The 56,536-nt window shown below is 65.4% G+C and carries 52 protein-coding genes (2 of these 52 running past the window's edge); 13 read left to right on the top strand and 39 right to left on the bottom strand.

The window, feature by feature from the left end; genetic code table 11:
• Window positions 1-159, bottom strand: partial view of a P-type ATPase gene (locus WBR68_RS18005; RefSeq protein WP_230694895.1) — the 5' end (the start) only. It extends 831 nt beyond the left edge of the window; the window shows 159 of its 990 coding nt (coding positions 1-159); it begins with the start codon at window positions 157-159; its stop codon lies off the left edge, out of view.
• 100 nt (window positions 160-259) lie between these two features.
• Complete coding sequence (locus tag WBR68_RS18010) at window positions 260-1,528, bottom strand: adenosylmethionine--8-amino-7-oxononanoate transaminase (RefSeq protein ID WP_230694896.1); 1,269 nt, start codon at window positions 1,526-1,528, stop codon at window positions 260-262.
• Between the two features lie 149 nt (window positions 1,529-1,677).
• Here WBR68_RS18010 and WBR68_RS18015 point away from each other — a divergent pair, with 149 nt between their 5' ends.
• From WBR68_RS18015 to WBR68_RS18030, 4 genes are read left to right on the top strand one after another with little or no spacing between them, the layout of a single operon-like run.
• Window positions 1,678-2,865 (top strand): aminotransferase class I/II-fold pyridoxal phosphate-dependent enzyme, encoded by a 1,188-nt coding sequence (locus tag WBR68_RS18015; protein ID WP_230694897.1) that lies wholly within the window; start codon window positions 1,678-1,680, stop codon window positions 2,863-2,865.
• Window positions 2,862-3,527: an alpha/beta fold hydrolase gene (locus WBR68_RS18020; RefSeq protein WP_230694898.1), complete on the top strand. Its 666-nt coding sequence runs from the start codon at window positions 2,862-2,864 to the stop codon at window positions 3,525-3,527. The genes WBR68_RS18015 and WBR68_RS18020 overlap by 4 nt, the downstream gene beginning before the upstream one ends.
• The gene (bioD, locus tag WBR68_RS18025) at window positions 3,527-4,963 is read left to right on the top strand and encodes a dethiobiotin synthase (protein ID WP_230694899.1); all 1,437 of its coding nucleotides are present in this window, start codon (window positions 3,527-3,529) and stop codon (window positions 4,961-4,963) included. Before WBR68_RS18020 ends, bioD begins: the two co-directional genes overlap by 1 nt.
• A gap of 53 nt (window positions 4,964-5,016) precedes the next feature.
• The gene (locus WBR68_RS18030; protein ID WP_230694900.1) at window positions 5,017-5,256 is read left to right on the top strand and encodes a ribbon-helix-helix domain-containing protein; all 240 of its coding nucleotides are present in this window, start codon (window positions 5,017-5,019) and stop codon (window positions 5,254-5,256) included.
• 258 nt (window positions 5,257-5,514) lie between these two features.
• Here WBR68_RS18030 and aceA read toward each other — a convergent pair whose 3' ends face one another.
• On the bottom strand, window positions 5,515-6,834 hold the full coding sequence (aceA, locus tag WBR68_RS18035) for an isocitrate lyase (protein WP_050448443.1): 1,320 nt from the start codon (window positions 6,832-6,834) through the stop codon (window positions 5,515-5,517).
• A gap of 321 nt (window positions 6,835-7,155) precedes the next feature.
• On the opposite strand from aceA, the gene queF reads away from it, so the two are divergent.
• From queF to WBR68_RS18050, 3 genes are all read left to right on the top strand, one after another.
• On the top strand, window positions 7,156-7,980 hold the full coding sequence (queF, locus tag WBR68_RS18040) for an NADPH-dependent 7-cyano-7-deazaguanine reductase QueF (protein ID WP_050448444.1): 825 nt from the start codon (window positions 7,156-7,158) through the stop codon (window positions 7,978-7,980).
• A 151-nt stretch (window positions 7,981-8,131) separates the two neighbouring features.
• The gene (locus WBR68_RS18045; RefSeq protein WP_230694901.1) at window positions 8,132-9,286 is read left to right on the top strand and encodes a M20 aminoacylase family protein; all 1,155 of its coding nucleotides are present in this window, start codon (window positions 8,132-8,134) and stop codon (window positions 9,284-9,286) included.
• Between the two features lie 95 nt (window positions 9,287-9,381).
• The gene (locus WBR68_RS18050) at window positions 9,382-10,770 is read left to right on the top strand and encodes an MFS transporter (protein WP_230694902.1); all 1,389 of its coding nucleotides are present in this window, start codon (window positions 9,382-9,384) and stop codon (window positions 10,768-10,770) included.
• Here the strand turns inward: WBR68_RS18050 and WBR68_RS18055 are convergent.
• The 12 genes from WBR68_RS18055 to WBR68_RS18110 form a co-directional block, all read right to left on the bottom strand.
• Window positions 10,696-12,006 (bottom strand): MFS transporter, encoded by a 1,311-nt coding sequence (locus WBR68_RS18055; protein ID WP_230694903.1) that lies wholly within the window; start codon window positions 12,004-12,006, stop codon window positions 10,696-10,698. The two genes, WBR68_RS18050 and WBR68_RS18055, sit on opposite strands and share 75 nt — an antisense overlap.
• A gap of 64 nt (window positions 12,007-12,070) precedes the next feature.
• A complete protein-coding gene (gene pgsA, locus WBR68_RS18060) occupies window positions 12,071-12,643 on the bottom strand; it encodes a CDP-diacylglycerol--glycerol-3-phosphate 3-phosphatidyltransferase (protein WP_006225674.1) in 573 nt (190 codons plus the stop codon).
• An 80-nt stretch (window positions 12,644-12,723) separates the two neighbouring features.
• Window positions 12,724-14,553: an excinuclease ABC subunit UvrC gene (gene uvrC, locus WBR68_RS18065; RefSeq protein WP_230694904.1), complete on the bottom strand. Its 1,830-nt coding sequence runs from the start codon at window positions 14,551-14,553 to the stop codon at window positions 12,724-12,726.
• Window positions 14,516-15,574, bottom strand: a complete 1,059-nt coding sequence (gene nagZ, locus WBR68_RS18070; protein WP_050448448.1) for a beta-N-acetylhexosaminidase — start codon at window positions 15,572-15,574, stop codon at window positions 14,516-14,518. The genes uvrC and nagZ overlap by 38 nt, the downstream gene beginning before the upstream one ends.
• Before the next feature lie 14 nt (window positions 15,575-15,588).
• Entirely contained in the window at window positions 15,589-16,071 is a 483-nt protein-coding gene (gene acpS / locus WBR68_RS18075; RefSeq protein WP_255696129.1) for a holo-ACP synthase, read from the bottom strand.
• 70 nt (window positions 16,072-16,141) lie between these two features.
• Window positions 16,142-16,882, bottom strand: a complete 741-nt coding sequence (locus WBR68_RS18080; protein WP_050448450.1) for a pyridoxine 5'-phosphate synthase — start codon at window positions 16,880-16,882, stop codon at window positions 16,142-16,144.
• A complete protein-coding gene (locus WBR68_RS18085) occupies window positions 16,879-18,396 on the bottom strand; it encodes an efflux transporter outer membrane subunit (RefSeq protein ID WP_050448451.1) in 1,518 nt (505 codons plus the stop codon). Before WBR68_RS18085 ends, WBR68_RS18080 begins: the two co-directional genes overlap by 4 nt.
• A complete protein-coding gene (locus WBR68_RS18090; protein ID WP_050448452.1) occupies window positions 18,393-21,623 on the bottom strand; it encodes an efflux RND transporter permease subunit in 3,231 nt (1,076 codons plus the stop codon). Before WBR68_RS18090 ends, WBR68_RS18085 begins: the two co-directional genes overlap by 4 nt.
• A gap of 65 nt (window positions 21,624-21,688) precedes the next feature.
• Window positions 21,689-22,975 (bottom strand): efflux RND transporter periplasmic adaptor subunit, encoded by a 1,287-nt coding sequence (locus WBR68_RS18095; protein ID WP_050448453.1) that lies wholly within the window; start codon window positions 22,973-22,975, stop codon window positions 21,689-21,691.
• A 305-nt stretch (window positions 22,976-23,280) separates the two neighbouring features.
• Window positions 23,281-23,682: a helix-turn-helix domain-containing protein gene (locus WBR68_RS18100; protein WP_050448454.1), complete on the bottom strand. Its 402-nt coding sequence runs from the start codon at window positions 23,680-23,682 to the stop codon at window positions 23,281-23,283.
• Window positions 23,683-23,841: 159 nt separating this feature from the next.
• Window positions 23,842-25,035, bottom strand: a complete 1,194-nt coding sequence (locus WBR68_RS18105) for a patatin-like phospholipase family protein (protein ID WP_050448455.1) — start codon at window positions 25,033-25,035, stop codon at window positions 23,842-23,844.
• 14 nt (window positions 25,036-25,049) lie between these two features.
• Entirely contained in the window at window positions 25,050-25,646 is a 597-nt protein-coding gene (locus tag WBR68_RS18110; protein ID WP_050448502.1) for a DUF4136 domain-containing protein, read from the bottom strand.
• 175 nt (window positions 25,647-25,821) lie between these two features.
• On the opposite strand from WBR68_RS18110, the gene WBR68_RS18115 reads away from it, so the two are divergent.
• The gene (locus tag WBR68_RS18115) at window positions 25,822-26,616 is read left to right on the top strand and encodes a TOBE domain-containing protein (RefSeq protein WP_050448503.1); all 795 of its coding nucleotides are present in this window, start codon (window positions 25,822-25,824) and stop codon (window positions 26,614-26,616) included.
• Window positions 26,617-26,643: 27 nt separating this feature from the next.
• On the opposite strand, the gene WBR68_RS18120 is transcribed toward WBR68_RS18115, so the two are convergent.
• The 8 genes from WBR68_RS18120 to WBR68_RS18155 form a co-directional block, all read right to left on the bottom strand.
• A complete protein-coding gene (locus WBR68_RS18120) occupies window positions 26,644-27,330 on the bottom strand; it encodes an ATP-binding cassette domain-containing protein (RefSeq protein WP_127185113.1) in 687 nt (228 codons plus the stop codon).
• Window positions 27,327-28,013 carry a molybdate ABC transporter permease subunit gene (gene modB, locus WBR68_RS18125; RefSeq protein ID WP_127185114.1) on the bottom strand — a complete coding sequence of 229 codons (687 nt, stop codon included), beginning with the start codon at window positions 28,011-28,013 and terminating at the stop codon, window positions 27,327-27,329. Before modB ends, WBR68_RS18120 begins: the two co-directional genes overlap by 4 nt.
• Before the next feature lie 24 nt (window positions 28,014-28,037).
• Window positions 28,038-28,796, bottom strand: coding sequence for a molybdate ABC transporter substrate-binding protein (gene modA / locus WBR68_RS18130; protein ID WP_230694905.1), 759 nt, complete (start codon window positions 28,794-28,796; stop codon window positions 28,038-28,040).
• Window positions 28,797-28,910: 114 nt separating this feature from the next.
• A complete protein-coding gene (gene speD / locus WBR68_RS18135) occupies window positions 28,911-29,261 on the bottom strand; it encodes an adenosylmethionine decarboxylase (protein WP_230694906.1) in 351 nt (116 codons plus the stop codon).
• Window positions 29,258-29,431 (bottom strand): hypothetical protein, encoded by a 174-nt coding sequence (locus WBR68_RS18140; RefSeq protein ID WP_164741274.1) that lies wholly within the window; start codon window positions 29,429-29,431, stop codon window positions 29,258-29,260. Before WBR68_RS18140 ends, speD begins: the two co-directional genes overlap by 4 nt.
• A gap of 4 nt (window positions 29,432-29,435) precedes the next feature.
• A complete protein-coding gene (locus tag WBR68_RS18145; RefSeq protein ID WP_230694907.1) occupies window positions 29,436-30,905 on the bottom strand; it encodes a DUF4178 domain-containing protein in 1,470 nt (489 codons plus the stop codon).
• A 6-nt stretch (window positions 30,906-30,911) separates the two neighbouring features.
• Entirely contained in the window at window positions 30,912-31,937 is a 1,026-nt protein-coding gene (locus WBR68_RS18150; protein WP_050448461.1) for an SPFH domain-containing protein, read from the bottom strand.
• A 43-nt stretch (window positions 31,938-31,980) separates the two neighbouring features.
• Window positions 31,981-32,367, bottom strand: coding sequence for a DUF350 domain-containing protein (locus tag WBR68_RS18155; protein ID WP_127186405.1), 387 nt, complete (start codon window positions 32,365-32,367; stop codon window positions 31,981-31,983).
• Between the two features lie 89 nt (window positions 32,368-32,456).
• On the opposite strand from WBR68_RS18155, the gene WBR68_RS18160 reads away from it, so the two are divergent.
• From WBR68_RS18160 to WBR68_RS18170, 3 genes are read left to right on the top strand one after another with little or no spacing between them, the layout of a single operon-like run.
• Window positions 32,457-33,968, top strand: a complete 1,512-nt coding sequence (locus WBR68_RS18160) for a polyamine aminopropyltransferase (RefSeq protein ID WP_050448462.1) — start codon at window positions 32,457-32,459, stop codon at window positions 33,966-33,968.
• Window positions 33,968-35,644, top strand: coding sequence for an NAD(P)-binding protein (locus WBR68_RS18165; RefSeq protein ID WP_230694908.1), 1,677 nt, complete (start codon window positions 33,968-33,970; stop codon window positions 35,642-35,644). Before WBR68_RS18160 ends, WBR68_RS18165 begins: the two co-directional genes overlap by 1 nt.
• Entirely contained in the window at window positions 35,637-36,884 is a 1,248-nt protein-coding gene (locus tag WBR68_RS18170; RefSeq protein ID WP_230694909.1) for an NAD(P)/FAD-dependent oxidoreductase, read from the top strand. Before WBR68_RS18165 ends, WBR68_RS18170 begins: the two co-directional genes overlap by 8 nt.
• 148 nt (window positions 36,885-37,032) lie before the next feature.
• Here the strand turns inward: WBR68_RS18170 and WBR68_RS18175 are convergent, their stop codons facing one another.
• The 3 genes from WBR68_RS18175 to WBR68_RS18185 all read right to left on the bottom strand — a co-directional run bounded on the left by WBR68_RS18175 (window position 37,033) and on the right by WBR68_RS18185 (window position 39,986).
• Window positions 37,033-37,827 carry an ABC transporter ATP-binding protein gene (locus WBR68_RS18175; RefSeq protein ID WP_050448465.1) on the bottom strand — a complete coding sequence of 265 codons (795 nt, stop codon included), beginning with the start codon at window positions 37,825-37,827 and terminating at the stop codon, window positions 37,033-37,035.
• Between the two features lies 1 nt (window position 37,828).
• Window positions 37,829-38,719: an ABC transporter permease gene (locus WBR68_RS18180; protein WP_050448466.1), complete on the bottom strand. Its 891-nt coding sequence runs from the start codon at window positions 38,717-38,719 to the stop codon at window positions 37,829-37,831.
• A gap of 295 nt (window positions 38,720-39,014) precedes the next feature.
• Entirely contained in the window at window positions 39,015-39,986 is a 972-nt protein-coding gene (locus WBR68_RS18185) for an ABC transporter substrate-binding protein (RefSeq protein ID WP_050448467.1), read from the bottom strand.
• Window positions 39,987-40,256: 270 nt separating this feature from the next.
• Between WBR68_RS18185 and WBR68_RS18190 the strand changes: the two genes are divergently transcribed.
• On the top strand, window positions 40,257-41,213 hold the full coding sequence (locus WBR68_RS18190) for an aldo/keto reductase (RefSeq protein ID WP_230694910.1): 957 nt from the start codon (window positions 40,257-40,259) through the stop codon (window positions 41,211-41,213).
• 43 nt (window positions 41,214-41,256) lie between these two features.
• Here the strand turns inward: WBR68_RS18190 and WBR68_RS18195 are convergent, their stop codons facing one another.
• The 11 genes from WBR68_RS18195 to WBR68_RS18245 all read right to left on the bottom strand — a co-directional run bounded on the left by WBR68_RS18195 (window position 41,257) and on the right by WBR68_RS18245 (window position 54,142).
• Entirely contained in the window at window positions 41,257-42,228 is a 972-nt protein-coding gene (locus tag WBR68_RS18195; protein WP_127185123.1) for a Bug family tripartite tricarboxylate transporter substrate binding protein, read from the bottom strand.
• Window positions 42,229-42,395: 167 nt separating this feature from the next.
• Window positions 42,396-43,937, bottom strand: a complete 1,542-nt coding sequence (locus WBR68_RS18200) for a malonate--CoA ligase (protein ID WP_050448470.1) — start codon at window positions 43,935-43,937, stop codon at window positions 42,396-42,398.
• A gap of 5 nt (window positions 43,938-43,942) precedes the next feature.
• Window positions 43,943-44,734, bottom strand: coding sequence for an enoyl-CoA hydratase/isomerase family protein (locus WBR68_RS18205; RefSeq protein ID WP_050448471.1), 792 nt, complete (start codon window positions 44,732-44,734; stop codon window positions 43,943-43,945).
• Window positions 44,735-44,788: 54 nt separating this feature from the next.
• Window positions 44,789-46,105: a malonyl-CoA decarboxylase domain-containing protein gene (locus WBR68_RS18210; protein WP_230694911.1), complete on the bottom strand. Its 1,317-nt coding sequence runs from the start codon at window positions 46,103-46,105 to the stop codon at window positions 44,789-44,791.
• Entirely contained in the window at window positions 46,056-46,808 is a 753-nt protein-coding gene (locus WBR68_RS18215) for a GntR family transcriptional regulator (RefSeq protein ID WP_050448473.1), read from the bottom strand. The genes WBR68_RS18210 and WBR68_RS18215 overlap by 50 nt, the downstream gene beginning before the upstream one ends.
• Window positions 46,809-47,009: 201 nt before the next feature.
• On the bottom strand, window positions 47,010-47,780 hold the full coding sequence (locus WBR68_RS18220) for a spermidine synthase (RefSeq protein ID WP_230694912.1): 771 nt from the start codon (window positions 47,778-47,780) through the stop codon (window positions 47,010-47,012).
• Window positions 47,781-47,846: 66 nt separating this feature from the next.
• Window positions 47,847-48,914, bottom strand: a complete 1,068-nt coding sequence (locus WBR68_RS18225; RefSeq protein WP_230694913.1) for an acyl-CoA dehydrogenase family protein — start codon at window positions 48,912-48,914, stop codon at window positions 47,847-47,849.
• 35 nt (window positions 48,915-48,949) lie between these two features.
• Window positions 48,950-50,236 (bottom strand): acyl-CoA dehydrogenase family protein, encoded by a 1,287-nt coding sequence (locus WBR68_RS18230; protein WP_230694914.1) that lies wholly within the window; start codon window positions 50,234-50,236, stop codon window positions 48,950-48,952.
• A 5-nt stretch (window positions 50,237-50,241) separates the two neighbouring features.
• Entirely contained in the window at window positions 50,242-51,210 is a 969-nt protein-coding gene (locus WBR68_RS18235; protein ID WP_230694915.1) for a Bug family tripartite tricarboxylate transporter substrate binding protein, read from the bottom strand.
• A 47-nt stretch (window positions 51,211-51,257) separates the two neighbouring features.
• Window positions 51,258-53,342: an acetate--CoA ligase family protein gene (locus WBR68_RS18240; RefSeq protein WP_230694916.1), complete on the bottom strand. Its 2,085-nt coding sequence runs from the start codon at window positions 53,340-53,342 to the stop codon at window positions 51,258-51,260.
• Window positions 53,339-54,142, bottom strand: a complete 804-nt coding sequence (locus tag WBR68_RS18245) for an enoyl-CoA hydratase (RefSeq protein WP_230694917.1) — start codon at window positions 54,140-54,142, stop codon at window positions 53,339-53,341. The genes WBR68_RS18240 and WBR68_RS18245 overlap by 4 nt, the downstream gene beginning before the upstream one ends.
• A gap of 139 nt (window positions 54,143-54,281) precedes the next feature.
• On the opposite strand from WBR68_RS18245, the gene WBR68_RS18250 reads away from it, so the two are divergent.
• Window positions 54,282-55,055 (top strand): IclR family transcriptional regulator, encoded by a 774-nt coding sequence (locus tag WBR68_RS18250; protein WP_370641246.1) that lies wholly within the window; start codon window positions 54,282-54,284, stop codon window positions 55,053-55,055.
• 45 nt (window positions 55,056-55,100) lie between these two features.
• Here WBR68_RS18250 and bktB read toward each other — a convergent pair whose 3' ends face one another.
• Together bktB and WBR68_RS18260 are read right to left on the bottom strand one after the other, a co-directional pair.
• On the bottom strand, window positions 55,101-56,282 hold the full coding sequence (gene bktB, locus WBR68_RS18255) for a beta-ketothiolase BktB (protein WP_050448480.1): 1,182 nt from the start codon (window positions 56,280-56,282) through the stop codon (window positions 55,101-55,103).
• A gap of 53 nt (window positions 56,283-56,335) precedes the next feature.
• Window positions 56,336-56,536, bottom strand: partial view of a crotonase/enoyl-CoA hydratase family protein gene (locus tag WBR68_RS18260; RefSeq protein ID WP_050448506.1) — the final stretch only. The gene runs 585 nt beyond the window's last position; only the last 201 of its 786 coding nucleotides appear in the window; its start codon lies off the right edge, out of view — the gene reads right to left on this strand; its stop codon occupies window positions 56,336-56,338.

The raw sequence follows: 56,536 nt of genomic DNA on the forward strand, positions 1-56,536 counted from the left end.
GGGCATGCTGTCGTGGCGCAGGTAGCCGGGCCAGGCAAACATCATCACCTGCATCATCGCCAGCCAGGCCAGCGACAGGCGCACCAAGGCATGGCGGCGCTGCTGGCGGTCAGTATCTGACAGGCAGGCCGGAACGGCGAAGATCGATTTTGCTCGCATGCGCCGATGGTAACGAGCACCCCCGGCGGCCGCCTTGATCTGGATCAAGCCGCTTTTTGTTGCGGCTTGCCAGGCGTGTCCAGCATGTCCAGAGATCGCATCAAGGGCGTTGCAGTCGCAGTACGGCCACCACCGCGCGAATCAACTCGGCCAGATCGTCGCCATCAATCGTCAGCGCCGGCGTCAGGTACACGACGTTGCCAAAGGGGCGCACCCATACGCCGGCGTCGACCAGCCGGCGCTTCAAAGCTTCGCGGTCGGCGATGCCGTCCAGCTCCACCACGCCGATGGCGCCTAGCACGCGCACGTCGCGCACCCAGGGCAAGTCGCGGCAGGGTTCCAGGCCGGCCGCCAGGGCCTGGGACAGCGCTTGGGCCTGCGCCAACCGGGGTTCGGACTCGAACAGATCCAGCGAGGCATTGGCCGCCGCGCAGGCCAGTGCATTGCCCATGAACGTGGGGCCATGCATCAGCGCGTGCGCCGGGTCGTCGGACCAGAAGGCGTCGAACACCCGGTTGCTGGCCACCGTGGCGGCCAGCGGCAGCGTGCCACCCGTGAGCGCCTTGGACAAGGTGATGATGTCGGGCTTGATGCCGGCCTGCTCAAAGGCGAACATCGTGCCGGTGCGCCCGAAGCCGGTGAAGATTTCGTCGAAGATCAGCAGCAGGCCGTGGCGGTCCGCCAGGCTGCGCAAGCGGCGCAGCACTTCCGAGTCATGCAGCAACATGCCGCCCGCGCCCTGCACCAGCGGCTCGACAAGAATGCCCGCCAATTGCGGCGCGCGCGCTTGCAGGAATTGATCCAGCGCGGCGTAGGCCGCGTCGTCGCGCGGCAGGTCCACGATGTCGTGCTCGGCCAGCATGCCCCGATACAGGCTGTGCATGCCGTCGTCGGGGTCGCACACGGCCATGGTGCCGAACGTGTCCCCGTGATAGCCGCCCCGAAACGCCACAAAGCGGCTGCGGCCGCGCTCGCCCTGGTTCAGCCAGAACTGCACCGCCATTTTCATGGCGACCTCGACCGCCACCGACCCGGAGTCGGTGTAGAAGACGCGGTCCAGCCCCGGCCCCAGCAAGCCGGCCAGGCGGCGCGCCAGCGTGAGTGCGGGCTCGTGAGTCAGGCCGCCAAACATCACATGCGGCATGGCATCCAATTGCGCGCGCACGGCCTGGGCGATGTGCGGGTGGTTGTAACCGTGACAGGCCGTCCACCAGGACGCCACGCCATCGATCAGGCTGTGCCCGTCCGCCAGTTCCAGCCGGCTGCCTTGGCTGCGCACCACGGGCAGCGGCGGCGTCACCGTTTTCATTTGGGCATAGGGAAGCCAGATATGGGCTTGGCCCTGGGCCACCCAGTCGGGCGTGTGCATGGTTGAGCTCCGAAAAAACAGGCGCGGTCGCAGGGGCATTCCTGGCGTCCCGGACCCCGGAAAACGCCGTGCGCGCCTCCACTACAATGGCCCGCATTCTACGGCTTGGCGCGGGCGTTCCCCTTGCCCAGCCGCTGCCGGAACGATTGATGTCTAAGCTGGATTCGCTGTTTCTCTCCGAGTTGGCCGCCGCCGACACCCGCCGCGTACGCCGCCGCCTGCGCACCGCCACGGCCGCGCCGCCCGGGCGCATTGTGCTCAATGGCGCGCCTGTGCTGAACTTTTCCAGCAACGATTACCTGGGCCTGTCCAAGCACCCGCTGCTGATCGAACGCGCCCGGGAATGGACCGCGCGCCATGGCGCGGGCGCGCAAGCGTCGCGGCTGGTCTGCGGCAACCTGGACTTGCACGAACAGGTCGAGGCCAAGCTGGCTCGTCTGAAAGGCACCGAGGCCGCGCTGCTGCTGGCCTCGGGCTGGCAGGCCAACGCCGCCGTGCTGCCCGCCCTGCTGCGCGCCGCCGCCAGCCTGGGCGACATCGAGTTGTACGCGGACAAGCTGAATCACGCCAGCCTGCACCAGGGTTGCCAGGCCGCTGGGGTCAGGCAGATCCGGTTCCGGCATAACGACCTGGATCATCTGGAAAGCCTGCTCGCCGCTCGCGTGCAGACCGGCGCGGGCAAGCCCGTGGCCCGCTTCATCGTTACGGAAAGCGTGTTCAGCATGGACGGCGACCGAACCGACGTTGTCCGGCTGGCGGACCTGGCCGACCGCTATCAAGCCTTTGTTTACCTGGACGAAGCGCATGCCACCGGCGTGCTGGGTCCGGGCGGCATGGGCTTGGCGGGCTTGGCGCCGGAGCGTATCGACCTGGCGATGGGCACGTTCAGCAAGGCGCTGGGCGGATTCGGCGCCTATGTGGCCGGGTCGCGCGCGCTGTGCGACTACTTGATCAACACCTGCTCTGGCTTCATCTACACAACGGCGCTGCCGCCCGCCGTGCTGGGCGCCATGGACGCCGCGCTGGACCTGGTGCCCACGCTGGACGCCGAGCGCGCCCGGCTGACTGCCGCCGGTGACCGGCTGCGCGCCGCGCTGCAAGGCATGGGCCTGGACACGGGCGATTCCTCCACGCAGATCGTGCCCGCCATCGTGGGCGACGAAGCGCGCGCGCTGGACATGGCGGCCGCCCTGGAACGCCGTGGCCTGCTGGCCGTGGCCATCCGCCCGCCCACCGTGCCGGCCGGCACCAGCCGCCTGCGCCTGACGCTCAGCGCCGCGCACCGCGATGCCGACGTCGCGCAACTGATCGATGGCATCAAGGCGGTGCTGGCATGAGCCCCACGCGCCCCACCCTGCTCTTCGTACACGGCTGGGCGTTCGACGCGTCTGTCTGGACGCCGCTGCGCGCCGAGCTTGAAGACTGGCCACAAGCCGTTACCGATGCCGGTTACTTCGGCGCCGCGCAAGCGCCGGCAGCAGCCATCGCCCCCGTCATCGCCATCGGCCATTCGCTGGGCGTGCTGCGCTTGTTGCGGAATCTGCCGTCCCACTGCGTGGGCTTGGTGTCGATCAACGGGTTTCCGCGCTTTGGCGCCGCGCCGGACTTTGACGCCGGGGTGCCGCGCCGTATGCTGGACCGCATGATGAAACGGCTGTCCGCCGACCCCGTCGCCGTCTTGCAAGACTTCCGCGAACGCTGCGGCGATGCTTCCGCCTTCGGTTCGCCGCGCCTGGAACCGCTGGCCCGCGATCTTGAAGCCTTGCGTGACGAAGACCAGCGCAACGCCCTGGCGGCGCTGCCCGTTCCTTTGCTGATCTTGGCCGGACTGGACGACCCCATCGTCCCCCCCACCATGACGCAAGCCGCGTTCGGCGGCCGCGTGGGCGACGAACGGCACGATCTGGAACACGGCGGCCATTTGTTGCCGGTGTCGGCCGCGCCCTGGTGCGCGCGCCATATTGCCGCGTTCATCGACCGCGTGGCGCCTGCCGACTGATGCAAGCCACGCCCCGCAACACCCGGGTCGGCGCCCGCTTCGGCGCGGCTGCCCACCGCTATGAAGACCACGCGCCCATCCAGCGCATAACCGCCGAACGGCTGGCCAGCGATATCGCCTGCCTGCGCTTGCCCGCGCGTCCTCGCATCCTGGAGATCGGTTGCGGCACCGGCTTGCTGACCCAGGCCCTGGCGCGCCGGCTGGGTAAGGCGGACTGGACCATCACCGACATCTCGCCCGCCATGCTCGCCGCCGCCCAGCGCGGCCCGGCGCTACCCGGCACGGCGCGCTTTCAGTTGCTGGATGGCGAACACCCGCAGGGCTTGGATGGCGAGTACGACCTGATCTGCTCCAGCCTGGCCGTGCAGTGGTTCACCGACCTGAACGCCGGCCTGGGCCGCTTGGCTGCGCTACTGGCGCCCGGCGGCCATCTGGCCGTGGCTACGCTGGCCGCCGGCACGTTCGCTGAATGGCAGCACGCGCATCAGGCGGCGGGCTTCGTCGCCGCCACGCCGCCCTACCCGCCGTGCCAGGCCATCCGTCCCGCCATGAACAATCTGACCGGTGGCGTGCGCGGCGAACGGCTGATACAAAATCATCCTGATGGCCTGACTTTCCTGAAGGGCCTGAAAGGCATCGGCGCCACCACGCCCGCGCCCGGACGTCCGCCGCTATCCGCGGCGGCGTTGCGCCGCGTGCTGGCGGCGTTTGACGAACTTGGAGCCTCGGTGACGTATCACCTGGCCTACGGTATGTGGAAAAAATCGACGCTACGCCCCGCCGGGGTTTTCGTGACCGGCACTGACACCGGCATCGGCAAGACGCTGGTGTCCGCCATCCTCGCGCGCGCCTGGAATGCTGATTATTGGAAGCCGGTGCAGACCGGCGTATCCGAAGAACGGGGCGACACCGACACCGTGGCCGAACTGGCGCAACTACCGCCCGAACGCCTGCACCTGCCCGCCTACGTGCTGCAAGCGCCGCTGTCGCCCTGGGCCGCCGCCACGCTGGAAGACACCGTGGTCGACGCCACCACCATCGTGCCCCCCGCCACCACCGCGCCCTTGATCGTGGAAGGCGCGGGCGGCCTGTACGTGCCCATCGACGACACGCACATGATGATCGACCTGATCGCGCGCCTGGACATGCCCGTGGTGCTGGCCGCGCGCAGCGGCCTGGGCACCATCAACCACACGCTGCTCAGCCTGGAAGCCCTGAAGCGCCGTGGCATCCCGATTCTGGGTGTGGTGATGAGCGGCCCGCTGTCCCCCGGCAACAAAGAAGCCATCGAACGCTTCGGCGACGTCCGCGTGCTGGCCGAAATCCCGCCGCTGTCGCACGTCGACGCGGCAACGGTCGCGAGGCTGGCGCAGGGCATTCCGCCTTTGAAGGAATGCCTGGCGGCGCTGGGCGAGGCACCGACGGTGGCGGATTAGGGGTCGGGAAGTACGGCTTTGCCATATTTCGCCAAGGCCCCTAATCTAGGGCGATGGGCACCATAAACATTTCCCTTCCGGACGCGCTGAAATCCTTTGTTGACGAACAAGTCACCGAAAGAGGCCACGGCACCAGCAGCGAGTATGTACGCGAACTCATCCGCAAAGATCAGGATCGGCTTCAGTTGCGAAGCTTGATGCTTGTCGGCGCATCTTCCGCCCCAGCGGCTCCCGCCGACGCCGCCTATTTTTCTGACCTGCGTGCCCGAATCCGCAAAGGCTCCAGGCCGTGAACGACGCCTATGAACGCCTGACCAAGAACGATGTGAAGTACCGCTTCGTGATCGACATGGCCTCGCTTGAGCAAGAGGCCGCCGCCGCCTGACGCGCAAGCGTGCTGGCCTAGGGAAAAAAAAGGGTGCCCGAAGGCACCCCGAATCCACCCTACAACAGCACCTACAACTGCAACTGCAAAGCAATCAATCTTGTCGCCCGGTCAACGGCTTACCGGGCGACGGGTCATGCGGTAGTGCGATAAAGCGATAACGCGATCAAGCCACCTTCTGTTCCTGGCCGTGTTCAAACTGGGCCTCTTCCGTGGAACCGGTCAAGGCGGTGGTTGAAGACTGGCCGTTTTCGATCGTCTGCGTCACGGCGTCGAAGTAGCCGGTGCCCACTTCGCGCTGGTGCTTCACGGCGGTGAAGCCCAAGTCGGCGGCGGCGAATTCCTTCTGCTGCAATTCCACGAAGGCGCTCATCTGGCGGCGGGCATAGCCGTGGGCCAGTTCGAACATGCCGTAGTTCAGCGCATGGAAGCCGGCCAGCGTGATGAACTGGAACTTGTAGCCCATGGCGCCCAGCTCGCGCTGGAACTTGGCGATGGTGCCGTCGTCCAGGTTCTTCTTCCAGTTGAACGAGGGCGAGCAGTTGTACGCCAGCAGCTTGCCCGGGAATTGGCGATGGATGGCGTCCGCGAATTTGCGGGCGTATTCCAGGTTGGGCGTGGACGTTTCGCACCAGATCAAATCGGCGTAAGGCGCATAGGCCAGGCCGCGCGAGATGGCTTGGTCGATGCCGGCCTTGGTGCGGAAGAAGCCTTCCACGGTGCGCTCGCCGGTGATGAACGGGCGGTCGTTTTCGTCGACGTCGCTGGTCACCAGGTCAGCCGCGTCGGCATCGGTGCGGGCCAGCAGCACGGTGGGCGTGCCCATCGTGTCGGCGGCCAGGCGGGCCGACACCAGCTTGGCAACGGCCTCGCGGGTGGGCACCAGCACCTTGCCGCCCATGTGGCCGCACTTCTTCACCGACGCCAATTGGTCTTCAAAGTGCACGCCGGCGGCGCCCGCGTCGATCATGGCCTTCATCAGTTCAAAGGCGTTCAACACGCCGCCGAAACCGGCTTCGGCATCGGCCACGATGGGCGCGAAATAATCGATATAGCCCTCGTCGCCCGGGTTCTTGCCTTCCATCCACTGGATCTGGTCGCAGCGCGCCAGTGAATTATTGATGCGGCGAACCACTTGCGGCACCGAGTTGGCGGGGTACAGCGATTGGTCGGGGTACATCTCGCCGGCCAGGTTGGCGTCACCGGCCACTTGCCAGCCCGACAGGTAGATGGCCTTCAAGCCGGCCTTGACCTGCTGCATGGCCTGGTTGCCGGTCAGGGCGCCCAGCGAATTCACGAAGGGTTCGCTATGCAGGGATTCCCACAGGCGGGTCGCGCCACGTTCGGCCAGCGTGTGCTGCACGCTGATCGAGCCGCGCAGGCGGATGACATCTTCAGCGCTGTAGTCGCGCTTGATGCCTTGCCAGCGGCTGTTCTCGGCCCAGTCTTTCTGCAAATTGCGGATTTCGGTTTCGCGAGTGCTCATGGTGTTGCTCCTGGTCAGTGATGGGAAGACTTCAAAAGATTCGCGTCTTGCATTGCGTGAATCGTTGGAGAAAGTCTATGCCTGTGCTGCAGGGCAATGTGGGCTTATGTCTTATAGAAGATGAAAAATGTTTTTCTTTAAAATCAATGAATTAAAACTTCCATTTCGTATTGCGGAATGAATTTGCCATCTGTGAAATGCGCTTTGGTTGCGCAGCAGCAGGAACTTTCACATGACGAGACTTACATTTCATAATGCGGAAATTCGGCGCTTTTTGCAGCGCCTACAATGCCGTCATTCCCCCGAATTTCTTGATTTGCCATGACCCTGTCTCACGGCCCCCTGGGCCAAAGCGTGGCCTACGCCTCGCAATACGATCCCTCGCTGCTTTTTCCCATCGCCCGTTCGCATAACCGTGCGGCGCTGAACCTGGAAGCCGGCAAGCTGCCCTTTAGGGGCGTGGATATCTGGAACGCCTACGAGCTGTCCTGGCTGGACGCCAAGGGCAAGCCGCGCGTGGCCATGGCCACGTTCTCGGTGCCGGCCGACAGCCCCAACATCATTGAATCCAAGTCATTCAAGCTCTATCTGAATTCGTTCAACCAGACGCGCCTGGTGAATTCGGCGGCCCTGCGCGGGCGCCTGGAACGCGACCTGAGCGCCGCCGCGGGCGCTCCCGTTGGCCTGGACTTCTTCCTGCCGCAACGTTTTTCCGAACTGCGCATGGGAGAGTTGGACGGCATCTATATCGACAAGCTGGACGTTGAGATCGACACCTACGAGCCCGCGCCCGAAGTGCTGCGCACCCGGCCCGGCGACGTGGTCGAAGAAACGCTGGCCTCGCGCCTGTTGAAGTCCAACTGCCCGGTGACCGGCCAGCCCGATTGGGCCAGCGTGCAGATCCGCTACCGGGGCGCCCCCATCGACCGCGAATCGCTGCTACGCTACGTGGTGTCGTTCCGCCAGCACGCTGAATTCCACGAGCACTGCGTGGAACGCATCTTCAGCGACATCATGCAGGCCTGCGCCCCCGAACACCTGACCGTGTACGCACGCTACACGCGCCGCGGCGGACTGGACATCAACCCCTGGCGCAGCAACGTGGAAACCGCGCCCCCAGCCGACGTGCGCACGGTTCGGCAATAAATGCATTGGTGCACCGCGGCACCTATTAACAATTAGTTGCACACGCACTGCCCGCTATCGATTTCGTTTATGGTTCGCACGGCATCAGGCGGGCCGCCCGGCTCGCCGCCACATCCGAACCTTAGACATTCACTCCCCCAAGGAGGCGGCAATGCAAGTGCGAGATTGGTTTGTCGAGCGTCAACCCGAGTTCGCGCAATGGAGGCAAGACCTTCACGCGCACCCGGAGCTGAGTTTCCAGGAACACCGCACCGCTGACCTGGTGGCGTCCAAGCTGCGGCAATGGGGCCTGGACGTGCATGGCGGCATCGGCGGCACGGGGGTGGTGGCCGTGTTGCAGGGCGAGCGCCCGGGCAAGCGCCGCATCGGCTTGCGGGCCGACATGGACGCGCTGCCCATGCAGGAAAAAACCACGCTGCCCTACCGCTCTACCCATGAAGGCACTTTCCATGGCTGCGGACACGACGGGCACACGGCCACGCTGCTGGCCGTGGCGCAGCACCTGTCGCAAAACCGGGACTTTGCCGGCACGCTGAACTTCATCTTCCAGCCCGCCGAGGAAACCCTGGCCGGCGGCGTCGCCATGATTCAGGACGGGCTGTTCACCCGCTTTCCCTGCGACGAAATCTACGGTCTGCACAACAACCCCATGCTGGGCAAGGGGCGCGTGGCGGTGCGTGAAGGCGCGTTGCTGGCCGCCTGTGACGGTTTCGTCATTCGCGTGCATGGCGTGGGCTGCCACGGCGGCATGCCGCAGCAGGGCAATGACCCGGTCGTCATCGCCAGCCAGTTGGTCGGCATGCTGCAAACCGTGGTCAGCCGCTCCCTGGACCCGTTGGTGGCGGGCGTGGTCAGTGTGGGCATGATGAACGGCGGCACCGCGCCCAACGTCATCCCCGACATGATCGAACTGCGCGGCACCGTGCGCACCATGAGCATCCCCGCACGAGAAACGGCGCTGCGCCGGGTGCGCGAAATATGCGAGGGGCTGGGGGTGGCCAATGCCACCCGCATCGACCTTGAATTCGGCATGGGCTGCCCGCCCACCATCAATGCGCCCGGCCCGGCGGCCACCGTCGCGGCCGCTGCGGCGCGCGTGGTCGGAGCCGACCTGGTTGATGACCGCATCACGCCGCTGATGGCCTCGGAAGATTTCTCCTATCTGCTGCAGGAATGCCCGGGCGCCTACTTCTTCGTCGGCCAGGACGGCCACTTCTGCCATCACCCTGAATACGACTTCGACGACGACATCCTGCCCACCGGGGCAGCCGTCTTCGTCGAGATCGTGCGCGACCGCCTGGGCTGATCCTTCCCTTTTCTTGCTGTCGAGTCCTCGGGCCGCGTTGCCAGGCAACGCGCCCGTGTCCCCTTGCGCCTCTACGGCGTTCGCAGGAGTCCAAGATGACGTCTTCGTCTTCCCCCGCTTATCAAGTGTCGGCCGCCATGCGGCGCCGCGTGGTCATTGCCTCGGTACTGGGCAATGCCTTCGAATGGTTCGATTTCGCCATCTACGGCATGTTCGCCGCCGTGATTTCGCGCCTGTACTTTCCCACCGGCGACAGCGCGACGTCGCTGCTGCTGGGGCTGGCCACCTTTGGCGTGGCCTTCGCGGTGCGCCCCATCGGCGGCCTGGTGCTGGGCATGTACGCCGACCGCCACGGGCGCCGTCGCGCGTTGTCGCTGATGATTCTGATGATGGCGGGCGGCACCGCCCTGATCGGCCTGCTGCCCACCTATGCGTCCATCGGCGTGGCGGCCAGCGTGTTAATGCTGGTGGCGCGGCTGATCCAGGGGTTTTCGGTGGGCGGCGAATACGCCAGCGCAAGCGCCATGCTGGTGGAATTCGCCCCCACGGGGCGGCGCGGCCTGTACGGCAGCTTTCAGATGTGCTCGCAGTCGCTGGCGTTTTCAGCCGGGGCGGGCGTGGTGTATCTGCTGTCGTCGAATTTATCGACGGCTGACCTGGAAAGCTGGGGTTGGCGCGTGCCGTTCCTGTTCGGCATCCTGATCGGACCCATCGGCTATTACCTGCGCACGCAGGTAGATGAAACGCCCGAATTCCGCCGCTTTCAGGACCAGCTCGTCAAACCCGAACGCACCACGCTGCGCACGCTGTTTTCGCGTTATCCGCGCGAACTGATCGGGTCGTTCTGCATTGTGGTGACGGGCACGGCGTCCAACTACGTCATGCTGCTGTACCTGCCCATTTTCGCCGTCACGGAATTGGGGCTGACGATGGGCGACGCGCAACTGAGCAGCGCCTTGGCCGCCGTGCTGCTGCTGGTGCTGTGCCCCTTGTCGGGCGCGCTGTCGGACCGCCTGACGCGCCGCGCCCTCATGCTGCCGGCCACGTTCGCCTTTGGCGTAGTCACGTGGTTCATGATGGCGCGCGTGCTGCAGGCGCCGTCTTTCGCCACCCTGCTGCAGGCGCAGTTGCTGGCGGCGGCCTGCATGGGTTTCATGTGGGGGCCCACCCCCGCGTTGATGACCGAGATCCTGCCCGTGAATCTGCGTTCCACGGGGGTGTCGCTGTCGTACAACCTGGCGGTGATGCTGTTTGGCGGCTTGGCGCCCTTCATCAACACCGCGCTGATCCAGCAAACCGGCAACCTGATGGTGCCGGCCTATTACGTGGCGCTATGCGTGCTGATCGGTTTGATTGGGCTGATGCTGTTGGGGCCGGGCAAGCCGGGAGGAGACCGCACCCAGGAGCCGTCAGGACCGGGCGACCGCTCCCCCCGCCAGCACGGGATCGGCACGCCGCGCCTGCACGGCGATCCACTGCGCTAGCAACGCCGCCGCCGCGAACGCCACGCCCGCGCCCACCCAGGGCCCCTGTCGGAATCCTGCGTCCAGCAGCAGGCCGAACGCCAGCGGGCCCACGGCCGAGCCCACGTCCATGCCCGAATACACCAGGCCATAGACAGAACCGGTGGACCCCTTGGGCGTGACGCGTCGGATCAGCATGTCGCGCGAGGGCGCGGCCACGCCCGAGCAGAAGCCGGCCAGGCCCACCACCGGCGCGGCCAGCGCGGCGGGCACCAGGCCCAGGGCCAGCACCACCAACGTCAGGCCGGCCAATAGCAGCGCCACCATGACGGTGCGCTCGGTGCGCGGGTTGGCCGACACCAGGAAGCCGCCCGCCGCCATGCCCACTGCCGACGCCACCATATAGCCCGACAAGGCCGAGCTGGCCACCACTTCAGACAGACCGTACAGTTGGTCCAACAGCGGAATCGTGTAGTTCTGCACCGACGACAGTGCAATCGACGTGCACGCAAAGAACAGGAACGCGCCCCACAAGGCTGGCTTGGACCACAGCGTTGCCAGGGTGGTCAGCACGCCCTCTTGCGGCTTGGGCGCGGCCTTGGACGCTGCTGTGGCGGCCGGGGTTTCATCCGTGGCGTCAGCGTCCAGCGGCAAGGGCCCGCCAAGCAGCTTGCCGCCCAACACCGTCAACACCAGCACCACCGCCACCAGCCCCGCGGCGCTGTATGCGGCCACGCGCCAGTCGGCCAGCAAGATGATGGTGGTCATGAATATCGGCGTCAACGCCCAGCCCAGGTTGCCGGTCAGCCCGTGCGCCGAAAACGCATGCCCCAGGCGGGACGGCGTAATGCGGTGGTTGATGATGGAATAGTCGGCCGGATGGAACACCGAATTGCCGATGCCCCCGACGATGGCGGCCGCCATCAGCATCGTGTAGCCGTTGGCCGAGCCGATCAACACACCCGACAACACAAAGCACGCCAGCCCGAACCACAGCACCGGTCGCGCGCCGATGCGATCCACGACGAAACCCGAAGATGCCTGGCCGATGCCCGACACCACGTAGAACGTGGCGACCAGCGCCCCCACGCGCGCGAAGTCCAGGCCGAATGCCGTGGCCAGGGACACGTTGAGCAGGGGTAGCACCAGTTGGAAAAAGTGCGATGCAGCATGCGCCACACCGATCAGCAGGATGGTTTTCCAGTCGCGCCGACGAACTTCGGCGTCCGAGGGCAAGGCTTGCGCGGCGGTGTTCATTGCAAAAGGCCGCGAAAGCGGCAGGTGGCGCACGCAAGCAATGCGGTGCGCGGGTTGTCTCCGGCTACAGCGCTTTTTCGCGAATGGCGGGCCAGGCGCGCTGCAGGTAATACAGCATCGACCAGACCGTCAGCACCGCGGCAACGATGATCAGCACGTCGCCCAGCAGCTTGGTGCTGATGCCGTAGACGGGCTGGTTGTACAGCAGGCAGGGAATCGCCACCATCTGCGCGGCGGTCTTGAACTTGCCCAGGCGGTGCACGGCGACACTGGCGCTGGCGCCGATCTTGGCCATCCATTCGCGCAAGGCGGAAATGGTGATCTCACGGCCAATGATGATCAGCGAGATAAAGGCGTCGACGCGGCTCAGGTCCAGCAGCACGATCAGTGCGGCGCAGACCATCAGCTTGTCGGCAACAGGATCCAGGAAGGCGCCAAAGGCCGAGGTCTGGTTCCAGCGGCGGGCCAGCCAGCCGTCGAACCAGTCGGTCAGCGCCGCGATGATGAACGCCCACGCCGCGAAGGTGTCGCGCGTGGGAACCGACATCCAGCTCTCGGGCAGGTAGAACAGCCCGACCACCAGCGGAATCATGGCGATGCGCAGCCACGTCAGGATAATGGGTACGTTAATTGGCATAGTGTTCGTATGCTACATCAGCCGGATGACGCTGGCTGTATCGGTGCGGCATGGCGGCCGCGCCCTGGCCGGCTTTGGGGCTAGCCACGCAGCGCCTCGTAGATGCGTTCGGCCAGGTCCTGGGAAATGCCGTCCACCGATGCCAGGTCTTCGATGCTGGCGGACGCCACCCCCGAAAACCCGCCGAATCGGGCCAACAGGCGCTGACGGCGGCGGGCGCCCACCCCTTCAATTTCTTCCAGCCGCGACACATTGCGTGTCTTGGCGCGGCGCGCCCGCATGCCGGTGATGGCAAAACGGTGCGCCTCGTCGCGCACCTGGGCAATCAGCATCAGCGCGGCGGACTCCCCGCCCAACGCCACGGGCGGCCGTTCATCGGCGAACACCAGGGTTTCCAGGCCGACCTTGCGCCCTTCTCCCTTGGCCACGCCCACCAGCGTCTGGATGTCCAGCCCCAATTCCGCAAAGACCTTGCGCGCGACTTCGACCTGGCCCTTGCCGCCGTCGATCAGCACCAGGCCGGGCATCTGGGCATCGCCGTCCGCCACCTTGGCGAAACGGCGCGTCAACACCTGACGCATGGCGGCGTAATCGTCACCCGGGGTGATGCCGGCTATGTTGTAACGGCGGTACAGCGAGGGCTGCATGTCGTGGTGTTCAAACACCACGCACGATGCTTGCGTGGCTTCGCCGGCCGTGTGGCTGATGTCGAAGCATTCGATGCGCAGCGCATCCAGCGCGGCTTCATCGGTGTCCAGGTCCAGCGCCTCGGCCAGCGCCAGCGTGCGGCCGGCGCGGGCCCCGGATTCGGTCAGCGCGCGGGCCAGCGCCATCTCGGCGTTCTTGCCCGCCTGTTCCAGCCACGACCGGCGCGCGCCCTGCGGACGGGTCAGCAGGCGTGACGGACGCCCACCCGCCTGTTCGACCAGCAGGTTGATCAGTTCCGGGTCGGGCAAGGCATGCGAACAGACCAGCACGGGCGGCATCGCGTTGTCGGTGTAGTGCTGGGCGATGAAGGCCTCAAGCACCTGCGGCGCGGCCTCGCCTTCGGCATGCGTCGGAAAGAAGGGTTTGTCGCCCAGATGGCGGCCACCGCGCACCATCGCCAGGTTGACGCAGACCTTGCCGCCCGCCACGGCCACCGCAATGATGTCGGTGTCTTCGCCGCTGGTGTTTTCCATGGTCTGCTGATGCAGCACTCGCGCCAGCGAACCCATCTGATCGCGCAGCGCGGCGGCTTCCTCAAAACGCAACTCACCTGCCGCCTGCTGCATGCGCGCTTCGATTTCGCCCATGACATCGCGGGCTTCGCCATTCAGGAAGCGCACCGCGCGCTGCACGTCGCGCTCGTATTCCTGGGCCTCGATGGCGCCCACGCACGGCGCCGAGCAGCGCCCGATCTGATGCAGCAGACAGGGGCGCGAGCGGTTGGCGAAGACGGTGTCTTCACAGGTGCGCAGGCGGAAGACTTTTTGCAGGATCTGGATCGTTTCGCGTACTGCCCAGGCGTTGGGGAACGGGCCGAAGTACTGGCCGCGCTTGTTGGTGGCGCCACGGTAGTAGGCAATGCGCGGCCATTCGTGGCCGGTGATCAGCAGATAGGGGTAGGACTTATCGTCGCGAAACAGGATGTTGTAGCGCGGCTTCAGGCTCTTGATGAGGTTATTTTCCAGGATCAGCGCTTCGGCTTCCGAGCGCGTCACGGTGACCTCCAGCCGTGCCACTTTCGACACCATCTGGGCAATGCGCGGGCTGGCCAGGTTCTTCTGGAAATACGACGAGACGCGCTTCTTCAGGTCGCGCGCCTTGCCGACATACATGACTTCGCCTGCTGCATCCAGGTGCCGGTAGACACCTGGAAGATGCGGCAGGTCAGACAGGAACGATTTGAGATTGAAGTCGTCGGGCATTCTGGTAACGGTGTTCGGCCTGCAAGGTATCCCAGTCGGGCGCATCGAAACGCGGCATCAGGCGGCGGATGCGTTCAACCGATTCGGGCGCGTGGTCGAACTTCAGGCGCGACAGCAAATCGTCGGCCAGGTCCGGCCGGTTGCACACCAGCACCATGTCGCAACCTGCGTTCAACGCCGCCTTGGCACGCGCCAGGATATCACCCGCCACCGACGCACCTTCCATCGTCAGGTCGTCGGAAAACACCACGCCGTCATAGCCCAGGCGCTTGCGCAAGATGTCTTGCACCCACTTCTTGGAAAAGCCGGCCGGGTGCTTGTCCACCTTCGGGTAGATCACATGCGCGGGCATCACCGACGGCAGCACGGCGTCGCCCAGCCAGGCGTAGGGCGCGGCGTCGTCGTTCAGGATGTCGTCCAGCTTGCGCGGGTCGACAGGAATTTCGTGGTGCGAATCCGCACCCACGTAACCGTGGCCCGGAAAGTGCTTGCCGCAGGCCGACATGCCGGCCAGCGCCAGGCCCTGGATCAGGGCGCGCGACAGCATCGTGACCACGCGCGGGTCCGAATGGAAGGCGCGGTTGCCAATCACCTGGCTGGCGCCGTAGTCCAGGTCCAGCACCGGCGTGAAGCTCATGTCCACGCCGCAGGCGCGCAGTTCGGCGGCCAGCACGTAGCCGGCCTCGGTGGCCAGGCGCATGGCCTGCAAGGGGTCGCGGTCCCACAGGGTGCCCAGGTCGCGCATGGCGGGCAAGGCGGTGAAACCGTCTTCGCGGAAGCGCTGCACGCGGCCGCCCTCGTGGTCCACCAGGATCAGCAGCGGCTCCTTGCGGGCCTTGTGGATCTGGCGAGTCAGCTTGGTCAGCTGTTTGCGATTTTCAAAATTGCGGGCGAAAAGAATCACGCCGCCCACCAAGGGGTGGCGCAGACGGGTCTTCTCTTCTTTGGTCAGCGAGGTTCCCGCCACGTCGACCATCACGGGGCCGGGGGGCAGGACTACCTTGGATTTTTTCTTGGCCATGAGGCGGTCCTAATTCAGGGCTTGCGTTCGACCACCACGTAGGCGGCGGCCATATCGGATTCGTCGGTGATGGACACATGCGCCGCACCGAAACGTTGACCATACCAGTCCAGCAGCTCCGGCGCGATGACCAGCACCGGGCGCCCGCCCGGCGCGTTCAGCGTCTGCACGCGCCGCCACGTCATGGGCATGCGCATGCCCAGGCCGATGGCCTTGGAAAAAGCTTCCTTGGCGGCAAAGCGGGTCGCCAGGAAGCGCACGCCGCGCACCGGGTCTCGGGCGCGGCGCGCATGGAATTTTTGCAGTTCTTCGGTGCCCAGGATCTTTTCCGCGAACCGGTCGCCGTGCCGCGCAAGCGCACGTTCAACGCGGTCGATGCGCAGCAAGTCCATGCCGATGCCGGCGATGGCGCCGGCCGGGGCTGGCGCTGCCGCGCTTGGAGTTGCGGAGGGACCCGCGCCGGGAGTTGCGCCGGGAACCTTGGAGGAGTCAGACATAAACGTCACCCAAAAACAGCGGCACGGAAGCTGCGGCAAGCGACAGTGACATCCGTCATCCGGCCAGCGGTCACAAACCGCGCAGCGCTTGCAGGCGTGCCTGCACCATCACCGCTTTCATGTCGCGGACCGCTTTTTCCCAGCCGTCAAACACCGCTTGCGCCACGATGGCGTGGCCGATGTTCAGTTCAGAGATGCCGTCAATGGCGGCCACCGGGGCCACGTTGCCCAAGTGCAGGCCATGGCCGGCGTTCACGCGCAAGCCATGGCGCAGCCCTTCGGTCACGGCCAGGCGGATGCGTTGCAGTTCGGCTTTGGCCGCGTCGCCCTGGGCTTCCGCGTAGGCGCCGGTATGCAGTTCGATGACCGTGGCGCCGGTCTTGGCCGCCGCGGCAATCTGCACGGGGTCCGGGTCGATGAACAGGGACACGCGTATGCCCGCTTCAACCAGCAGGCCCACGGCGTCGGTAACGGAATCCAAGGCGCCCGCCACTTCCAGGCCGCCTTCGGTGGTGAGCTCGGTGCGCTTTTCGGGCACGAGGCAAACGTCGTGGGGTTTGACGGCGCAGGCAATTTCCAGCATTTCGGCCGTGATCGCGCATTCCAGGTTCATGCGCGTGCGCAGTTGCGGACGAATCGCGTAGACGTCCGCGTCCTGGATATGACGTCGGTCTTCACGCAGATGCAGCGTGATGAGGTCGGCGCCGGCATCCTCCGCGCGCAGCGCGGCGGCCACCGGGTCCGGGTACGCCGTATGGCGTTGTTGCCGCAAGGTGGCAACGTGATCGATATTTACACCAAGTTCTATCATTGCGTGGTCGTCGACACTTTGGTCGGTTCTTTCGTGGTTTCTTCCCAGCCGCCGCCCAAGGCCTTGTAGAGCTCCACGCGGTTGATCAGCGCGGCCAAACCGGTCTGCACCAGCGACAACTGGGCATTGAAGAAGTCTACCTGCGCGGTCTGCACCTGCAAGAAGCTGTCGATGCCATTGGTATAGCGCAGGTTCGACAGTTCCAGCGTGCGCGACGACGATTCCTGCAAGGCGCGTTGCGCATCCAGTTGCGCGCCGTAGGTAGCTTCGCCCGCCAGCGCGTCGGACACTTCCCGGAACGCCTGCTGGATGGTCTGCTCGTATTGCGCCACGGCGATGTTGTCGCGCGCCTTGGCCAGGTTCAAGCCTTCACGGATCGAACCGCCGGCGAACAGCGGCGTCGTGATCGACGGCGAAAAACTCCAGTAGCCCTGGCCGCCCTTGAACAGGTCACCCAGGGACGGGCTGGCCACGCCCAACAGCCCGGTCAGGGAAATGGTGGGGAAGAACGCCGCGCGGGCCGCGCCGATGTTGGCGTTGGCCGAGCGCAACTGGTTTTCCGCCGCCAGAATGTCGGGGCGCCGTTCAAGCAGGTCGGACGGCAGGCCCGACGGCACGGTGGCCAGCAATTGGTCGCGGCCAAACGTGGCGGGCGGCGGCAGGTCTTCGGGCAACGGGGCGCCCACCAGCAGCACCAGCGCGTTCAGCGCCTGGGCGCGGGCCCGGGCCAATTGCGCCAGGTCGGATGACGCCGTGTCCAGCAACGTCTTGGACTGGTTCAGATCCAGTTCGGACGCCACGCCGCCGTCGAAACGGCGCTTGACCAGGTCATAGGATTCCTGGCGCGACGCCAGCGTGCGTTGGGTCAGGTCCAGTTGGACTTCGGCCGCGCGGAAGTTGAAGTACGCCTGCGCGACGGAACCGACCAGCGTGATCTGCACGGTCTTTTGCGCCTGCTCGGTCGACAGGTACTGTTGGTACGCCGCTTCCGACAGGTTGCGCAGTCGGCCGAACAAATCGATTTCGAACGTCGTCAGGCCAATGCCGGCCTGGTACGAGCTGGAAATCGAGCTGGAATCCGGCCCGCCCGCGCGCATGTTGGCCGGCAGATGCTGGCGCTGGCCCTGGATGCCGGCGCCAATGCTGGGCCACTGCTCACCACGCTGAACGCCATACTGGGCGCGCGCTTCTTCCACGCGCTGCACCGCCACGCGCAGGTCGCGGTTGTTGACGAGCGACAGCGCAATCAGGCTTTGCAGGCGCGGGTCGCGGAAGAATTCGCGCCAGCCCAAATCGGCGGCGGGTATGCCCGCTTCGGGCACGACCGCCGACGCCGGCTGCGAGCCCAGCGACGTGGGCTTGTTGTAGCCGCCGTACTGCACCTTGGGCTGGTCGGGCCAAGTGCCCGTGATCGGTGCGTCGGGACGCTTGTAGTCGGGCGCCAGCGAGCAGCCGGCCAACGCCACCGCCACGAAGGCGGACAGGGCGGATTGCTTGATCATCAGGGCTTTCATGCCTTGCCCTCCGGGCCACCATTGGGTTGTACGGGGGTGTATCCCGCTTCTGCGTCGGGCTGGTCGCCGGCCGCCTTCTTGGCCGCCTGCTCTTCTTCCCAGGCCTTCAGTTCGGCGCCCAGCAGGCGCGGGCGGGTCTTGAACAGGCCCAGCACCACCACGAAGAAGGTCGGCACGAAGATCACGGCGAACGGCGTGGCGGCGAGCATGCCGCCCAACACGCCCAGGCCCACCGCGCGCTGGCTGGCGGCGCCGGCGCCCGTGGCCATGGCCAGCGGCACCACGCCCAGGATGAACGCCAGCGACGTCATCAGGATTGGCCGGAACCGCAACCTGGCCGCTTCCACCGCGGACTCGTACAGCCCCATGCCGCGGGCGTACTGATCCTTGGCGAACTCCACGATAAGAATGGCGTTCTTGGCCGCCAGGCCAATCACGGTCACCATGCCCACCTGGAAGTACACGTCGTTGGACATGCCCAGCGCGCTGACCAGCGCCACGGCGCCCAGCATGCCCAGCGGCACCACCAGCATGACCGACAGCGGAATGGCCCAGCTTTCATACAGCGCGGCCAACACCAGGAACACGATCAGCAGCGACAGGCCCATCAGGATGGGCGCCTGGTTGCCGGCTTGCCGTTCCTGGTAGGACAGGCCCGTCCATTCGTAGCCGAAGCCCTGCGGCAACTGCGCCACCAGGTTCTGCATTTCTTCCATGGCCTGGCCCGTGGTGTAGCCCGCGGCGGCAGCGCCGCCGATACGCATGGACTCGTAGCTGTTGTAGCGAACCACCTGCACCGGGCCCTGGACCCACTCGGCCGACACGAAGGTCGACAAGGGCACCATGCCGCCTTGGGCGTTACGCGCGTTCAGCTTCAAGACGTCGGACAACTGCATGCGATACGGCGCATCCGCCTGCACCCAGATGTTCTGCATCCGGCCCATGTTGGGGAACTTGCTCAGGTAGGCCGAGCCCACCGCCGTCGAGATCAGCGAGGCCGCTTCATTGAAATCCACGCCCAAGGCGGCGGCCTTGTCGCGGTCAATGTTCAGCGTCAGCTGCGTGCCGGCCGCCAGGCCAGTGATACGCACCTGCGACAGCACCGGGCTCTTCATGGCCATGCCCATGAGTTGGCCCGTCGCGGCGGCAAGCGCCTCGGAACCGGCCGCGCCCCGGTCTTGCAGGCGCAAGTCGAAACCGGTGGCGTTACCCAGCGACGAAATGGCCGGCGGCACCAAGGTGAACACCTGCGCATCGTGAATGCCCATCAACTGCTTCTGGAAGGCATTGAAGGCGATGGCGCCCGCGGAATCCTGCTTTTCCTTGCGGTCCTTGAAGTCTTTCAAGGTGGTGAACGCGATGGCGGCGTTCAGGCCGTTACCGTTGAAGCTGAAGCCCTGCACGGCGATGATGTTCTCAACGGCCGGCACGTTGCGGAAATATTCCTCAACCTGTTCGATCACTTCAACCGTGCGGTTGGCGCTGGCGCCCGTGGGCAGTTCGATGTTGCTGATGACGTAGCCCTGGTCTTCCTCGGGCAGGAACGACGACGGCAGGCGCAGGTACAGCCAGCCCAGCAGCAACACCAGCACCAGGAAGGCCAGCATCATGCGGCCGCCCTTGTGCAGAATGCGCGACACCCAGTTCTGGTAACCGTGGGTGGTGGCGTCGAACTTGCGGTTGAACCAGCCGAAAAAGCCTTTCTTCTCGTTGTGGTGCCCCTTGGGAATCGGCTTCAGGATGGTGGCGCACAAGGCCGGCGTGAAGGTCAGCGCCAACAGGGCCGAGAAGAAGATCGACACGGCCATGGCCACCGAGAACTGGCGGTAGATCACGCCCACGGACCCGCTCATGAAGGCCAGCGGCAGGAACACGGTGACCAGCACCAGCGTGATACCGATAATGGCGCCGCTGATCTGCGGCATGGCTTTCTTGGTGGCCTCTTTGGGCGGCAAGCCTTCGGTGGCCATGATGCGCTCAACGTTTTCGACCACCACGATGGCGTCGTCCACCAGAATCCCGATGGCGAGCACCATCGCGAACATGGTCAATACGTTGATCGAGAACCCCAGCCCCAGCATCACCGCGAACGACCCCAGCATGGCCACCGGAACGACCAGCGCGGGAATCAGCGTGTAGCGTACGTTCTGCAGGAACAGGTACATCACCAGGAACACCAGCACCATGGCTTCGGCCAGGGTGTGGAGCACCTGCTCGATCGACACCTTCACGTAGGGCGCGGTGTCGTAGGGAATGGCGTACTGGATGTTGCCGGGGAAGAACTTGGACAGTTCTTCCATCTGCTGGCGCACGCCCTGGGCGGTGGCCAGCGCGTTGGCGTCCGGCGACAGCACGATGGCGAACGCCGCCGTGGGCTTGCCGTTCAGGCGGGCGCCGAACTGGTAGTTGTCGGCGCCGACTTCAATGCGGGCCACGTCGCGCAGCAGCACCTTGGAGCCATCGGTGTTGGCGCGCAGCACGATCTTGCCGAAGCCGTCCACGGTGCTCAACTGACCGTTGGCGGTAACGGTAGCGGTGATGCGTTGCGATTCTGGGTTGGGCGGCGCGCCGATGCTGCCGCCCGAGATCAGCACGTTCTGCGCGGAAATCGCCTGGTTGACCTCGTTCATGCTCAGGTTGAAGCCCACCAGCTTGGCGGGGTCTACCCAGACACGCATGGCGCGCGGCGCCGCGAACAACTGGAACTGGCCCACGCCGGCCACCCGCGAAACCGGGTTCTGCACGTTGCGCGTGATGTAGTCGGCCAGCGCCGTCTGGTCCAGCGAGCCATCCGCGGACGACAGCGTCACGATCATCAGGAAGCCGGTACTGGTCTGCTCGTATTGCAGGCCCTGCTGCTGCACGGCCGTGGGCAACTGCGCAATCACGTTCGACACGCGGTTCTGCACGTCAACCTGCGCCAGGTCAGGGTTGGTGCCCGGCGCGAAGGTGGCGGTGATGGTGGCCGTGCCGTAGGAATCGCTGACCGACTCGTAGTAGATCAGGCCCTTGGCGCCGTTGAGCTTGTCTTCGATGATGCTGGTGACCGATTCCGCCACTTCCTTGGCCGATGCGCCCGGGTAGGTGGCGGTAATCGTGATGGCCGGCGGGGCCACGTCTGGATACTGCGCCACCGGCATGTTCGGGATGGCCAACACCCCGGCCAGCAGAATGAACAGGGCGACTACCCAGGCGAAAATTGGTCGATCAATAAAAAATTGCGGCATGTGGGCTGACTCTGAAAGCGATGCTCACCAAAGGGGAACGCGGCGCTTGTGACGCCGCGTGCCGCTTACGATTTCTGGCCTGCGGCCTTGTCCTGCTGAGCGGGCTCGGCAGGTTTGGACGGCGCGGCGGGCTGGCCACCCGGTTGGGGGTCGGGTTTCGCGGCGGGCTGTGCGCCGGGTTGTGCCCCAGGCTGTGCGCCCGGTTGGGCCGCGCCGTTCTTGGTCCATTGGCTGACCTGCACGGGCGCGCCCGGACGGATCTTCTGGAAGCCTTCAACCACGACCACGTCGCCCGCCTTCAGGCCGCTGGTGATCAACCAATTGGTGCCCAGCGCGCCGCCAGTGGTCACGGGCAACTGTTGAATCTTGTTGTCCTTGACCAGCATCAGGCTTTGCGAACCATCGGCGGTGCGTTGCAGCGCCTGCTGCGGCACCATCAGCGCCTTGTCGTCCACGCCCTGCTCCAGACGCACCCGCACATACATGCCGGGCAGCAAGATGCCGTCGGGGTTGGGCACTTCGGCGCGCAGGTTCACCTGGCCCGTGGACGGATCCACGGTAATGCCCGTGAACAGCAGCTTGCCGGGGTGGTCGTATTCCGTGCCGTCTTCCAGCACGACCGTGGCGCGGGCGGTGTCCTTGCCCACCTGCTGCAGCTTGCCGCTGGCGAACGCGCGGCGCAGCGCGGCCAGTTCCGCGGTGGACTGGGTGAAGTCCACGTAGATCGGGTCCAGCTGCTGCACGGTGGCCATCTGCGTGGCCGAGGTGGATTCCACCAGCGCGCCTTCAGTGACAAGCGGCTTGCCGATGCGGCCCGTGATGGGCGAGGTGACGTCGGTATAGCCCAGGTTGATGGCGGCGTTGTCTTGCGCGGCCTTCGCGGCGGCGACGGTGGCGTCGGCCTGCCGGAACGAGGCCACGGCGTTGTCGTATTCCTGCTTGCTGACCGCGTTGGCCTTCACCAACGGGGCGTAGCGGTCGGCCAGGAGCTTGGCGCTGAACAAGTTCGCTTGCGCCTGCTTCAGTTGCGCCGTGGCCTGATCGTACGCGGCCTTGTACGGCGCCGGGTCGATCTTGAACAGCAGTTGGTTTTCCTTGACGTCGCCACCTTGCTCAAAGGTGATCTTCTGCACGATGCCGGTCACGCGAGCGCGGATTTGCGCATCGCGCACGGCATCCACGCGTCCAGGCAGCTCAGAGACGATGGGCGCGCGCTCAGGCTGAACGGTAATGACGCTGACCTGAGGCATGCCCGGGTTCATCTGCGGCTCTTCTCCGCATCCCGCCAACATCAGCGCGAGGATGCCACCGGAAACAGCCAGACCTGAAACACGTTTAGGCAAAAACCGCATTGAAACCCCCGCGTAAGCGTAATGAACCGCTTCAGTTAATCGCATCAATCCGCATCGATCTGAATCGATCCGCATCTTCGTCAAATGCATCAATATCAATCGCATCAATTGACCTGATCAGGCTATCGAATCATCAAGCGCGCGCGCTTGAACCATGACGGCCAAACGCGATCACGCGTGATCAAACCAAGCCTTTACGTCAGGCACGATACGTAAACAGCCCAATAATGTAACTCAGTTACTAGGGAAATTACGGTTTTTCAGCTGTTCACAGGATGCATGGGGGAGACAATCCGGTTACAGGCTCACAGATTGGAAAGCTCTCTGAGATTGCCCAGGAACACATAGCCCACGCCGTGGACAGTATGCAGCGGCAAGCGAATGCCTGTCTGCAAAACTTTGCCGCGCAGTCGGCAGATCGCCACATTCAGGGTGCGCAGGTTGGTGCTTGCGCGCAACGTCATCAGTTCTTCACGCAACAGTTCACGGTTTGGGTTACGCAGCAGGCAGATGAAGCAAGCGCGTTCGATTTCGGTCAGGTCGATACGCACGCCGCTGGGCGCCAAGAGCGTCCAGCCCCGGTATAGCAGGCTCCACCAGCCATCAAGACGGTCGTTCGCCAACGGCAGGGGCGCGGCGGTCTGGGGCAAGGCGGAGGCGTCTGGCGACCGGGATGTCAGGCGGTTAAAAACGTCGAGCGCGTTCATGGCGAGTCTCCACCAGGACGGCCTGCGCCAACAGTGGCGGCGGCCCAGTCCCGGAACAAGGTTGCGGTTTGTCCTTGAAGACTACCGGCCTTGCGGCCTTGTGACGCGGGTTTGACGAGCTATGGGCCCGAATATCAGACCAGTCCTACGAAACCCTGGTTAATTGCGCATGCCGTTGCGATGGATGTCGTGCGTGACGAAGCAGCTGTCCTGCGTCGGGCGGGCCAAAATGCCGGGCTTGGCCAGCGTCTTGCGGATGTCGGACAAGCCCGATTCCCAGTGTTCACGCATGGCCTCGGTGCCGAACTCATAGTCCTTGGAATAGCGTTCCCGATGCTTGGCTTCGTAGATCAGGTTGATGATGTTGGTGGCTGGCGTATGCGACAGCATGCGGATATCGGCCAGCTCGGGCGCGTCGCGCTCGGCCTCGGGCAGGCGCTCAAGCAGGCGCTGCAAGCCGTGGCGCAGCTTCAGCACGCGGCGCAACTGGTCGGTGACCAGGCGCGTGCGACTCGAATACTGGATGTCTTTCTGGCGTTCGGCCACTTCTTCCAAGGTGGTGGGCAGGCCGCCGCGCGCGGGCCAGAGATCAACCTGGAAGGCCAGCGTGTCGCGCATGTTCTCGGTGGTCAGCACTTGCGCCAGCGGCGTGTTGGACACCACGCCGCCATCCCAATAGTGTTCGCCACCGATCTCAACGGAAGGAAAGCCCGGCGGCAAGGCGCCGGACGCCATCACGTGTTCGGGTCCCAGTGTGTCTTTCAGGCTGTCGAAATACGCGAAGTTGCCCGAGCGTACATTCACCACGCCGAAGCTGGCGCGTATGACGCCGCTGTTGAGCAGGTCAAAATCCACAAACTGGCGCAGCGTCGCGGCAAGCGGCGTGGTGTCGTAGAAACTGGTGGAGGCCGCGCCCCGCCCTTTCACCATGTAAGGCGGCGGAAAGCGCGGCTTGAAGAAACCCGGCTGCCCCGAAAACAAGGCCTGGAACGCGGACAGCTGGCCGTTCATGGTCGGCGAACCAAAGCCGAACGGAATGCCTTCGAACATGCCCGCCAGCGTATCGCCCCAAGGCACCGACGCGAAGCCCGAGGGGCGGCAGATGCTTTCCCAGAAACCACGCAAGCGATCAACGCGCTCATCCTCGCGGGACCCCGCGATGATGGCCGCATTGATCGACCCAATCGAAATGCCCGACACCCAGTTTGGCCGGATGCCGGCCTCGTGCAAGCCCTGGTAGACCCCTGCCTGATAGGACCCCAGCGCGCCTCCGCCTTGCAGCACAAGGGCAACGGTATCGTAGGACGGCGTATTGCCGGTGTCTTGGGACGGAGCCTTGCGGGGAGTGGTCATGCGGCTACCTCGGGTCAGGGTTTGCTTTTGTCCGGCAGTTGCGGCGCGGCCACGCCGGCGCGGAACGGATACTTGGCGAAGATCTGCGCCACGGCCTTGTCCACGTTCTGCGGCGTGTTGGCGCTATCGGGGTTCTGCACTTCGCCCACGGCCACGCCTTCCCACACCAGTTGCTTGCGGCGCGCGTCGACCAGGTCGATGTTCAAGGTGCCCTCGGTGTATTGGTAGACGTCGTCGCCCCAGCCGTAGCCGGGCCAGCCGCCGTAAAAGCCCGAGCGGTAGCCGTAGTACGGCCCCATGGGCGGCGCGGCGGGCGTGACCTGCGTTTTCTGCTGGAGCTTGGCGCCGAAGTTCACCAGCAGGTCGGGGTTGGATGCGTTGTAGGTATAGCCGCGCATTTCCATCTGGCCGCGCGTGGCGTCCTTCAGACGCTCGGTCAGCAAGGTGCTGTAGCCGGCCTTGTCGGTGCCCAGGGGATTCATGAAGCCGAAGGTCTGGTACTGCGCAAAATCGGCTTGGTGGTCGTAATCGCCTTTGATCGTGGGCCCCGAGGCGCACGCTGCAAGCAAGGCCGTCATGGAACCCGCCGTCAACCATTTCACCGCTTTCATCGCTTTCATGGGGATGTCTCCAAGAGCACTGGGCCACGACATAGTGCCGCGAAGCCCGCAAAGTTTCAACAGAATCTCATTCGCATCCCGTGCCTGCACCCGCCGATGACGCCTGGGCGTACCCTGCCCGTCCATTACACTCGGGGCTGGCTTTTTGACCCTGACACTGACCACCATGTTGGAACTCGACGGCTCGATCTGGTTCCGTTCCGGCGCCCAGACCTGGGGCGGAAAAAATCGCATAGACCTGCTGGCGCAGATCGACGCCACCGGCTCCATCACGGCCGCCGCGCGCGCCGTGGGCATGAGCTACAAGGGGGCATGGGACGCCATCGACGCCATGAACAACCTGGCCGGCGAACCGCTGGTGCTGCGGGCGGCGGGCGGCAAGGGCGGCGGCGGCACGCAGCTGACCGACCGCGCGCGTGGCCTGATCGTGACCTTCCGAGCGCTGGAATCCGAGCACCGGAAATTCATGGAAAACCTGGTGCGCGCGGGGCTGGACGCCAGCGGCGACATCGATCTGATGAGGCGCTTCATGCTGAAAACCAGCGCACGCAATAAATTCCTGGGCACCGTGACCGAGATCCGCACCGGCGCGGTCAACGATGAAATCCAGCTTCGCATCGCGGGCGGGCACCTCGTCACCGCCACCATCACGCGCGACAGCACGGCCGAACTGGGCCTGGCGCCCGGCAAAGAAGCCATTGCACTGGTCAAGGCGTCGGCCGTCATCATCGGCGCGCCGGGGCCGGGCTTGCGGCTGTCGGCGCGCAACCAGTTGCTGGGCCACATCAGCGCCATCCGGCCCGGGGCGGTCAACAGCGAGATACTGATCGACATGGAAGGCGGCGCCACGCTTGCGGCCATCGTCACCAACGACAGCGCACAGGAACTGGGGCTGGAAGTGGGCGCGCCGGCCGTGGCCATTTTCAAGGCATCCAGCGTGATCCTGGGCGTGCTGGACTAGGCGCAGGCGCGGGGTCAACGCCTGGAATCAAACTCCCACATCATCGCGGCGGCGGCCGACCTTGCCGTCGCGTACTTCAAAGACCTCGTCGGCCAGGGCGTCCACGTCCGCCGGATCATGCGTGATCAGTAGCATCGGCACGTCCAACTGCCGCTGCAACGTGTTCAATTCCTGGCGCATCCGACCGCGCAGGTGCGAGTCCAGCGCCGAGAACGGCTCGTCCAGCAAGAGGATGTCGGGTTGCAGCATCAAGGCTCGCGCCAGCGCCACGCGCTGCTTCTGGCCGCCGGAAATTTCACCGGGATAGCTGCCCACGATGGCGCCCAGTTCAAAGGCATCGACCCAGCGTTTGGCCTCGGGCCCCACCTCGCGCCGGGGCGGATTGCGCCAGCCCCGGCGCAATCCAAAGGCGATGTTCTGCGCCACCGTCAGATGCGGAAACAGCGCATAGTCCTGAAACAGATACGCCACGCGCCGCGCCTGCGCGGGCAGGCAGATGCCGGCTTGGGAATCGAACAGCACCCGGCCGTTGATCTCGATGCGTCCGGCGTCCGGCCGCAGCAGCCCCGCCACGGCGCGCAAAGTCAGGCTTTTGCCCGCGCCGGAAGGCCCGAACAGGGCGATGCGTTTTGAGGACGAGGTAAACGCCGCGTCCAGCTGAAAGTGCCGGTCGCCCGACACCATGCGTCGGGAGATCTGGATGCTGATGCTCATCGCCCGCCCCCATCGCGCTGCCGGGCGGCCACGGGCAGCAGCTTGCCCGCCACCACCAAGACCAGCACGCAGGTCATCGACGTGACCAGCACCAGCAGGTTGGCGGTGCGGTCGTCGCCCGCCTGCACGGCTTCGTAGATGGCGACCGACAGCGTCTGTGTGCGGCCCGGCAGGCTGCCGGCGATCATCAGCGTGGCGCCGAATTCGCCCAACGCGCGGGCAAAGGCCAGCAACACGCCCGCCACGATGCCACGGGCGGCCAAGGGCAGCGTCACGCGGAAGAACACCCCGGCTTCGCTCACACCCAGCACACGCGCCGCGTTTTCCAACTGGACGTCCACGTTTTCAAACGCGGCGCGCGCTGACTTGAACACCAGCGGAAACGCCACGATGGCGGCGGCGATCACCGCGCCCTGCCACGTAAACACCAGTTCAATGTCCCACTTCGCCAGCGTTTCACCGATGATGCCGCGCCGGCCCAGCAACACCAACAGGTAGTAGCCCAGAACGGTGGGCGGCAAGACCAGCGGCAGGGTCAGAATGGCGTCCAGCACATCGCGGCCCGGCCAGCGCCAACGCGACAGGCCATAGGCCGCGGCGGTGCCGGCCACGGTGGCCAGCAGCGTTGCCCAGCCCGCCACTTTCAGTGACAGCAGCAACGGCACCCAGACCGACTCCGTCATCGATAACCGCCCATCAACCCGGGTTCAAGGATGCAGGAAGCCATAACGCGCCAAGATCTTCTGACCCGCCGGCGACAGCACATAGGCCACGAAACGTTCGGCTTCCGGGGCGGCCGCCTGGCGCGCGGTGACGGCAATCGGGTAGGTCACGGGCGTTTGCGACGGCACGCGCACCGCCACCTTGACCTTGTCGGGCATGATGGCGGCGTCGGTGGCGAACACGAACCCGGCGTCGACCTCGCCGCGCGATACATAGGCCAGGCTTTGGCGCACGTTCTGCGCCAGCACGCCCTTGGCCTGCACGGCGTTCCACAAGCCCGCCGCTTCCAGCGCGCTCTGCGTGTAGCGGCCCACTGGCACCGAGGCCGGGTTGCCATAGGCCACGCGCTTGATGTCATCGCGGGTCAGGTCTTTCAGTGTCGTGATGTTGGCCTTGCTGTCGGCCGGCACGATCAACACGACCTGGTTCGCCGCGAAGTCCACGCGCGATGCCGGCTTCACGGCCTTTTCTTCCACGGCCTTGTCCATCGCCTTCTGGTCGGCCGAGGCATACACATCGGCCGGCGCGCCTTTCAGGATCTGCTGCAGCAAGACGTCCGACGCGCCGAAGTTCAGCACGACCTTGGTGTCGGGATGTTCCTTTTCGTAGGCCTGCGCCACGTCCTTGAAGGCGTTGGTCAGGCTGGACGCGGCGGATACCACCAGGTCGGCCGCCTGGGCGCCAGGCATCCACAGGGCGGAAAGCGCCAGGGCCAGCGCCGGCAGCGCACGTTTGCAAGACATGGTCTTCCTTGGAAATTACGGTTCGGTAGCGAAATATATAGCGGTATATAACGACCGTCAATTTGGCACCTGGGCAGGGTCCGCGCCCGATCAAGGTTTAGGGAAAAAGCGGGTTCAGCCGCGCTCGACGGTCGTGACGCGCAGCGTTTCCGGCGCCAGCGCCGCCTGCAGGCTGGCCAGCGCCAACTCGGGCTGGGCCGCGCCGCACATGAAGATGTCCAAGGCCGCGAAGCGATGTTCGGGCCAGGAATGAATGCTGATATGGGATTCGCTCAGCATGACTACGCCGGTCACCCCGGCACCCTCGCCAAAATGATGGAAATGCGCGCTCAGCACATTGGCGCCCGCGGCCCGCGCCGCCGCGACCAATTGCGCTTCAAGCGCCGTGGCGTCGCGCAGCAGGTCGGCCCGCACCCCGCGAAAATCGGCCAGCACATGGCGGCCGGGCGTGGCGTGCACCGTCACTTGTGCGACCCACCCGACGACCAGCCCGAGCCACCCGACGAGCTGCCCCAACTGCTGCTGCTACTGCTGCGGCTGCCACTGCCGCCGCTCATGCTGACGCCCGGCGAATTGGCGCCCGTGGCCGCCATCACTACCACCAAGGCATAGATGCCATACAGGAACTTGCCCATCGTTCTACTCGTCCTTTCCGGAAAGCTTGTCCGCCAGCTTGGCGGGGAACCACAGGAACGCCAGGCCGATCAAGATCGGCACGAAACGACCGTTCAGGATGTTGCCGAAATTCAGGAACACCATGCCGATCGTGGCGATCCAGGCCCATTTGCTGTATCCACCCTGCTTGCCGCCCAAAGGCAGGGACTTCTGCTTGGCCAGCTCGGGGTTGCCGAACCATTCCGCCAGTTGCGCTGGCGCCACCGGCGCCGATGCCGACCAGCCCAGTTCGGACTCGCTCAGTTCGCGCGTCAGCTTCAGCGTGCCGGCCTTGTAGTCGGTGATCTTGGTGGTGTCGCCCGCCTTGACGCGCCAGTTGAACGCGCCCAGCGGCATCTCTACCCGCGAGGTGTAGTCGTATAGCTTCTGGTACAGCTTTGAGCGCCAGCGCACGCTGGTGGCGTTGTTCTGGCTGGGCCAGGTGTCGCAGACTTGCACGCGCTCCCAGCCTTCGTCGGTTTCCACCAGCCAGATAAAGCCCTTGGCCGGGTTGAACAGCAGGTATTCGATCCAGTCGGACGGCTCTTCGGGGTCAGGGTCGGCGCATTTCATCAAGCCGATCAGCGTGTAGCTGACGCCGCTGATCTTGGCCACCGCGCCCAGCGACAAGGTGGTGCTGATCGACTTGAGTTTGCGCGCCTTCGCGATGACTTCTGCGGTGGGGCCGGAACAATCGACCGCGGCCGCGCAGGACGGGCACACCACATGGGTGGCCATGGCCGCCACGAAACTGATGGGCGCGCCGCAATTGGGGCAGTCCAGCGCCTTGATCTGGCCGCGAAAACGGCCGGCTGTTTCTTCCACCTGCTCGTTGCTGCGCAACGAGGCCGCCTGCATGGCAGACAGGTCGAAGGCCTTGCCGATGTAGAGCTCGGGTTCGGGGCCGTCGGAAAAATCCAGTGTCAGGAAAGCGTCCACACTGCGGAAATCCGCCACCTTGGCTTCCCAGCCATCGCCCGGCACAAAGGGCAGTTCGCCCTGCGCCCCACCGGCCTGCGCGCGGCGCATGTCCGACGCCACGAAACGCTGCCCGTCCAGCTTGAGCTCGTCGCCTGGCGCGATGTCGGCAAAGGCCGGCAGGCCTTGCGTGGACTTGACCTTGCGCCGCCGCGTAAGCGCGTACTGGCCCGAGGCGTCCGACAGCCAGCCGTGGGCGCCGTCTTCAAACCAGACGTACCACTCGTTCCAGAAGCCGTCGTCATAGCGCAGTTGAATGCGGCCGATCACGTCGAAGCGCTTGCCGTCGACGCTGCCCGCCGCGCCCAGGCACAGCGGCGAATAGTCTTCCAGCACGTCGGCCATTTCGCCGATGCGCTTGACCGACTCGGCATCTTTCAACAAGGTGCTGCGGCATGCGCCGCAGACCGCCATGACCGAGGCGGTAGAGGTGAACTTGACCGGGGCGCCGCACTGCGGACACAGAACCTGCTGCATGGGGCCTTAGCTGGTCAGTTTCTTCAGCACTTCCGCCTTGGCCGTGTCGTAATCGGCGGCGGTGATCAGGTCTTTATCCAGCAGGTCTTTCAACTGCTGCAAGCGCGCAACCGGGTCGGGTTGCGATGGCGCCGCGGGTTGCTGGGGTTGCGCCGGTTGCTGGGGTTGAGCTTGCCCCACCCCCAGGCCCGCCGCCATGGTCTGCCCCAACGCCGCGCCCGCCGCCAGGCCCGCACCCACGCCGGCGATACCGCCTTCGTTCTGCGCGGCCAGCGGTATCGCGGTGGCCGTCTGGTATTGGGTGAACTTGCCCAGGTCGCCCGCCATGCCCATGGAAATCCGCGTGTCCAGCGCCTTTTGCAGCTCTTCGGGCAAGGACACATTTTCAACCGTGAAGTTGTCCAGCTTGACGCCATAGCGGTCGAACACGGGCGCCAGTTGCTCGCTGATGCTTTGCGACATCAGGCCCTGGTTGCCCGCGATGTCCAGGAACGGCACCTTGGACCCGCCCAGCGCAGTGGTCATGGCGGCCACCACCATGTTGCGCAATTGCGCTTCCAGGTCATCCACCGTGTACTCGTCGCGCGTGCCGCTGATTTCGCGATAGAACTTGGCCGGGTCCGCAATCTGGTACGAATACACGCCAAACGCGCGCAGCCGCACCATGCCGAATTCGCTGTCGCGCAAGGTCACGGGTTGTGCCGTGCCCCAGCGCCGACCCAGTTGCAGGCGCGTGCTGAAGAAGATCACATCCGACTTGAAGGGCGACTCGAACAGCTTGTCCCAGTTCTTCAGGTAGGTCAGGATCGGCAGCGTCTGCGTGGTCAGCTTGTACATGCCGGGGCCGAACACATCGGCCACCTTGCCTTCGTTCACGAACACCGCCATCTGCGATTCGCGCACGGTCAGGCTGGCGCCGTACTGGATTTCAAAGTCCTGCATCGGATGGCGCCAGGCGAGCACGCCGTCGCGATCCTCGTTCCATTGCAGGATGTCGATGAACTGCTTGCGAATAAAGGAACCGAGACTCATGAATAGCTCTCCCGTGTCAGATCGGATTCGACGGCGCCCCCCCTCAGGTCAGGCAGGCCGCGTTCACGATGCCGGCGGCCAGCGAGATCGAACCGATCAGGCCGCCCATGGCGATGTTGTTTTGTTCGATGGCTTCGTTCATGCCCTGGATGGCCTTGTTGACCACCACATACACAACGATCTGCACCAGCATGGCGGCCAGGCCCCACACCAGGAACATCACGAAGCTGGCATGCACGGCAATGCTTGAGCACAGGGTGAAGCTGAAGCCCACCAGCGCGCCGCCATACGACAGCACGGCGGCGATGTTGCCTTCGCGGATCAGGTCGAATTCCTTGTAGCGGGTCACGGCGGTATAGACCGCCGTGAAGACGCCCAGCATGACAAGCGCCGAGACGATATAGATCAGATAGGTCACCGCCGGATGCATCGCTTCTCCCATTGCCAGCCTCCTAATTGCGCGCAGTATATACGCCGCGTTCGATATACTGCGAACGCATTTTTCGCCCCGGACACCTCATGCGCGACCGCGTTCTCATCCTATCGGTATTGATCGTTGCTTCCTGCGGTTTGGGCTATGAGCTCATCAGCAGCGCGCTGGCCAGCTATTTACTGGGCGATTCCATCCTTCAGTTCTCTTCCGTCATCGGCTGCTATTTGTTCGCCATGGGCATCGGTTCATGGTTGTCAAAATATGTAAGAGACGAAGACGTTTTGAATCGGTTTATCGACGTCGAGCTGCTGGTGGCCTTGTTGGGCGGCGTCTCGGCGGCGGTTCTGTTCCTGGTGTTTGCCTGGCTGTCCGCGCCCTTTCGCGCGGCGCTGTATGTGGGCGTTTTCGTCATCGGCTTGATGGTGGGCATGGAGATTCCGCTGGTGATGCGGGTGTTCAACCAGCGCAAGGCCGAATTCCGCGAAATCGTCAGCCGCGTGCTGACCTTCGACTATCTGGGCGCGCTGGCCGTGTCGCTGATCTTCCCGCTGCTGCTTGCGCCCAAGCTGGGGCTGCTGCGTACCAGTTTCCTGTTCGGTATCCTGAACGCCAGCGTGGCCTTGTGGACTACGTGGCTGTTTCGCGCCGAAGTGCGCCGCCCCGGTGAAAAGGCCTTGCGCGCCTGCGTGGTGATCGGGTTCCTGGGCTTGGGCTTCTTCTATTCCACCGCCATGACGACCTGGGCCGAAAAAGGCCTGTACGGCGACGACGTGGTGCATGCGGAAACCACGCCCTACCAGCGCCTGGTGGTGACGCGCTGGCACGACGACCTGCGCCTGTACATCAACAACAACCTGCAATTCTCGTCACGCGATGAACATCGTTACCACGAATCGTTGGTGCATCCGGGCTTGCAGACGCTGCCCTGGGCGCGCAACGTGCTGGTGCTGGGCGGCGGCGACGGGCTGGCGGTGCGCGAAATCCTCAAATACAAGAATGTCGAGCACATCACGCTGGTGGATCTGGACCCGGCCATGACGGGGCTGTTTTCGCGTTCCGAGCCCTTGGTTGAACTGAACCAGGGTTCGCTCAAGGACCCGCGCGTCACCGTCATCAACGACGACGCCGGCCGCTGGCTGGAAACGCATGCCGAGGTCTACGACTTCATCGTGGTGGATTTTCCCGACCCGTCCAATTTCGGCCTGGGCCGTTTGTACTCGGTGCCTGTCTACCATCTGATGGCGCGCCACCTGGCGGAAAACGGCTATATGGTGATCCAGTCCACGTCGCCCTACTTCGCGCCGCGCTCGTTCTGGAGCGTGAACGCCACGCTGAAGGAAGCCGGGCTGAACACCTGGCCGTATCACACCTATGTGCCGTCGTTCGGCGACTGGGGCTTCATCCTGGCCAGCAAGCGGCGCGATTACACGCCGCCTGAAAAGATCACCGTGCCCACGCGCTATCTGGATGCCGTGACCACGCGCGAACTCTTCCACTTTCCCGCCGACATGCCGGCGCTGGCGATGCCGCCCAACCGCTTGAATGAGCAGTCGCTTGTGCGCTATTTCGACGAGGACTGGCGCAAGGTCATCCGCTGATGCGCCGCCGCAGCTTTCTTCTGGGCGCGGCCACGGCGGCGGTGGCGGGCGCGGCGGGCTACGCCCGGTCACGCATCGTCGAGACCCCGGCTGACGTGTCCTATCCCGGCATGCAGGCCGGGCATGCGCTGCGCGACGGCGCCGCGCTGCCCGCGCCCACGGCCAACTATCGGCATCAGGTCGTTATCTTGGGCGCGGGCGTGGCGGGCCTGTCCTGCGCCTGGAAGCTGGCGCGCGAAGGGTTCACCGATTTCGTCGTGGTGCAAGGGCCCGAATTCGCCGGCAACGCGGCGGGCGGGCTGCGCGATGAACTGCACTATCCGCTGGGCGCGCATTACCTGCCGCTGCCCTCGATGGCGTCCACCCACGTGCGCGAGATGCTGGACGACTTCGGCATCATCGAACGCGCCGCGGGCGATATCCGTCCGTACTACGACGAGACCATCCTGGTGCATTCTCCGCAAGAACGCCTGCTGCGCAACGGAACTTGGGAAGACGGCCTGCTGCCCATGACGGGCTTGCCGAATGCGGACGTGGCGCAACACCATCGCTTCCTGGCGCTGATCGAGCGCCTGCATACCCAGCTTGGCAACGATGGGCGCAAGGTCTTTTGCATTCCGCTTGTGCTGTCGTCGGAAGACCCCGCGTGGCGGGCATTGGACGCGATCACCTTCAAGCAATGGCTGGACCGCGAAGGCTACACGTCGCCCGCCCTGCACTGGTATCTGAACTACTGCTGCCGCGACGACTACGGCGCGAACTACGACGTGGTCTCGGCCTGGGCGGGGCTGCACTATTTCGCCAGCCGCGACGGCCATGCCGCGAATGCCGGCGAAGGCGCCGTACTGACCTGGCCGGGCGGCCTGTCGGTGCTGGCCGAGCGCATGCGTCAGGCCATTGATGAAAAGCTAGGGCACACCCGCTGGCTGATGGCCGGCACGGCAGTGCGCGTGGCCGAGACGCCCGCCGGCCCCTTGACGACCTGCTTGACGCTGGACGCCGAGCCGCGCGCCTATACGCTGCAAAGCCGGCGCACCGTGTGCGCCATGCCGCTGTTCGTGGCCCAACGCATCCTGCCCGACATCCGCGCCTATGGGTATGACCCGGCCGTGCATGCCTCGTCGCATGCGCCCTGGCTGGTGTCCAATTTCTTGCTGGAAGGCTATCCCATCGAGGCCCCCGGCGAACCGCTGTCCTGGGACAACGTGGTCTACCAGGGGCGCGGGCTGGGCTATGTGGTGTCCACGCACCAATTGCTGCGCGTGACGCGCTCGCCGCGCACTGCCTTCACGGCCTATCACGCGCTAAGCGGGCAGACACCCAGCGCCGCGCGGCAATGGCTGACCACGGCCAGCCCGCAAGACCTGCGCGACGAAGCCGCCGCCGATTTGATTGCCGCCTATGGCCGCGAATTCTGGCGCAACGCGCGTCGGTTGGACATCACCGTGCGCGGTCATGCCATGGCTTCGCCGCTGTGCGGGTATCTATCCAACGCCGGGCTTGCCGCCTTGCGTAACGTGGACGGCCCGGTACTGTTCGCGCATGCGGACTTGTCGGGCTATTCCGTCTTTGAGGAAGCGTCGTGGTGGGGCGTGGTGGCGGCGGGCCGGATTTTGGGGCAGCCCGCGCCAGGTGAAGGAACGGGTACAGGAACAGGTACGGGAACACATGGATAAGCACGTCATCGTCTTGGGCGCGGGCATTGTGGGCGTGTGTTGCGCGCTGGAGCTATTGCGCCGGGGCGCGCGCGTCACGCTCGTTGACCGCCAGGCGCCCGGCATGGAAACGTCATTGGGCAATGCGGGTGTGCTGGCGCGCAGTTCACTGATGCCGTTCAACCATCCCGGTTTGTGGGGGCAACTGCCCCGCTTGATGAAGAACGACAGCGTGCAGTTCCGCTATCGCCCGTCGTATCTGGCCAGGAACCTGGGCTGGGCGACGCGATTCTTGTTGAACGCGCGGCCGTCGGTGTTCAAGGAAACCGTGAAGGCGCTGGACGGCCTGATCCGGCGGTCCGCCCCCGAACATTTGAAGCTGTTGGACGAAGCTGGTGCGCGACATCGCTTGCGGGACACCGGCTGGGTGTTTTTGTACCGCAGCGAGGCGGCATGGCACGGCAGCGCGTTGGCGCGCAACACCTTTGCGCAGTATCAGGTGCCGACGCAAACCTTGAACGCCGCCGAATTGGCGGAGCTGGAACCGGCGTTGTCGCCGATCTTTCACCGTGCGCTGTGGATCCAGGGCTCGTATTCGGTTGACGACCCGCATGCGGTGGTGGCGGCCTACGCCGACCTGTTCCGCGCCAAGGGCGGCACGTTCAAACGCTTGCAAGCCGCCAGCATCCGGCGCGATAACCAGGGCTGGACGGTGCATGGCGCGCAAGGATCGGAATCAGTGTCGGCGGAGCAATTGGTGGTGGCGCTGGGGCCGTGGTCGAAGGCGATGTTGAAGAGCACGGGCATCGATTTGCCGATGGCGTTCGAACGCGGTTATCACATGCATTACCGTGGTGAAGACGGGGCCAGCGTCACGCGCCCGGTGTACGACACGGGCGGCGGTTATGTGTTGTCGCCCATGGCGCGCGGGCTGCGCTTGTCCACGGGTGTGGAATTGGACGCCTGCGAAGCCGCCCCGCGCAGCACGCAGTTGGACATGGCGGAAGCGCGGGCGCGTGAAGCGTTTCCGCTGGGCGAGCGGTTGGACGCGGCAGCTTGGTTGGGTCGTCGCCCTACCCTGCCCGATAGCCGGCCGATGATCGGGCAGGCGCCGAAGCACCCTGGGTTATGGCTGGCGCTGGGCCACCAGCACATCGGTTTCAGCACCGCGCCGGGCACGGCGAAGATATTGGGCGAGTTGATGTTCGACGAGGGCGAGGCATCGCGCCACCAGGCGTTTCGGCCAGGGCGGTTGATTTAGGGCGTCTCACGGGCGGTGATTGATGGGTTGCGCGCGATCCAGGATGGGGTTCTTGCGACGGGAATCGCGCGCTTCACCCATCCTACGGTGGGTCGTTTGACGATCGGGTATGGGCAAATGGCGATCGCCATAAAGGATAGCCGCCGTCCTACCCCAACAACAACGCATCATCCGACAGCTTTTCCCCGCGCACGCGCTCGAACATCGCCAGCAGATCCGGCACGTCCATGCCGCGGCGCTCGTCGCCGGATACGTCCAGCACCACTTGCCCCTGATGCAGCATCACCGTGCGGTCACCCACGTCCAGCGCCTGGCGCATGCTGTGAGTCACCATCATGGTCGTCAACTGGTTTTCGGCCACGATGCGCGCCGTCAGTTGCAGCACGAAATCCGCGGTGCGCGGATCCAGCGCGGCGGTGTGCTCGTCCAACAGCAAAATGCGTGACGGCTGCAAGGCCGCCATCAGCAGGCTGACCGCCTGGCGCTGGCCACCCGACAACAACCCGATGCGGTCGGTCAGCCGGTTTTCCAGCCCCAAGCCCAACGTGGCCAGCCGTTCGCGAAACCCTTCCTTCATCGACGCCTTGACCGCGCGGCTATACCCTCTGCGCACGCCGCGCATCTGCGCCAGCGCCATGTTTTCCTCAATGGTCAGGTCTTCGCAGGTGCCTGCCATGGGGTCCTGGAATACCCGGGCCACCTGGCCGGCGCGTGCCCAGACGGGCTGGCGCGTCACGTCCACGCCATTGATGTCGATCGTGCCCGAATCAACGGGTAGGTCGCCCGACACCGCGTTCAGGAACGTCGACTTGCCGGCGCCGTTGGACCCGATGACGGTCACGAACTGGCCTGACGGAATCTCCAGCGACAACCCACGCAGCGCGCGCGTTTCGATGGGCGTTCCCGCGTTGAAGGTAATTTTCAGATCTTTTGCGGACAACATATCAGCGCCCCTTCTTGCCGACGAGACGGCGCTTGAGCATGGGGATGACCAGGGCAATCGTGACCAGCACCGCGGTGACGAGGTTCAGGTCTTGCGCCTTCAGGCCGATGAAATCGCTATTCAACGCCAGCGCGATGAAGAAGCGGTAGACGATGGCGCCGATGATCACGGCCAGCGTCGCCAGCACCAGCTTGCGCGACGGCAGGATGCTTTCGCCGACGATCACCGCGGCCAGGCCGATCACGATGGTGCCGATGCCCATCGAAATATCCGAGCCGCCCTGCGTCTGCGCGAACAGCGCGCCGGCCAGCGCCACCAGCGCGTTGGACAACGCCATGCCGCCCAGGATCATGCGGCCGGTGTTGACACCCTGCGCGCGGGCCATGCGGCCGTTGGAGCCGGTGGCGCGCAGCGCCAGGCCGCTTTGCGTGGCGAAGAACCAGTCCAGCGCCAGCTTCACCAGGATCACAATCACGATCAGGATCAGCGGACGCGCGACATAGTCGGAAATCCACTCCGGCTGCAAGATGGTGAACACGGTGGGTTCGGTGATCAGCGGAACGTTGGGCTTGCCCATGATGCGCAGGTTGATCGAGTACAGCGCGATCATCATCAGGATGCTGGCCAGCAGATCCATGATCTTCAGCTTCACGTTCAACCAGCCCGTCACCAGCCCCGCCGCCGCGCCGGCGATGGTGGCGATGACCGTGGCGGAAAACGGGTCGGTGCCCGACGCGATCAGCGTGGCACAGACGGCGCCGCCCAGCGGAAAGCTGCCGTCAACGGTCAGGTCGGGGAAGCGCAGCAGGCGAAAGGAGATAAACACGCCCAAGGCCACCAGGCTGAAGATCAGCCCGATCTCCAACGCGCCTAACAACGAGAACAATGACATGGGTTAAATCCAATCAGGGTAAGGATGGTGCATATTAAAGACTTGAAACGTCGGATTTTTTGCGTTCCGGCATCAGTTTTACCCGAGCTTTCGCAATAAACGTTTCCCGGTTCGTCATTTTCTCGCGTTTCGCGCCCAAGCCTGCGCGCGCTTGCCGGCCGGGCCGAAAGCGCTGTCGGTCAAAGCAAGGAAAGAGAGCAAAACAACAGGGGCCGGACCGCCGCGCGCCCCAAAAAAACCTAACAAAAACCCCGCGCACGCCGCTCGGGCGTGGCGGGGTCTGGCCGGTGGCGCTTTACTTCACAACCACCGCGGCCGACTTGATGACGTCGTCCGACAGCGTCACGCCCTGCTTGGCGGCGGCGCCCGGGTTCACGTAGAGCTCCAGCTTGGAGATCGTTTCCGACGGAATCGCGCCGGGCTTTTCGCCCTTCAGAATGCGCACGACCACCCTGCCCGTCTGCATGCCCAGGTCGTGGTAGTTGATGCCCAGCGCCGCGATACCGCCGCGCTTGACGCTGTCGGTGTCGGAGGCGATCAGCGGGATCTTGGCGTCGTTACCCACCTTGACCAGGGATTCATACGCCGACACGACGTTGTTGTCGGTGTTGGTGTAGATGACGTCGACCTTGCCGATCAGGCTGCGCGCAGCGGATGCCACGTCCACCGAACGCGGGGCGGCGGCTTCCACCAGGCTCATGCCCGACTTGGGCAAAATTTCCTGAAGCTTCTTCACCACCACGACCGAGTTGGCCTCGCCCGGGTTGTAGACGATGCCCACGCGCTTGGCGTTGGGCACGATTTTCTTGATCAGTTCAACCTGCTTTTCCAGCGCCAGCATGTCCGACACGCCGGTCACGTTGGTGCCCGTGGCGTCCATGCTCTTGACCAGTTGGGCGGCCACGGGATCGGTCACGGCGGAATACACCACCGGCACGTCCTTGGTGGCGGCCACGACAGCCTGGGCCGACGGCGTGGCGATGGCCACGATGGCGTCCGGGCGGTCACCCACGAACTTGCGGGCAATTTGCGCGGCGGTGCCGTTGTTGCCCTGCGCGCTTTGGTACTGCCACTTCAGGTTCTTACCGGATTCAAAACCGGCTTGCTTGAGGGCGTCTTGCACCCCGTCACGCACGGCATCCAGCGCCGGGTGCTCGACGATGGCGGTCACCGCCACCGATTTTTGCTGCGCGGACACCGGCGCGGCGATAGCCATTGCCAGCGCCATGGCGCCAACCGTCAGAAAATGTTTTTTTCCGATCAGCATACTAAGCTCCTTGAACCCTTGGTTTTTGTTCATTACTACGACTGCGCCGGCGGCTTCCCGCCGGTCGGTCAGCCGTAAAGCCGTATAGTCTAACTTGCCGCCAGACAAAAGAATTTGCGGGGAATCCCTGAAATGGTGCATGCCAATCAGGCATGCTCCAAGCCGGGGCGCGCGGCGCCAATATACTAAATATCGCCACCCGGGCTCTTGCTGCCCCGCGCTTCATTCAGCAGCCCGGGCAACCCGTCAGACGCATCCAAAGGCCTCACCATGATCAAACGCGCGCTGGGCCGTTCCGGCCTGCAAGTTCCCCCGCTGACCTTCGGCGGCAACGTCTTCGGCTGGACCGTTGACGAAGCCGGCGCCTTTTCCCTGCTGGACGCTATGGTGGACGCGGGCCTGAATTTCATCGACACGGCCGACGTGTATTCGCGCTGGGCTCCCGGCAACCAGGGCGGCGAATCTGAAACCCTGATCGGCAAATGGCTCAAGCGCTCGGGCAAGCGCGACCAAGTCCTGATCGCCACCAAGGTCGGCATGGAAATGGGCCCTGACGCGGTGGGCTTGTCGCCCGCGTACATCCGGCGCGCGCTGGAGGCCTCGCTGGCCCGGCTGCAAACCGATTACGTGGATTTGTACCAGTCGCACAAGGACGACCCGGACACGCCGCTGACCGACACGCTGGCCGAATACGCCAAGCACATGGAAGCCGGCAAGGTGCGCGCCATTGGCGCGTCGAACTACACGGCGGTGCGCCTGTCCGAAGCGCTGATCGCGGCCGAACGCCACGACCTGCCGCGCTACGAAAGCATTCAGCCCGAATACAACCTGTACAACCGCGCGTCCTTTGAATCCGGCTTGCAAAGCCTGGTGAAGACGCAGCAGATGGGCACGATCAACTACTACGCGCTGGCCAGCGGCTTTCTTAGCGGCAAGTACCGCAGCGCGGCCGATGCCGGCAAAAGCGCGCGAGGCCAGAAGATTGTGGACACGTATCTGAACGAACGCGGCATGCGTATCCTGAAGGCGCTGGACGAGGTCTCCGAAGACGCCGGCTGCACGCCCGCGCAAGCCGCGCTGGCCTGGCAGATTGCGCAGCCCGGCATCACCTCGCCCATAGTCAGCGCCACGTCCCTGGCGCAGCTGGACGAACTGGTCAAGGCCGCCAGCCTGATGCTGACGCATGACCAGTTGACCAAGCTGACCCAGGCCAGCGAGTGGCGCTGACGAGGGCCAAGCGCCGCTAGTGGGAACTAGCGGCGCCCCCGCATCAATCCAGCGTCACGCCGGAATCCTTCACCACTTTCGCCCAGCGAGCCACTTCGCTGTCAACGAATTTGCCGAAAGCGGGGCCCGTCATGTTGGGCACCGCCGAGCCATTGCCGGCCCAGGTTTCCTTCAACTTCGGCGTGTTCAATGCCTTGGTGATTTCAGACGCCATCTTGTCGACGGCCTCTTGCGGCGTGCCGGCCGGCGCCCAGATGGCGTACCACGTGGAGACCACGTAATTCGGCACGCCCGCCTGGGCAGCGGTGGGCACGTCGGGCAAGGAAGCCGACCGCTCGGTGGCGGCCACGGCCAAGGGCTTGATTGCCCCCGCGCGGATGTGGCCGGCCGACGAACCCAGGCCGTCGAACGCCATGTCCACCTGTCCGCCGATCAGCGCCGACAACATAGGCCCCGCCCCCTGGTAGGGCACGTCGACTAACTTGATGCCAGTCTGCATGGCGAACAGCTCGCCCGCCAGATGGTGCGTGCTGCCCTTGCCGGCCGTGCCGTAGTTGATTTCGCCGGGATGCTTCTTGGCATAGTCGATGAATTCCTGCAGCGTCTTGACCGGCAGCTTGCCGGCGTTGATCACCACCACTTGGGGCGGCTGCGCCACCAGTGCCACGGGCACGAAGTCCTTCTGGATGTTGTAGCTGAGGTTTTTGTAGAGCGAGGGAGCCAGCGCATGGTGCGCGCCGCCCATGAAGAAGGTGTAGCCGTCGGGCTTGGCCTTGGCCGCCACACCGGCGCCCACCGTGCCGCCCGCGCCACCCTTGTTGTCGATGACGACCGTCTGGCCCAGTTGCATGGTCAGTTGCTGGGCCAGCGGACGGGCGAAGGTGTCCGTGCCGCCGCCAGCGGGGAACGGAACAATCAAGGTGATGGCGCGCTCTGGCCATTGCGCGGCGGCCGTGCCGCCGAAACCCAGGGCTGCCACGGCGAATACGGCCGTAGCGATCGTGCGAACTTTCATAATGTCTCCTCTTGCTGCATCACGGGGACGGCGCGGTTGTCTGCGTCTCGTCTCTTGAATTTTTTATTGAATGAAGCTGCCAGGACTGCGTAGCGGGAATCGGGTCGGCGCTGCCTCCTTTGAAGAAAAAAATGCCGGCCCCTGAAGGCCGGCACTGATGGTTGGCGTCAAAGCGCCTGATAGGTTTCGCGCAGCACGTTCTTTTGCACCTTGCCCATGGTGTTGCGCGGCAGTTGGTCAACAATGTGCACGCGCTTGGGCACCTTGAAGTTCGCAATGCGCGACTTCAGTTCGCGCTGCATGGCATCCGCGTCCAGCGACACGCCGTCCTTGGGCACCACCACCGCGACGACGGCTTCGCCGAAGTCCGGATGCGGCACGCCGATGACGGCCGATTCGGCCACGCCGGGCATGTCGTCGATCAGGGTTTCGATTTCCTTGGGATAGACGTTGAAGCCGCCCGAGATGATCAGGTCCTTGCTGCGGCCCACGATGGACAGCGTATCGGCGGGCACGTCGCGACCGGCGGATTCACCGCCCCAGCGGCCGACGTCGCCCGTCTTGAACCAGCCGTCTTCGGTGAATTCCTCGCGCGTTTTTTCGGGCATGCGCCAGTAGCCTGAAAACACGTTGGGGCCGCGCACCTGCACATTGCCGATCTCGCCCGGCGCGAGCGCCACGCCCGCGTCATCCACCACTCGCACCTGCACGCCCGGCAGCGCGCGGCCGACGGTGCCGGCCAGGCGTTCGCCCAGTTTCGGATCGTAGGGGTTGGACGTCAGCATGACGGTCTCGCTCATGCCGTAGCGTTCCAGAATGGCGTGGCCGCTGCGCGTCTTGAAGTCCGAGAACGTCTCGGCCAGGAGCGGCGCCGAACCCGAGATGAACAAGCGCATATTGGCGCACACGGCGCGGTCAAAGCGCGGGTCGGCCAGCAGGCGCACGTAGTAGGTGGGCACGCCCATCATCACCGTACATTGCGGCAGGTAATGCAGCGCCTGGTCGGCGTCCAGCTTGGGCAGCCAGATCATTTTGGCGCCCGCCAGCAAGGCCCCGTGCGAAGCCACGAACAAGCCGTGCACGTGGAAGATAGGCAGCATATGCAGCAGCACGTCGTCTTCGCGCCAGCCCCAGTATTCGTGCAGCACCTGCGCGTTGGCGGCCAGGTTGCCGTGCGACAGCATCGCGCCCTTGCTGCGGCCGGTGGTGCCGGACGTGTACAGGATGGCGGCCAGGTCGTCCGGCTTGCGCTCCACGGTCTTGAACGTTTGCGGCAGGCTGCCCGCGGCGTCCAGCAGCGTGCCCGTGCGGTCTTCGTCCAGCGTGTAGACGTGCGCGCAGCCGGCCTTGTCGGCGGCGCGCTGCACCCAGTCGCGGTTCTTGCTGGCGCAGACCACGACGGCCGGCTCGGCATTGCCCAGGAAATATTCGATCTCGGCTTCGCGGTAGGCCGTGTTCAGCGGCAGGTACACCAGGCCGGCGCGCAAGGTGGCCAGGTACAGCAGCAGCGCTTCCGGCGACTTCTCCACTTGCACCGCCACGCGCGACCCGTCGGGCAGGTCCAGCGACGTCAGCAGGTTGGCCAGGCACGCGGTGGCGCGGTCGATGTCATCCCAGGTGTATTCAAGGTCGGGCGTTTCCAGCGCGACTTTGCTGCGGTCTTTGGGAAAGCCGCCTTGCAGGACAGCATATAGATTGGCGTTGCTCACCTTGGTCAGTCTCCGGAAAAGGATGGATCTACGCCGGCCAGGAATGCGCGCACGCCTTCCTGGTGGTCCCGGCTTTCGGCATAGGAGAAATAATCTTGATATTCGTCTTCGGTCAAGGCGCCGCCTTGGGCAAGCCTGGCCGACAGGCGTTTATTGATGCGGGCGGCCAACGGCGCGCCCTGGCAGATGCGTTCAGCGCTGCGGCGCGCGGCGTCGGCAACCTGGTCATCTGGCACGATGCGCGTCAGCAAGCCCAGGCCATGGGCCTCATCGGCGCCGAACACGCGGCCTTCCAGCAGGATGGCCAGCGTAGCCGCGCGCCCGACCAGCGCCAGCAGGCCGCGCATTTCGTCGGGCGCCATGGGAAAACCCAGGCGGTTGATCGGCACGCCGAAACGGGCGGATGCGCCCGCGATGCGCAGGTCGCACTGGCTGGCGATTTCCAGCCCGCCGCCCACGCACACGCCTTCAATCTGCGCCACCACCGGATGCGGGCAATTGGCCACCGCTTGCAGGGCCGGCGCCAGGATGTCGCGGTGATAGCGCTGCACGCCCGCCATGTCGGCGCGCTGGGCGGGGAATTCGCGGATGTCGGCGCCTGCCGCGAAATTGCCGCCTTCACCGCGCACGATCACGCAGCGCAGGGCGTCGTCGGCCGACACGCGCGTGAACACGTCGCGCAGTTCGCCCCACATGCCCACCGTTATCGCGTTCAGGCGCCCCGGGTGCGATAGCGTCACCCAGGCCAAGGCCCCTTCGCGTTCCAGCCGCACGCGGCCGGTCACGTCTTGCGTCATGTCCCCTACCCTTTTTTATTGATATGTCTTGCTGTCGTCGCCGGGCAATGGCAATCAGGCCACGCGCCCCACTCCTCGGCTGACCTGGGGCTTGCCTTCGCCCAGGCGCGCCAGGTTGGTGTCCAGCTCGTCAAGGTCGTACAGGTAATTGACCATCAGCGCGCAGGATTGCTTGAGCCCCTTGGTGGACGTATCAGCCGCCCAGTTCAAGCGTTCAATGCGGGCGCCGTTGCCCAGGTGAAAGCGCGCCACCGGGTCCAGCGGCAAGCCGTTTTTCATGGATTGCAGATAGGTCGCCGCCAGGCGGAAGCCCGCGCGCTTGACCACGTCGGACGCTGGGCCCTGCGCGGCCTTGGCCAGACGAGACACCCAACGCTGCCCGTCGGGCACGCCTTCGCGCTTGCGGTCCTTGGCGCGCGTTTTGTCTTCGCGCACGATGGCTTCCACGGCGTTGGCGTCCAGCTTGCCCAGCCAGTCCGAAAACCCGGGGATGGGCGACAGGGTGGCAAAGTTCTTCAGCTTGGGCAGTTCTTCCAGCAGTTGCTCGACCACGCGCTTAAGCAGGAAGTTGCCGAAGCTGATGCCCTTCAGGCCGGGCTGCGTGTTGGAAATGGAATAGAAGATGGCCCAGCGCGCCTTGTCCAGATCCTGCGGCGGCAAGCTGCTGTCCAGCAGCACCTGCACGTTGTCGGCCATGTTGCTGGCAAACGCCACTTCCACGAAGATCAGCGGCACGCCCGGCATCTGTGGATGGAAATAGGCATAGCAACGGCGGTCGGGCGACACGCGGCGGCGCAGGTCATCCCATGATGTGATCTCGTGCACGGCTTCGTACAGAATCAGCTTTTCCAGCAGCGAGGCGGGCGAATCCCAGGTCAGCGGGCGCAGTTCCAGCAAGCCCACGTCAAACCATGCCGACAGCAGGCCTTCCAGTTCCTTGTCCAGCCCCTGGATGCCGGACACCTGCTTGCGCCAGCGCAGCATGTCCGCGCGCAGATCCACCAGGAAGCGCAGGCCATGCGGCAAGGCGTTGAAGCGTTTGAACAGGCGCGTGCCCTCGCCGCCATCGGCCGGAAAGGTGGCGCGCACTTGCGCCAGCGCGGCCAGCATCAGCCGGCGGTCCTTGCCGTCGGCCGCGCTGTATTGCTCGCACCAGCGGCGCGCCAGCTTGTTGGCGGCCACGTCGGTCAGGCGCGCTTCGAACAGGCGGCGCACTTCGGATTCGCTGGGCAAACGGCCGCGCTCCCAGAGCTTGCCCAGGCGCGTCATCAGGCTGGCGCCTTCGGCCGCGGCGGCGGCATCGATCAGTTCGGGGTCGGGTTCAGGCGTGCGAGCGCCCCGCGCGGGCGCGAGATTGGCGGGTACGGACATGGGCGGGCTCCTGGATAACGATGGGATCGGTCAAAGCCGGGTCGGCGGCGTCTTCATTGGCCAATGCGCGCAGGGCTTCCAATTGGCGCATCAGATGGGTGTGGGCCAGCGTCTGGGCGGCGTCGCTGTCGTGCGCTTTGAGCGCTTCGAAAATGGCCAGGTGTTCGGCGCAGGACTGCTGGATGCGCCCGGGCCGCGCCAGGCTGCGGTGGCGCGACAGGCTCAGCACCTTGCGCAGGTTGCCCACCATGTCCGACAGCCATTGGTTGCCGGCCAGCGCCTGCACGGCTTCGTGGATCAGGTAATTGGTTTGGTAGTAGGCGTCGATACGGCCGGCGCGCGCATGGCCGGCCAGTTCGGCGTGCAGCGGCTCAAGCGCGGCCAGTTCTACGTCCGAGGCCTTGCGCGCGGCTTCGAAGGCGCAGCGTCCTTCCAGCATGGCCATCAGCGGAAAGATGTCTTCCAGGTCTTGCGTGGACAGTTCGTTGACGAAGCAGCCGCGCCGAGGTTCCAGCCGCACCAGCCCTTCGGTGGCCAGCACCTTCAGCGCTTCGCGCAAGGGCGTGCGGGAAATGCCCATTTCGCCGGCCAAGCGCAGTTCGTCGATCCACTCGCCATTGCACAGCGCACGCGCGTGAATCATGGCGCGCAGGCGATCCGCGACTTCCAGGTAGAGGGCTTGACGGACGATGGGTTGGCTCATGGGGCGGGGCTGGAATGGACGCCGTAGTGACGCTGTATGTGACGCCGTATGTGACGCTGTATGTGACGCCGTAATTCATAATTATGAACAGGCCCATGTTAAATCCCGACGCGGAAAAAGGTAAAGCCCCGGGAAAACCCCTTCCGCCCCCGAACACGATCCTAAAGACGAAAACGCCCCCGGCAGAACGCCGGGGACCGATCAGAAGTGCAGCACGCCGTCCACGGCGTGGCGGGTCAGCGCCCGTGCCCAGCGGCGCGCCGGCAGCCCGTACTTGGATTCCACCACTTCCGCACGTTCCAGCAATTCGGCGGGCGTGACCGACAGGCGCGGCCCCGAGAAAGCCAGCACGATCTGGTTGCCCGCGTCCACTTCCGGCAGCAATACCACGCGGTCGTCAAAGGCCTTGGACAGGTTTTCGATGTTCTTGCCGAAGCTTTCGTGGCGGCCGAACAGGTTCACCGCCACCACGCCGACCTCGCCCAGCACGCGCCGGCAATCGCGGTAGAACTTCACGCTGTCGCGCACTGGGCCTTCGGCGGCGGCGTCATACAGGTCCACCATCAGCACGGGGCAACGTCCGGCATTGGCGGGGTCGGCCACCCACAGGCCGGCGTCCATGTGTTCGACTTGCAGCCGGTTCGATCCGGGCAGGCGGAAGAACATGTGGCAGGCGGCGGTTACGCGGGGGTTCCATTCCACGGCCAGCAGCGGGCTGCGCGTGTGCTTCACGCAAAAGCGCGCCAGCGAACCCGCGCCCAGGCCCAGCATGCCGATGGCCTCTTCCTTGGGCGGCTCCAGGAACAGCAGCCAGGCCATCATCTGGCCGGTGTATTCCAGCACCAGCTCGGCCGGACTCTTGACGCGCATGGCGCCTTGGACCCACTGGGTGTTGAAGTGCAGATAGCGCACGCCGTCCAGTTCGGACAGGGTCGGCTGGTCAAGTTCGGAAGGAAAGTTCGATTTATTCATGGCGGCGATTGTAGGGCGGACGCCGCGCGGGCGTCTCACAAGCGAGCGCCACGCCGGGATGCCCTATCAGGCCGCAACCCGTTCAGCGTCGGCCCCTTCCCAGATCCGCTCCAGCCATTCGGTGCAAGACGCCTCTGCGTGCAGGCTCGCCGCCAGCCGCAGCACCCGCTTCAGGTACAGGTGCGCGTCGCATTCCCAGGTGATGCCCAGGGCGCCATGCACCTGAATCGCGTTCTGCACGGCGCGCCGGCCGCCTTCCACCGCCAGCAGCGGCACGTACAGGCTGTCGCGGTCTGCTGACGGTGCGTCGGCGTCGTGCGACGCCGCTGCGGCCATGCCGGCCAGCCGCGCGTCGTCCAGCGCCATCCAGTCGTCGGCCAGGCGATGCTTGATCGCCTGGTTGGCGCCGATGGCGCGGTCGAACTGGCGGCGTTCACGCGCGTACGCCGCCGCCATGTCCAAGGCCGCTGACGCCGCGCCCAGCAATTCCGCCGAGCGCAGCAGCGTCATGCGCGTCTTCAAGCGTCGCCACGTGCGCGCGTCGACTGTTAACTCGATAGCCTCCTGCACCTCGGGGCGCGCCACCCGCGCCACCGGCATCGTCGGATCCAGGCCGGCGGTGGCCGACATGCCCGACGTGCTGGACAGGGGCGCATGGCGTTCCAGCCGCAAGCTGCCTGGCCCCAGGCATCGCAGCGCCAAGGCCGGCACGCCTGCCCCCGCGCCCTCGATGAACGCCGAGCCGTCCGGCCGCATCGCCGCATCCGCGAAATACATCTGGCCTTGCATCATGGCTTGCGCCCACTGCGCCACGGGCCCTGCCGCGCCGGCCTCGCACAGGGTAGGAAGCACCACCATGTTCGACACCAACGGCAGGCTCAGCAGATGCCGCCCCGCCGCTTCCGCCACGATCCAGGCTTCTCGCATACCCAGGCCCAAGCCCAGCCCATCGTGCCCTGCTGGCGCCAGCAGCGCGGGCCAGCCTTGCTCGGCAATCTCGCGCCACAGCGCCAGGCGGGCGTCCCCCGGACGCGTTGTCGCCGCGCGGGCGACGCTTGGAGGGTGGCGGTCGGCCAAAAAGCGCCGGGCCGCCTCTTGCAGCATGCGCTGGTCTTCGTTCAAGGAAAAAGTCATGGTGCTCGTCGTGGCAAAGTTCAGGCTCGTGGCATTCAAGCTTTCGGCAGGCCCAGCATCTGCTCGGCGATAATGTTGCGCTGGATCTCGGACGTGCCCGCCAGGATGGTTTCGGCGCGCGACCACAGGTAGGCGTGGGTCAGCTCCGCCGCTTGCGAGTCGGTACTGTCCGCCAAGCACGCCGCGTCGCCCAGCATCTGCATGGACAGTTCCAGCAGCCGCTGATGCGCCTCGCTCCAGTGGATTTTGGTGGACGAGCCTTCCGGGCCGGGCGGGTCACCGCGCATGGCGCCTTCCAGCGCGCGTTGCGACTTCAGTGCCAGCACATGACTGTCGGCCGCCAGCCGCGCCCACTTGTGGCGCACCGCCGCCGACGAGGCCGGCACATGCCCATAGGCATCGGGGCGCAACGCCAGCCGCCGCACCGCGTCCAGCTCTTGCCCAAAGCGCACCAGGCGCGGAATGAAATAGGTGCCGCGTTCAAAGCTGGCGGCGGCCATCGCCACCTTCCAGCCCTGGTTCTCCTGCCCCAGCAGCAGGTCTTGCGGCACGAAGACATCTTCGAAGAACACTTCGCAGAATTCGGCCTCGCCCGTCATCTGGCGAATGGGTTCCACGCGCACACCGGGGCTGCGCATGTCCACCAACAGGAAACTCAAGCCCTTGTGTTTGGGCGCGCCAGCGTCCGTGCGCGCCAGCACGAAGCACCACTGCGCGCGGTCGGCAAACGACGTCCATATCTTGTGGCCGTTCACGCGGTAGCCGCCCGCCACGGCTTCGGCGCGCGTGCGCACCGAGGCCAGGTCGGAGCCAGCGCCGGGTTCCGAATAGCCCTGGCACCAGACCTCGCGGTTGGACAGAATGCCGGGCAGGAAGCGGCGCTTCTGCGCCTCGCTGCCAAAGTGCAGCAGCGTGGGCGCCAGAATGCCGTGGCCGATCAGGTTCACGCCCAACGGCGCGCCGCAACGCGCATGTTCTTCATGGAACACGGCCTGGCGCGACAGCGGTAAATCCTGCCCGCCATAGTCTGGTGGCCAACCCAGGCCCGACCAGCCGGCGGCGCACAGCGCATCTTCCCAGGCCCGCCTGAAGTCCAGGTTGCGCGGGGCCGCGCCGCCAGGCCAGCCACGCACGAAGCCGGCGTAGGCGTCGTTCAGCCACGCGCGCAGTTGCTGGCGAAAGGCGGTGTCGTCAGTGGCCGCGATGGCCCGCGCGGCGCTTTCCTGCCACGCGAGCGCCGGCTGTGCGACTTCCCGCACCGCGCCTTCCTGCCATGCGCCCCGCCCCGCGCCATCGTGCGTGGCGTGTTCCTGTCGAGCCATTCCTGCTACTCCAGTCGAATGTTGGATTCGCGCGCCACCTTGGCCCAGGTGCTTACGTCTTGCCGGATGAAGGCGGAGAAGGCCTTGGGGTCGCTGCCGATGATGTCCAGCCCCAGGCCCGTGAACTTCGCCTTCACCTCGGGCTGCGCCAGAATCTGCGCCAGGCTCTGGTAGAGCTTGTCGATCGCGGCTTGCGGCGTACCCGCCGGCGCCACCAGACCCAGCCACGGCATGGCCGAATAGCCGGGCAGCCCGGACGCCGCCACCGTCGGCAGGTCCGGCACTGACGCCGATGGCTTCGTGGTCGTCACCGCCAGCGCGCGCAGCTTGCCGTCCTTCACGAAGGGGCCGGACGAGGCCCAGGCGTCGAACATCACCTGGATGCGCCCGGCCACCAGATCGTTCAGCGCGGGCACGCTGCCCTTGTACGGGATATGCGCCATCTGCACGCCGGCCATGCTGTTGAAAAGTTCGGCCTCAAGATGCGTGGAGCTGCCGGCGCCCACCGAGCCATAGCTGACCTTGCCCGGGTTGGCTTTCAGATAGGCGATGAGTTCGCCCACGTTCTTGGCCGGAACCGACGGATGCACCTCCAGCACATGCACCACCGAGGCCACCTGGCTGACCGGCGCGAAGTCCTTGATGGGGTCGTAGTTGACCTTGGCGTAGATGCTGGGCGCGATGCCCAGCGACGACGCCGCCATCAGCAGCGTGTAGCCATCGGGCGCGGCGCGCGACACGTAGTCGGACGCAATCATCGTGCCCCCGCCCGGCTTGTTTTCCACGATGACGGTCTGGCCCAGCTTGGCCGTCAACTGTTCAGCCAGCAGGCGGCTCATGATGTCCGTCGCGCCACCAGGCGAAAACGGCACCACGATACGCACGGGGCGGTTGGGATACGGGTCCTGGGCGTGCGATGGGCCTGTCACGCCGATGCAGGCCAGCGCCACGCCGGCCAATAGTCTTTTCATCATGCTTGTCTCCTCCTGGGGGATGCGCTTGCGCGGTTTGCGCGGTTGCACTACGGGGTTGCGGGCAGGATCAGCGCGTCCAGTACCGCAACGCCTTGTCCCGCCTCTTTGATCAGCAAGGGATTGACTTCAATTTCCGCCACAGTCGCCGGCGCGGCAAGCATGGCGTTGCCCACGGCGACGATGCTTCGGCAGGCCGCCGCCAGATCGGCGCGCGGCTTGCCGCGATAGCCGTCCAGCAGCGCAAAGGCCTTCAGCTCGCGCAGCATCTGCATAGCCATGTCTTCGTCCACGGGCAGCAGCCGGTGGCTGGTGTCTTGATAGATTTCCGTCAGCACGCCGCCCAGGCCCACTGTCAGCACGGGACCAAAGACCGGGTCGCGCGTGGCGCCCACAATCAGTTCAGCCACGCCGCGTTCCATCTTCTGCACCATCACGCCGTCGATACGCGCATCGGGTTGCGCGGCGGCCGCCGAATGCAGAATCTGTTCGCGGGCCGCTATGACGGCGTCGTCATCCGCCAGCCCCAGCGCCACGCCGCCCACTTCCGTCTTGTGCGCGATGTCGGCGCTAAGAATCTTCAAGGCCACGGGATAGCCCGCCGCGCGTGCATCGGCCACGGCTTCGTCGGCGTTGCGCGCGGCATGGACCGTGGCCTGCGGCAGACCGAAGGCGGCCAGGTAGGCGCGCGCATCGGCTTCGTTGCAGGGCAGCGCCGGCACCGCCGCCGCATCCAGGCGCGGCACGGGCGCAATGCGATGACTGCCGCGCGCCTCGCACCACAGCAGGTAAGGCGCCAGCGCGGACACCGCCTGCCCCAGGTCTTCAAACACGGCCACTTCGGCCTCGCGCAAGGTGGCGCGGCTTTGCGCCAGGCCGGTATCGATGGCGATGAACAGGCGCGCATGCTGACGCGACGCCTCGGCCAAGGCATCGGCCATGCGGTCCAGCATGTAGCCGGGCGCGTACACAACCACCGCGTCAATGGCGTCGGTGGTGGCCAGGGCTTGCAGCACGGTACGCACGAAGTCGGGGTCGTTGACCACGTTGCCGGTCACGTCCACCGGGTTGCCGACCATGCCGTAGTCGGGAATGCCGCCGCGCAAAACGGCTTGCAAATCGTCGGGCAGATCGGGCAGGTCGAGCCCCGCGCCGATGAACTTGTCGGCCAGAATCGCGCCCAGCGCCCCGGACATCGTCAACACCGCCACGCGCTTGCCGGCGCTGCGATGGCGCAGCGTGGCCAGGCTGGCCAGGTGCGCCATCTGCGCAAAGTCGGTGGCTTCGATCACGTTCAGTTGGCGAAACGCCGCTGCGTACACGCGTCGGTCGCCCGCCAGCGCCGACGTGTGCGAACGCACGGCCTGCGCACCCTTGTCGGTGTTGCCGGCCTTCAGGGCAATCAGCAGCTTGCCCTGGCGTTCCAGTTCGCGGCAGGCACGTACGAAGCGTTCACCGTCGCGCAGTTGTTCGATATAGCCCAGCACGATGTCGGTGCGCGAGTCCCCCGCCAGATATTCCAGGTACTGCGAGAAATCCAGGCAGGCCTCATTGCCGGTATTGATGAAATGCGAGAACGGCAGGTCAAGCCGGCGCGCAATGGCGTACACCGCCGCGCACACATTGCCGCTTTGCGTCAGCAGGCTGACCACGCCCGGCCCGGACTGCGCCGGCGCGGTCTTGAACACCGACGCAAACGCAGTGTGCGCCTGCGTGTTCAAGTTGGCGAAACCCATGCAGTTGGGCCCGGCCACGGCCATGCCGCTTTGCGCCACGAAGGCTTCCAGCTCGTCTTGCAGGCGCACGCCTTCGCCACCCGCTTCCGCAAAACCCGCCGCATAGACGATGGCCGCGCGCACGCCCTTGGCGTGGCAGCGGCGCAGCATGGGCGTGACGTCCGCCGCGGCAATCGCCAGCACCGCCAGGTCCACGGGTTCGGGCACGGATTCGATGTCGGGCCAGCAGCGCTTGCCGAACACTTCCTGGTACTTCGGGTTGACCGGATAGATACCGCCCGCGTAGCCAAAGCGCGTCAGTAATTCCAAGGGCATGCCGCCGATGCGGCCCCCGTTGGCGCTGGCGCCGATCATCGCGATGGAATGCGGATCCAGCAGGCAATCCAGCGCGGGCCTCATGCCGTTTCGCCCTTCTTGTTGCGCTGAATCGCTTGCGCCAGCCCGCGCTCGCGCACCGCCTGGAATTCTTCGCTCAGGTGCGACAGTTGATGCGTGTCGAAGTGGGCCGACAGCGCGGTGCGAAAGCCTTGCGCATCGGCGGTGCGGTTCAGCGACCGCTTGATCAGCCGCAGCCCGAACGGCGGCGCCTGCGCAATGCGCCGCGCCAAAGCCAGGGTGGCGTCGTCGAGCTCTGCCTCGGGCACGACGCGGTTCACCATGCCGATGCGCAGCGCTTCCTGTGCGTCGACCTTTTCGCCGGTGTAGAGCATTTCCTTGGCTTTGCGCAGGCCCATCACCCAGGGGTGGATCAGCACTTCGGTGGCGGCGGCCGCCAGTGTGTGGCCGACCGGGTCGGAGAAGTACGCGGTGTCGGCGCACACGACCAGGTCGCACATATTGGCGATCATGAAGCCGCCGGCCACGCAGGCGCCCTGCACCTGAACCACCGTGGGCTTGGGAAAGTCCCAGATGCGCAGGCAGTAGCCGTAATAGCGGCGCGATTCATATTCCCAGCGTTCTTCCACGGTGAAGTCCGCGCGCTTGGCCTGCGCTTCTTTCAAGTCGTGACCCGCCGAGAAATGCGCGCCGCGCCCGGCCAGCACCACCACCCGGACGGCGTCGTCTTGCTCTGCGCGGGTCAAGGCGTCGTCCAGTTCGTCCAGCATCTGCTGGCTTTGGGCGTTGCGCGCGGATTCGCGCGCCAGGCTGATGCGGCAGACCGAGTCGTGGTGCTCGACGGCCAGGGTGGCGTATTCCATAGTCTCCTCGTCTCTTGCGAAGCCCGGGCTCGCGTGGCCCGGGTCGGTGGGATCGCAGCGCTTGCGCTGCATTGATTTGATTGAATTAACGCACCTTGAATCCTAGAATACAAAATATTCAATCAACTTTTCCCACAATATGAACAAGACAACGGCCACCGGCGGGACTCAAAGCATGCGTCGGGCCTTGGGGTTGCTGCGCGTGCTGGCGCAACACCAGGAAGACGGCATTGACCTGCAAGGCGTCATGGCGGCTACCGGGCTGGAACGCTCGACTGCCCATCGCCTGTTGAGCTGCCTGCTGGAAGAGCAGTTCGCCGAGCGCGATGGCCGCACGCGGCACTACCGCCTGGGTGTGGATTCCATGCAATTGGGCTTTGCCGCGCTGCGCCGCACGCCGCTGCTGGACGCGCTGCGCCCCTTCGCGCAGAAACTGGCGCGGCTGTCGGGCGACACGGTGTTCCTGGTGATCCGCCAGGGCGACTACGCGCTGTGCCTGCTGCGCGAGGCGGGTTCGTTTCCGGTGAAGGTATTCACCATCGACCAGGGCGAACGCCGACTGCTGGGCGTGGGCGCGGGCGGCCTGGCGCTGATGGCCAGCCTGGCGGATGAAGAGATTGCGTCGCTGTATGCGCGGCACGCGGCCAGCTATGCGCAGATCGGCGTATCCAGCACGGCCTTGATGAAGGCTGTGAAGCAGACGCGCACGGCGGGGTATTCAGAGATCGTGGACACAATCACGCCGGGCGTGTCGGGGGTGGGAGTGGCGTTTCCGGTGTCGGAACTGACATGGGTGGCGTTCAGCTTCGGCGCCATCAGCAGCCGGCTGGATGCGCCGCGCCGCGCCAAGATGGGCGCACTGCTGCACGCTGAATGCCTGGCCTGGGCGCAGGACTATCTGGGCCATGAATGATGGACACGCGCCCCGCGTGATGGCGGGGCGCGTGCAGTCAGCAACTTAAATGCGCTCGAAAATGGCCGCGATGCCCTGCCCGCCGCCGATGCACATCGTCACCAGCGCGTAGCGTCCGCCCACGCGCTGCAACTCGTGCAGGGCCTTGACGGTGATGATCGCGCCGGTGGCGCCAATGGGGTGGCCCAGGCCGATGCCGCTGCCGTTGGGGTTGACCTTGGCCGGGTCCAGCTTCAGTTCGCGCGACACGGCGCAGGCTTGCGCGGCAAAGGCTTCGTTGGCTTCGATGACGTCCAGTTGGTCCACCGTCAGCCCGGCGCGCTTGAGCGCGGCCTGCGTGGCCGGCACCGGGCCGATGCCCATGATGTCCGGGTCCACGCCCGAATGCGCGTACGCCACCAGGCGCGCCAGCGGCTTGACGCCACGCTTGGCGGCCACCGAGGCGTTCATCAGCACCACGGCGCCCGCGCCGTCGTTCAGGCCCGACGCATTGCCCGCCGTGACGGTGCCGTTTTCTTTCTTGAACACGGGCTTGAGCGCGGCCATGGTGTCGGCCGAGACGTCGCGGCGCACGTGCTCGTCGGTGTCGAACACGACTTCGCCCTTGCGCGTCTTCAACACCACCGGCACGATCTGGTCGCGGAAATAACCGGCGTCAATGGCGGCAGCCGCGCGGCGATGCGATTCCACGGCCAGCATGTCCTGATCTTGCCGGCTGATGCCGAACTTGGCCGCCACGTTTTCGGCGGTAACGCCCATGTGCATGCGGCCAAAGGGGTCGGACAAGGCGCCGGTCATCATGTCCAGCATGGTGCTGTCACCCATGCGGGCGCCCCAGCGTTGCGAGGGCACGATGTACGGGGCGCGGCTCATGCTTTCGGCGCCCGCGCCGATGGCGATGTCGGCATCGCCCAGCATGATGGTTTGCGCGGCGGACACAATGGCCTGCAGGCCCGAGCCGCACAGGCGGTTGACGTTGAAGGCCGGCGTTTCCTTGGCGATGCCGGCATTCATGGCCGCCACGCGCGACAAATACATGTCGCGCGGTTCGGTGTTGATGACGTGGCCCACTGCAACGTGGCCAACTTCGTCGCCCTTGACGGCGGCGCGTTCCAGCGCGGCCCGGATGACGGTGGCGCCCAGGTCGCAGGGCGGCACGTCTTTCAGCGCGCCGCCAAAATCGCCAATGGCGCTGCGGACGGCCGATGCGACGATGACTTCATTCATGGTGTTTCCTCCTTGTGGTGTTTTCCATGCGATGTTTCCATCATACTGCCGGCCTAGCGCCGCCGCGCCGCAAGGAATTGGGCGACGGCATCGGCGTGCGCGTCGGTCTTGTGGGCCAGCGCCTGATAAGCCGCCGACAGTTCCAGCAAGGCGTCCAGCCGAGCATGCTGGCTTTCACGCAAAAGCCGCTTGGTCAGGCGCACGGCCTGGGGCGAATTGGCCGCCATGCGTCCCGCCAGCGCGCGCGCCGCGGG

This window comes from Achromobacter sp. JD-1, assembly GCF_038594925.1.
Lineage (GTDB): Bacteria > Pseudomonadota > Gammaproteobacteria > Burkholderiales > Burkholderiaceae_B > Achromobacter > Achromobacter spanius_C.

Bases quoted from the DNA above. Each gene is read 5' to 3' on its own strand.
- WBR68_RS18030 (WP_230694900.1), top strand. From the start codon at position 5,017: ATGGGCACCATAAACATTTCCCTTCCGGACGCGCTGAAATCCTTTGTT.
- WBR68_RS18220 (WP_230694912.1), bottom strand. From the start codon at position 47,780: ATGAATAAATCGAACTTTCCTTCCGAACTTGACCAGCCGACCCTGTCC.
- acpS (WP_255696129.1), bottom strand. From the start codon at position 16,071: ATGTCTGACTCCTCCAAGGTTCCCGGCGCAACTCCCGGCGCGGGTCCC.
- WBR68_RS18045 (WP_230694901.1), top strand. From the start codon at position 8,132: ATGCAAGTGCGAGATTGGTTTGTCGAGCGTCAACCCGAGTTCGCGCAA.
- WBR68_RS18155 (WP_127186405.1), bottom strand. From the start codon at position 32,367: ATGCATCCGGCGGTGACCTATCTGATCTATATCGTCTCGGCGCTTGTC.
- WBR68_RS18150 (WP_050448461.1), bottom strand. From the start codon at position 31,937: ATGAGTCTCGGTTCCTTTATTCGCAAGCAGTTCATCGACATCCTGCAA.
- WBR68_RS18160 (WP_050448462.1), top strand. From the start codon at position 32,457: ATGCGCGACCGCGTTCTCATCCTATCGGTATTGATCGTTGCTTCCTGC.
- WBR68_RS18190 (WP_230694910.1), top strand. From the start codon at position 40,257: ATGATCAAACGCGCGCTGGGCCGTTCCGGCCTGCAAGTTCCCCCGCTG.
- WBR68_RS18225 (WP_230694913.1), bottom strand. From the start codon at position 48,914: ATGACTTTTTCCTTGAACGAAGACCAGCGCATGCTGCAAGAGGCGGCC.
- WBR68_RS18020 (WP_230694898.1), top strand. From the start codon at position 2,862: ATGAGCCCCACGCGCCCCACCCTGCTCTTCGTACACGGCTGGGCGTTC.
- WBR68_RS18090 (WP_050448452.1), bottom strand. From the start codon at position 21,623: ATGCCGCAATTTTTTATTGATCGACCAATTTTCGCCTGGGTAGTCGCC.
- uvrC (WP_230694904.1), bottom strand. From the start codon at position 14,553: ATGCCCGACGACTTCAATCTCAAATCGTTCCTGTCTGACCTGCCGCAT.
- WBR68_RS18085 (WP_050448451.1), bottom strand. From the start codon at position 18,396: ATGAAAGCCCTGATGATCAAGCAATCCGCCCTGTCCGCCTTCGTGGCG.
- WBR68_RS18095 (WP_050448453.1), bottom strand. From the start codon at position 22,975: ATGCGGTTTTTGCCTAAACGTGTTTCAGGTCTGGCTGTTTCCGGTGGC.
- WBR68_RS18145 (WP_230694907.1), bottom strand. From the start codon at position 30,905: ATGCAGCAGGTTCTGTGTCCGCAGTGCGGCGCCCCGGTCAAGTTCACC.
- WBR68_RS18120 (WP_127185113.1), bottom strand. From the start codon at position 27,330: ATGAGCATCAGCATCCAGATCTCCCGACGCATGGTGTCGGGCGACCGG.
- WBR68_RS18210 (WP_230694911.1), bottom strand. From the start codon at position 46,105: ATGTCCGTACCCGCCAATCTCGCGCCCGCGCGGGGCGCTCGCACGCCT.
- pgsA (WP_006225674.1), bottom strand. From the start codon at position 12,643: ATGCCAATTAACGTACCCATTATCCTGACGTGGCTGCGCATCGCCATG.
- WBR68_RS18195 (WP_127185123.1), bottom strand. From the start codon at position 42,228: ATGAAAGTTCGCACGATCGCTACGGCCGTATTCGCCGTGGCAGCCCTG.
- WBR68_RS18215 (WP_050448473.1), bottom strand. From the start codon at position 46,808: ATGAGCCAACCCATCGTCCGTCAAGCCCTCTACCTGGAAGTCGCGGAT.
- WBR68_RS18245 (WP_230694917.1), bottom strand. From the start codon at position 54,142: ATGGAATACGCCACCCTGGCCGTCGAGCACCACGACTCGGTCTGCCGC.
- WBR68_RS18080 (WP_050448450.1), bottom strand. From the start codon at position 16,882: ATGATAGAACTTGGTGTAAATATCGATCACGTTGCCACCTTGCGGCAA.
- WBR68_RS18010 (WP_230694896.1), bottom strand. From the start codon at position 1,528: ATGCACACGCCCGACTGGGTGGCCCAGGGCCAAGCCCATATCTGGCTT.
- bktB (WP_050448480.1), bottom strand. From the start codon at position 56,282: ATGAATGAAGTCATCGTCGCATCGGCCGTCCGCAGCGCCATTGGCGAT.
- WBR68_RS18180 (WP_050448466.1), bottom strand. From the start codon at position 38,719: ATGTCATTGTTCTCGTTGTTAGGCGCGTTGGAGATCGGGCTGATCTTC.
- modA (WP_230694905.1), bottom strand. From the start codon at position 28,796: ATGTCTTGCAAACGTGCGCTGCCGGCGCTGGCCCTGGCGCTTTCCGCC.
- WBR68_RS18100 (WP_050448454.1), bottom strand. From the start codon at position 23,682: ATGAACGCGCTCGACGTTTTTAACCGCCTGACATCCCGGTCGCCAGAC.
- WBR68_RS18235 (WP_230694915.1), bottom strand. From the start codon at position 51,210: ATGATGAAAAGACTATTGGCCGGCGTGGCGCTGGCCTGCATCGGCGTG.
- WBR68_RS18055 (WP_230694903.1), bottom strand. From the start codon at position 12,006: ATGAACACCGCCGCGCAAGCCTTGCCCTCGGACGCCGAAGTTCGTCGG.
- queF (WP_050448444.1), top strand. From the start codon at position 7,156: ATGACCCTGTCTCACGGCCCCCTGGGCCAAAGCGTGGCCTACGCCTCG.
- WBR68_RS18165 (WP_230694908.1), top strand. From the start codon at position 33,968: ATGCGCCGCCGCAGCTTTCTTCTGGGCGCGGCCACGGCGGCGGTGGCG.
- WBR68_RS18175 (WP_050448465.1), bottom strand. From the start codon at position 37,827: ATGTTGTCCGCAAAAGATCTGAAAATTACCTTCAACGCGGGAACGCCC.
- WBR68_RS18230 (WP_230694914.1), bottom strand. From the start codon at position 50,236: ATGGCTCGACAGGAACACGCCACGCACGATGGCGCGGGGCGGGGCGCA.
- WBR68_RS18170 (WP_230694909.1), top strand. From the start codon at position 35,637: ATGGATAAGCACGTCATCGTCTTGGGCGCGGGCATTGTGGGCGTGTGT.
- WBR68_RS18185 (WP_050448467.1), bottom strand. From the start codon at position 39,986: ATGCTGATCGGAAAAAAACATTTTCTGACGGTTGGCGCCATGGCGCTG.
- WBR68_RS18105 (WP_050448455.1), bottom strand. From the start codon at position 25,035: ATGACCACTCCCCGCAAGGCTCCGTCCCAAGACACCGGCAATACGCCG.
- WBR68_RS18240 (WP_230694916.1), bottom strand. From the start codon at position 53,342: ATGAGGCCCGCGCTGGATTGCCTGCTGGATCCGCATTCCATCGCGATG.
- WBR68_RS18050 (WP_230694902.1), top strand. From the start codon at position 9,382: ATGACGTCTTCGTCTTCCCCCGCTTATCAAGTGTCGGCCGCCATGCGG.
- WBR68_RS18015 (WP_230694897.1), top strand. From the start codon at position 1,678: ATGTCTAAGCTGGATTCGCTGTTTCTCTCCGAGTTGGCCGCCGCCGAC.
- WBR68_RS18140 (WP_164741274.1), bottom strand. From the start codon at position 29,431: ATGGGCAAGTTCCTGTATGGCATCTATGCCTTGGTGGTAGTGATGGCG.
- modB (WP_127185114.1), bottom strand. From the start codon at position 28,013: ATGACGGAGTCGGTCTGGGTGCCGTTGCTGCTGTCACTGAAAGTGGCG.
- WBR68_RS18110 (WP_050448502.1), bottom strand. From the start codon at position 25,646: ATGAAAGCGGTGAAATGGTTGACGGCGGGTTCCATGACGGCCTTGCTT.
- WBR68_RS18250 (WP_370641246.1), top strand. From the start codon at position 54,282: ATGAACAAGACAACGGCCACCGGCGGGACTCAAAGCATGCGTCGGGCC.
- bioD (WP_230694899.1), top strand. From the start codon at position 3,527: ATGCAAGCCACGCCCCGCAACACCCGGGTCGGCGCCCGCTTCGGCGCG.
- aceA (WP_050448443.1), bottom strand. From the start codon at position 6,834: ATGAGCACTCGCGAAACCGAAATCCGCAATTTGCAGAAAGACTGGGCC.
- WBR68_RS18205 (WP_050448471.1), bottom strand. From the start codon at position 44,734: ATGACGCAAGACGTGACCGGCCGCGTGCGGCTGGAACGCGAAGGGGCC.
- WBR68_RS18115 (WP_050448503.1), top strand. From the start codon at position 25,822: ATGTTGGAACTCGACGGCTCGATCTGGTTCCGTTCCGGCGCCCAGACC.
- nagZ (WP_050448448.1), bottom strand. From the start codon at position 15,574: ATGGCCAAGAAAAAATCCAAGGTAGTCCTGCCCCCCGGCCCCGTGATG.